Annotated in this window: 54 protein-coding genes, 2 tRNA genes, 1 other RNA gene, 2 riboswitches and 1 other annotated feature (2 of these 60 cut by a window edge); of the genes, 36 read left to right on the top strand and 21 right to left on the bottom strand. The window is 36.7% G+C overall.

Features of this window, described 5'->3' with window-relative positions; translation table 11 throughout:
• The 12 genes from CS937_RS13345 to rpmH all read right to left on the bottom strand — a co-directional run.
• A protein-coding gene (locus tag CS937_RS13345) for an aminotransferase class V-fold PLP-dependent enzyme (RefSeq protein ID WP_099158979.1) crosses the window boundary here: on the bottom strand, positions 1 to 819 show its 5' portion. 336 nt of this gene lie to the left of the window's left edge; the window shows 819 of its 1,155 coding nt (coding positions 1-819); its start codon is at positions 817 to 819; its stop codon lies off the left edge, out of view.
• A 125-nt stretch (positions 820 to 944) separates the two neighbouring features.
• Positions 945 to 1,784, bottom strand: coding sequence for a ParB/RepB/Spo0J family partition protein (locus tag CS937_RS13340; protein WP_099158978.1), 840 nt, complete (start codon positions 1,782 to 1,784; stop codon positions 945 to 947).
• Positions 1,765 to 2,538, bottom strand: a complete 774-nt coding sequence (locus CS937_RS13335) for a ParA family protein (RefSeq protein ID WP_099158977.1) — start codon at positions 2,536 to 2,538, stop codon at positions 1,765 to 1,767. The genes CS937_RS13340 and CS937_RS13335 overlap by 20 nt, the downstream gene beginning before the upstream one ends.
• Positions 2,539 to 2,776: 238 nt before the next feature.
• Positions 2,777 to 3,634, bottom strand: coding sequence for a nucleoid occlusion protein (gene noc / locus CS937_RS13330; RefSeq protein ID WP_099158976.1), 858 nt, complete (start codon positions 3,632 to 3,634; stop codon positions 2,777 to 2,779).
• 218 nt (positions 3,635 to 3,852) lie between these two features.
• Entirely contained in the window at positions 3,853 to 4,569 is a 717-nt protein-coding gene (rsmG, locus tag CS937_RS13325; protein WP_099158975.1) for a 16S rRNA (guanine(527)-N(7))-methyltransferase RsmG, read from the bottom strand.
• A gap of 18 nt (positions 4,570 to 4,587) precedes the next feature.
• The gene (gene mnmG, locus CS937_RS13320) at positions 4,588 to 6,474 is read right to left on the bottom strand and encodes a tRNA uridine-5-carboxymethylaminomethyl(34) synthesis enzyme MnmG (protein WP_099158974.1); all 1,887 of its coding nucleotides are present in this window, start codon (positions 6,472 to 6,474) and stop codon (positions 4,588 to 4,590) included.
• A 33-nt stretch (positions 6,475 to 6,507) separates the two neighbouring features.
• On the bottom strand, positions 6,508 to 7,884 hold the full coding sequence (gene mnmE, locus CS937_RS13315) for a tRNA uridine-5-carboxymethylaminomethyl(34) synthesis GTPase MnmE (RefSeq protein ID WP_099158973.1): 1,377 nt from the start codon (positions 7,882 to 7,884) through the stop codon (positions 6,508 to 6,510).
• 477 nt (positions 7,885 to 8,361) lie between these two features.
• Complete coding sequence (locus CS937_RS13310) at positions 8,362 to 9,339, bottom strand: M20/M25/M40 family metallo-hydrolase (RefSeq protein ID WP_099158972.1); 978 nt, start codon at positions 9,337 to 9,339, stop codon at positions 8,362 to 8,364.
• A gap of 188 nt (positions 9,340 to 9,527) precedes the next feature.
• A complete protein-coding gene (jag, locus tag CS937_RS13305) occupies positions 9,528 to 10,142 on the bottom strand; it encodes an RNA-binding cell elongation regulator Jag/EloR (RefSeq protein WP_099158971.1) in 615 nt (204 codons plus the stop codon).
• The gene (spoIIIJ, locus tag CS937_RS13300; RefSeq protein WP_099158970.1) at positions 10,139 to 10,909 is read right to left on the bottom strand and encodes a YidC family membrane integrase SpoIIIJ; all 771 of its coding nucleotides are present in this window, start codon (positions 10,907 to 10,909) and stop codon (positions 10,139 to 10,141) included. The genes jag and spoIIIJ overlap by 4 nt, the downstream gene beginning before the upstream one ends.
• 137 nt (positions 10,910 to 11,046) lie before the next feature.
• Entirely contained in the window at positions 11,047 to 11,388 is a 342-nt protein-coding gene (gene rnpA, locus CS937_RS13295) for a ribonuclease P protein component (RefSeq protein WP_099158969.1), read from the bottom strand.
• 110 nt (positions 11,389 to 11,498) lie between these two features.
• Entirely contained in the window at positions 11,499 to 11,633 is a 135-nt protein-coding gene (rpmH, locus tag CS937_RS13290) for a 50S ribosomal protein L34 (RefSeq protein WP_099158968.1), read from the bottom strand.
• A gap of 583 nt (positions 11,634 to 12,216) precedes the next feature.
• On the opposite strand from rpmH, the gene dnaA reads away from it, so the two are divergent.
• The 9 genes from dnaA to CS937_RS13245 all read left to right on the top strand — a co-directional run bounded on the left by dnaA (position 12,217) and on the right by CS937_RS13245 (position 24,260).
• Positions 12,217 to 13,569 (top strand): chromosomal replication initiator protein DnaA, encoded by a 1,353-nt coding sequence (gene dnaA, locus CS937_RS13285; protein WP_099158967.1) that lies wholly within the window; start codon positions 12,217 to 12,219, stop codon positions 13,567 to 13,569.
• 185 nt (positions 13,570 to 13,754) lie between these two features.
• A complete protein-coding gene (gene dnaN / locus CS937_RS13280) occupies positions 13,755 to 14,891 on the top strand; it encodes a DNA polymerase III subunit beta (RefSeq protein ID WP_099158966.1) in 1,137 nt (378 codons plus the stop codon).
• Positions 14,892 to 15,637: 746 nt separating this feature from the next.
• A complete protein-coding gene (yaaA, locus tag CS937_RS13275; RefSeq protein ID WP_099160061.1) occupies positions 15,638 to 15,859 on the top strand; it encodes a S4 domain-containing protein YaaA in 222 nt (73 codons plus the stop codon).
• 42 nt (positions 15,860 to 15,901) lie between these two features.
• Positions 15,902 to 17,014: a DNA replication/repair protein RecF gene (gene recF, locus CS937_RS13270; protein ID WP_099158965.1), complete on the top strand. Its 1,113-nt coding sequence runs from the start codon at positions 15,902 to 15,904 to the stop codon at positions 17,012 to 17,014.
• Between the two features lie 14 nt (positions 17,015 to 17,028).
• Positions 17,029 to 17,307: an extracellular matrix regulator RemB gene (remB, locus tag CS937_RS13265; protein ID WP_099158964.1), complete on the top strand. Its 279-nt coding sequence runs from the start codon at positions 17,029 to 17,031 to the stop codon at positions 17,305 to 17,307.
• A 114-nt stretch (positions 17,308 to 17,421) separates the two neighbouring features.
• Positions 17,422 to 19,344: a DNA topoisomerase (ATP-hydrolyzing) subunit B gene (gene gyrB, locus CS937_RS13260; RefSeq protein WP_099158963.1), complete on the top strand. Its 1,923-nt coding sequence runs from the start codon at positions 17,422 to 17,424 to the stop codon at positions 19,342 to 19,344.
• Positions 19,345 to 19,541: 197 nt separating this feature from the next.
• Positions 19,542 to 22,064 carry a DNA gyrase subunit A gene (gene gyrA, locus CS937_RS13255; protein ID WP_099158962.1) on the top strand — a complete coding sequence of 841 codons (2,523 nt, stop codon included), beginning with the start codon at positions 19,542 to 19,544 and terminating at the stop codon, positions 22,062 to 22,064.
• 129 nt (positions 22,065 to 22,193) lie between these two features.
• Positions 22,194 to 23,279 (top strand): HD-GYP domain-containing protein, encoded by a 1,086-nt coding sequence (locus CS937_RS13250; RefSeq protein WP_099158961.1) that lies wholly within the window; start codon positions 22,194 to 22,196, stop codon positions 23,277 to 23,279.
• A 273-nt stretch (positions 23,280 to 23,552) separates the two neighbouring features.
• Positions 23,553 to 24,260 (top strand): EcsC family protein, encoded by a 708-nt coding sequence (locus CS937_RS13245; protein ID WP_099158960.1) that lies wholly within the window; start codon positions 23,553 to 23,555, stop codon positions 24,258 to 24,260.
• On the opposite strand, the gene CS937_RS13240 is transcribed toward CS937_RS13245, so the two are convergent.
• Positions 24,257 to 25,207, bottom strand: a complete 951-nt coding sequence (locus tag CS937_RS13240; RefSeq protein ID WP_099158959.1) for a YaaC family protein — start codon at positions 25,205 to 25,207, stop codon at positions 24,257 to 24,259. The genes CS937_RS13245 and CS937_RS13240 overlap by 4 nt on opposite strands.
• Positions 25,208 to 25,384: 177 nt before the next feature.
• Between CS937_RS13240 and guaB the strand changes: the two genes are divergently transcribed.
• The 13 genes from guaB (at position 25,385) to proC (ending at position 40,217) form a co-directional block, all read left to right on the top strand.
• Complete coding sequence (gene guaB, locus CS937_RS13235) at positions 25,385 to 26,854, top strand: IMP dehydrogenase (RefSeq protein ID WP_099158958.1); 1,470 nt, start codon at positions 25,385 to 25,387, stop codon at positions 26,852 to 26,854.
• A 157-nt stretch (positions 26,855 to 27,011) separates the two neighbouring features.
• Complete coding sequence (locus CS937_RS13230) at positions 27,012 to 28,346, top strand: serine hydrolase (protein ID WP_099158957.1); 1,335 nt, start codon at positions 27,012 to 27,014, stop codon at positions 28,344 to 28,346.
• A gap of 501 nt (positions 28,347 to 28,847) precedes the next feature.
• A complete protein-coding gene (pdxS, locus tag CS937_RS13220; protein WP_099158955.1) occupies positions 28,848 to 29,732 on the top strand; it encodes a pyridoxal 5'-phosphate synthase lyase subunit PdxS in 885 nt (294 codons plus the stop codon).
• A gap of 15 nt (positions 29,733 to 29,747) precedes the next feature.
• On the top strand, positions 29,748 to 30,338 hold the full coding sequence (gene pdxT / locus CS937_RS13215) for a pyridoxal 5'-phosphate synthase glutaminase subunit PdxT (protein ID WP_099158954.1): 591 nt from the start codon (positions 29,748 to 29,750) through the stop codon (positions 30,336 to 30,338).
• An 89-nt stretch (positions 30,339 to 30,427) separates the two neighbouring features.
• Positions 30,428 to 30,645: a binding site (T-box leader), on the top strand.
• A gap of 49 nt (positions 30,646 to 30,694) precedes the next feature.
• Positions 30,695 to 31,969, top strand: a complete 1,275-nt coding sequence (serS, locus tag CS937_RS13210) for a serine--tRNA ligase (protein WP_099158953.1) — start codon at positions 30,695 to 30,697, stop codon at positions 31,967 to 31,969.
• A gap of 231 nt (positions 31,970 to 32,200) precedes the next feature.
• Positions 32,201 to 32,542 (top strand): P-II family nitrogen regulator, encoded by a 342-nt coding sequence (locus tag CS937_RS13205; RefSeq protein WP_099158952.1) that lies wholly within the window; start codon positions 32,201 to 32,203, stop codon positions 32,540 to 32,542.
• Between the two features lie 20 nt (positions 32,543 to 32,562).
• A complete protein-coding gene (locus tag CS937_RS13200; RefSeq protein ID WP_099158951.1) occupies positions 32,563 to 33,930 on the top strand; it encodes an ammonium transporter in 1,368 nt (455 codons plus the stop codon).
• A gap of 91 nt (positions 33,931 to 34,021) precedes the next feature.
• Positions 34,022 to 34,129, top strand: a riboswitch (SAM riboswitch).
• Between the two features lie 79 nt (positions 34,130 to 34,208).
• A riboswitch (SAM riboswitch) is annotated at positions 34,209 to 34,314 on the top strand.
• Positions 34,315 to 34,830: 516 nt separating this feature from the next.
• Positions 34,831 to 35,862 carry a methionine ABC transporter ATP-binding protein gene (locus tag CS937_RS13195; RefSeq protein ID WP_099158950.1) on the top strand — a complete coding sequence of 344 codons (1,032 nt, stop codon included), beginning with the start codon at positions 34,831 to 34,833 and terminating at the stop codon, positions 35,860 to 35,862.
• Positions 35,852 to 36,502: a methionine ABC transporter permease gene (locus CS937_RS13190; protein WP_099158949.1), complete on the top strand. Its 651-nt coding sequence runs from the start codon at positions 35,852 to 35,854 to the stop codon at positions 36,500 to 36,502. The genes CS937_RS13195 and CS937_RS13190 overlap by 11 nt, the downstream gene beginning before the upstream one ends.
• 43 nt (positions 36,503 to 36,545) lie before the next feature.
• Positions 36,546 to 37,361 carry a MetQ/NlpA family ABC transporter substrate-binding protein gene (locus tag CS937_RS13185; RefSeq protein WP_099158948.1) on the top strand — a complete coding sequence of 272 codons (816 nt, stop codon included), beginning with the start codon at positions 36,546 to 36,548 and terminating at the stop codon, positions 37,359 to 37,361.
• A gap of 41 nt (positions 37,362 to 37,402) precedes the next feature.
• Positions 37,403 to 38,614 carry a M20 family metallopeptidase gene (locus tag CS937_RS13180; protein ID WP_099158947.1) on the top strand — a complete coding sequence of 404 codons (1,212 nt, stop codon included), beginning with the start codon at positions 37,403 to 37,405 and terminating at the stop codon, positions 38,612 to 38,614.
• 68 nt (positions 38,615 to 38,682) lie between these two features.
• Positions 38,683 to 38,775, top strand: a tRNA-Ser gene (locus CS937_RS13175).
• 626 nt (positions 38,776 to 39,401) lie between these two features.
• Positions 39,402 to 40,217, top strand: coding sequence for a pyrroline-5-carboxylate reductase (gene proC / locus CS937_RS13170; RefSeq protein WP_099158946.1), 816 nt, complete (start codon positions 39,402 to 39,404; stop codon positions 40,215 to 40,217).
• A 57-nt stretch (positions 40,218 to 40,274) separates the two neighbouring features.
• Here the strand turns inward: proC and CS937_RS13165 are convergent, their stop codons facing one another.
• Entirely contained in the window at positions 40,275 to 40,589 is a 315-nt protein-coding gene (locus CS937_RS13165; protein WP_099158945.1) for a hypothetical protein, read from the bottom strand.
• A 173-nt stretch (positions 40,590 to 40,762) separates the two neighbouring features.
• Between CS937_RS13165 and CS937_RS13160 the strand changes: the two genes are divergently transcribed.
• A complete protein-coding gene (locus CS937_RS13160; protein ID WP_099158944.1) occupies positions 40,763 to 41,056 on the top strand; it encodes a TIGR04104 family putative zinc finger protein in 294 nt (97 codons plus the stop codon).
• A gap of 42 nt (positions 41,057 to 41,098) precedes the next feature.
• Here CS937_RS13160 and CS937_RS13155 read toward each other — a convergent pair whose 3' ends face one another.
• Positions 41,099 to 41,782: a deoxynucleoside kinase gene (locus tag CS937_RS13155; RefSeq protein ID WP_099158943.1), complete on the bottom strand. Its 684-nt coding sequence runs from the start codon at positions 41,780 to 41,782 to the stop codon at positions 41,099 to 41,101.
• Between the two features lie 27 nt (positions 41,783 to 41,809).
• Positions 41,810 to 42,457, bottom strand: coding sequence for a deoxynucleoside kinase (locus tag CS937_RS13150; protein WP_099158942.1), 648 nt, complete (start codon positions 42,455 to 42,457; stop codon positions 41,810 to 41,812).
• Positions 42,458 to 42,783: 326 nt separating this feature from the next.
• On the opposite strand from CS937_RS13150, the gene CS937_RS13145 reads away from it, so the two are divergent.
• Together CS937_RS13145 and CS937_RS13140 are read left to right on the top strand one after the other, a co-directional pair.
• Positions 42,784 to 42,856: transfer RNA gene (locus CS937_RS13145), tRNA-Arg, on the top strand.
• 163 nt (positions 42,857 to 43,019) lie between these two features.
• Positions 43,020 to 43,229 (top strand): hypothetical protein, encoded by a 210-nt coding sequence (locus CS937_RS13140; protein WP_099158941.1) that lies wholly within the window; start codon positions 43,020 to 43,022, stop codon positions 43,227 to 43,229.
• Positions 43,230 to 43,469: 240 nt separating this feature from the next.
• On the opposite strand, the gene CS937_RS19225 is transcribed toward CS937_RS13140, so the two are convergent.
• Both CS937_RS19225 and CS937_RS13135 read right to left on the bottom strand, forming a co-directional pair.
• Complete coding sequence (locus CS937_RS19225) at positions 43,470 to 43,703, bottom strand: hypothetical protein (RefSeq protein ID WP_141554361.1); 234 nt, start codon at positions 43,701 to 43,703, stop codon at positions 43,470 to 43,472.
• Between the two features lie 283 nt (positions 43,704 to 43,986).
• Positions 43,987 to 44,682, bottom strand: a complete 696-nt coding sequence (locus CS937_RS13135; protein ID WP_099158940.1) for a hypothetical protein — start codon at positions 44,680 to 44,682, stop codon at positions 43,987 to 43,989.
• Between the two features lie 402 nt (positions 44,683 to 45,084).
• Here CS937_RS13135 and CS937_RS13130 point away from each other — a divergent pair, with 402 nt between their 5' ends.
• The 6 genes from CS937_RS13130 (at position 45,085) to acsA (ending at position 51,499) form a co-directional block, all read left to right on the top strand.
• On the top strand, positions 45,085 to 45,330 hold the full coding sequence (locus tag CS937_RS13130) for a hypothetical protein (protein WP_099158939.1): 246 nt from the start codon (positions 45,085 to 45,087) through the stop codon (positions 45,328 to 45,330).
• Positions 45,331 to 45,635: 305 nt separating this feature from the next.
• The gene (locus CS937_RS13125) at positions 45,636 to 46,820 is read left to right on the top strand and encodes a carboxylate--amine ligase (RefSeq protein WP_099158938.1); all 1,185 of its coding nucleotides are present in this window, start codon (positions 45,636 to 45,638) and stop codon (positions 46,818 to 46,820) included.
• A 228-nt stretch (positions 46,821 to 47,048) separates the two neighbouring features.
• Positions 47,049 to 48,539: a UDP-N-acetylmuramoyl-L-alanyl-D-glutamate--2,6-diaminopimelate ligase gene (locus CS937_RS13120; protein WP_099158937.1), complete on the top strand. Its 1,491-nt coding sequence runs from the start codon at positions 47,049 to 47,051 to the stop codon at positions 48,537 to 48,539.
• Between the two features lie 41 nt (positions 48,540 to 48,580).
• Positions 48,581 to 49,291, top strand: a complete 711-nt coding sequence (gene cuyB, locus CS937_RS13115) for a cysteate racemase (protein WP_099158936.1) — start codon at positions 48,581 to 48,583, stop codon at positions 49,289 to 49,291.
• Between the two features lie 72 nt (positions 49,292 to 49,363).
• A complete protein-coding gene (locus CS937_RS13110) occupies positions 49,364 to 49,567 on the top strand; it encodes a hypothetical protein (protein WP_099158935.1) in 204 nt (67 codons plus the stop codon).
• Positions 49,568 to 49,783: 216 nt separating this feature from the next.
• Positions 49,784 to 51,499, top strand: a complete 1,716-nt coding sequence (gene acsA, locus CS937_RS13105) for an acetate--CoA ligase (protein WP_099158934.1) — start codon at positions 49,784 to 49,786, stop codon at positions 51,497 to 51,499.
• A gap of 36 nt (positions 51,500 to 51,535) precedes the next feature.
• Here acsA and hmpA read toward each other — a convergent pair whose 3' ends face one another.
• Entirely contained in the window at positions 51,536 to 52,765 is a 1,230-nt protein-coding gene (gene hmpA, locus CS937_RS13100; protein ID WP_099158933.1) for an NO-inducible flavohemoprotein, read from the bottom strand.
• A gap of 148 nt (positions 52,766 to 52,913) precedes the next feature.
• On the opposite strand from hmpA, the gene CS937_RS13095 reads away from it, so the two are divergent.
• Together CS937_RS13095 and CS937_RS13090 are read left to right on the top strand one after the other, a co-directional pair.
• A complete protein-coding gene (locus CS937_RS13095) occupies positions 52,914 to 53,351 on the top strand; it encodes an RrF2 family transcriptional regulator (protein WP_099158932.1) in 438 nt (145 codons plus the stop codon).
• A gap of 69 nt (positions 53,352 to 53,420) precedes the next feature.
• Positions 53,421 to 53,936, top strand: a complete 516-nt coding sequence (locus CS937_RS13090) for a type 1 glutamine amidotransferase domain-containing protein (protein WP_099158931.1) — start codon at positions 53,421 to 53,423, stop codon at positions 53,934 to 53,936.
• Positions 53,937 to 54,526: 590 nt separating this feature from the next.
• On the opposite strand, the gene CS937_RS13085 is transcribed toward CS937_RS13090, so the two are convergent.
• Entirely contained in the window at positions 54,527 to 55,825 is a 1,299-nt protein-coding gene (locus CS937_RS13085; protein WP_099158930.1) for a LysM peptidoglycan-binding domain-containing protein, read from the bottom strand.
• 70 nt (positions 55,826 to 55,895) lie between these two features.
• On the bottom strand, positions 55,896 to 56,423 hold the full coding sequence (locus tag CS937_RS13080; protein ID WP_425445480.1) for a cysteine hydrolase family protein: 528 nt from the start codon (positions 56,421 to 56,423) through the stop codon (positions 55,896 to 55,898).
• Positions 56,424 to 56,507: 84 nt separating this feature from the next.
• On the opposite strand from CS937_RS13080, the gene tadA reads away from it, so the two are divergent.
• From tadA to dnaX, 3 genes are all read left to right on the top strand, one after another.
• The gene (gene tadA, locus CS937_RS13075) at positions 56,508 to 56,972 is read left to right on the top strand and encodes a tRNA adenosine(34) deaminase TadA (protein WP_099158928.1); all 465 of its coding nucleotides are present in this window, start codon (positions 56,508 to 56,510) and stop codon (positions 56,970 to 56,972) included.
• 74 nt (positions 56,973 to 57,046) lie between these two features.
• An RNA gene (gene ffs / locus CS937_RS13070) (signal recognition particle sRNA large type) lies at positions 57,047 to 57,312 on the top strand.
• A gap of 357 nt (positions 57,313 to 57,669) precedes the next feature.
• On the top strand, positions 57,670 to 57,671 hold a 2-nt sliver of the coding sequence (gene dnaX / locus CS937_RS13065) for a DNA polymerase III subunit gamma/tau (protein ID WP_099158927.1). It continues 1,687 nt past the right edge of the window; only 2 of the gene's 1,689 nt are visible here; its start codon straddles the right edge of the window (only 2 of its three bases are visible, at positions 57,670 to 57,671); the stop codon falls past the right edge of the window.

The raw sequence follows: 57,671 nt of genomic DNA, 5'->3' as shown, positions 1-57,671 counted from the left end.
AACATTTTTATCTTCACGTTCCTCATATGCACATAAAGCTGCATATAAACCAGCAATACCGGGTGTGTTCAACGTTCCACTTTCCATACGTTCCGGCCATTGTTCAGGTTGATCTGGACTTTCTGAAAAAGCGCCTGTTCCTCCATGATGAATAGGTTCTAAATCGATGTTTCCCTCTACAAGTAACATACCTGTCCCCTGTGGTCCCAACAAGCCTTTATGTCCTGGGAAAGCTAACATATTAATCCCCTGCTCCTTCATATTAATCGGTAAATGCCCCGCTGTTTGTGAAGCATCAACAAGTATCAATATATCATTTTCTTTTGCAACCTTAGTAGCTTCTTCAATTGGGATAAGTGCCCCCGTTACATTTGATGCATGCGTCATCGTAATTAACTTTGTATTTAATTGAATTGATTCGTTAATATCGTTCATAAACGTTTCTATATTACCATTCCATTGTATAAATGAAATTGATACATCATACTTTTGTTTTATGTACTCCAGTGGTCGACGAATTGAATTGTGTTCGAACGAGGTCGTAACAATATGATCTCCTTCTTGCCATGATAACCCTTTTATTGCCTGATTTAACGCTACTGTAGCATTTGGATAAAATAAAGCTCTTTTAGGATTGCTGCAACCGAATAGCTTAGACGCTTTAACTCTAGTTTGATTGATTATTTCTGCTGCTTTCCGTGCCAATGCATGTCCTCCACGACCAGGGTTAGCACCAACGCTATTTATTACCTCAGCCATTTCTTTACCAACCCTTGGTGGTTTAGGAAAAGATGATGCTGCTTGATCGAAATATATCATAATAAATACCCCCCCCTATTCCAATAAGCTTATACTTCTATTTTAGCTGTTTTCATGCATTTTTAATATAAAAAAGACTGCCTGTACAATATATAATATACAGGCAGTTCTTTCTTCAAATAAAATTAGGTTTCTAATGTTTCAATTATTCTTTCCAAATCGTCGTCTGTGTAAAACTCTATCTCAATCTTTCCTTTGCGTTTTCCACGTTGAATAGTTACTGCAGTTCCTAAGCGGTCTCGTAAAATAGTTTCCCGTTCCTGTAAAAAGATATCCTTTTTCGATTTCTGCTTCTTTTTCGGGGCTTTACTATTTAACTGAACGATTAATTGTTCTACTTGGCGGACATTTAGCTTTTCTTGTCTAATCTTATTTACGAACGGTAATAATTTACTTTTATCTTTTAACCCTAATAGTGCGCGTCCGTGGCCCATGGACAATTCGCCATTATTGATGTATGCAATTACTTGGTCCGGTAATGAAAGCAAGCGAACAATATTAGCAATATGTGATCTGCTTTTTCCCAAACGTTGGGATAATACCTCCTGTGTAATGTGGAGCTCATTCATTAAGTTTGCATAAGCATGGGCTTCTTCAATAGGTGTTAGATCTTCCCGTTGTAAATTTTCTAGTAAAGCTAGTTCCATCATTTTTTCATCTGATAGTTCTTTTACAACTACAGGGACCGTTTCTAATCCAGCTTCTTTAGCTGCGCGGAAACGTCTCTCGCCTACAACAATTTCATACCCTTTAATACTTTTACGAACAATTAGAGGCTGGATAATTCCATATTGTAATATAGACTCTTTAAGTTCTTCTATCGCATCTGCGTGAAAAGTTTTCCTAGGTTGATAGGGATTTGGTCTACATTCATTAATAGGAATTTCCTGAATTGCTGCTTCATCAATTTCTTCTTCCATTCCAGGGAAAAATGCATTAATACCTTTACCTAACCCTTTCGCCACTATTCATCACTTCCTTCGCCAATTCAAGATAAACTTCTGCACCTCTCGACTTTGGATCATATGTAATGATCGGTTGCCCATGACTAGGAGCCTCACCTAACCGAATGTTTCTCGGTATAACAGATTGATAAACCTTGTCCTGGAAATATTTCTTAACTTCTTCGATGACTTGAATTCCAAGATTAGTACGAGCATCTAGCATCGTTAATAGGACTCCCTCTATCATCAACTCTTTATTTAAATGTTTTTGCACTAAACGTATTGTATTTAGCAACTGACTAAGCCCTTCCAATGCATAATACTCACATTGAACCGGTATCATAACCGTATCAGCTGAAGTTAGTGCGTTTATGGTTAGTAAACCTAATGATGGAGGACAATCAATAATTATATAATCATAATTATCTTTAAGACTATCTAGAGATTTTTTCAAACGAATTTCACGTGAAATAGTTGGTACTAGTTCAATTTCTGCACCGGCAAGTTGAATGGTAGCCGGTATAATGCTTAAGTTTTCTACATTTGTAGAAACACATACTTCCTCTGCAGGTAAATCCTCAACAAGCACATTATATATACATTGATCCATGTCCGCTTTATTTATTCCCACACCACTTGTAGCATTTCCTTGTGGATCAATGTCTACAAGTAATACTTTGTTATTCATATATGCAAGACATGCGCTTAAGTTGACCGATGAAGTTGTCTTTCCTACGCCACCTTTTTGATTTGCCACGGCGATTATTTTACCCATGTTGTTCTCACCTACCTAAAACTCTATACTTTATATTTTATCACTCTTTTAATAAATATAACTATTATTTTTGTATTTTGTTAGAAAAAAGTAATTTTGTTGTGGTTTTTTGCTAGATTTTTTGCATAAATTTATAGTATATTAGACTATATTTCCAACATCTTAAGCTTTTTGTTCATAAAAATACCCACCTTGTAATCAAAAGATGGGTAACAATCTAGTAGTTTATATAAAAATATTATTTCTTTTTAGGGATTTTAATTGTGAATTGATAATAATCATCCAAATCTTCTTCATCTGTCTCAACATCAATACCCGTATCCGACACCATATTTAATGATTGACGAATCGTATTCATCGCAATTCGAATATCTTTATTGACACCTTTCAGTTTAGGACGCTTTTTCTTCTTGTCGGTATCTTTTTCCTCTAACTTGGCAATACGTTCTTCAGTCTGTTTCACATTCAATTCTTTTTCTAAAATTTCCTGTAAGATCTTCTCTTGTTTTTCCGGTTCCTTCAGTTTAATCAATGCACGTGCGTGACGTTCCGTTATATCCTTGTTTAATAGCGCCTGCTGTACACTTTCGGGTAACTTAAGTAGCCTTAATTTATTTGCAATTGTTGATTGGTTTTTCCCTAACCGCTGCGCTAGCGCTTCCTGTGTTAATGAATGAAGCTCTAGTAGTCTTGCATATGCACTAGCTTCTTCAATGACTGTTAATTCTTCTCGCTGTAAGTTTTCAATTAATGCAACAGACGCTGTTTCCGCATCTGACATACCACGAACAATAACGGGGGCATTCTCCCAGCCTAGCGTTTGGATCGCACGCCATCTACGTTCACCAGCAATTAATTCATATGATTCACCTTCCAGCTTTCTCACAACTATAGGCTGAATCATACCATGTGTATGTATCGTTTGCGCTAACTCTTTAATTTTTTCCTCATTAAAAATGGACCTAGGTTGAAAGCGATTCGGTTCAATTTTATCTATGGGAAGTTGAATCACTTCATCTTGGTGATACGTTTCTTCTTCTATTTCAGAATCTGATTTTTCTCCTAAACCAAAAATACGGTTAAAAGGATGCAACATCATCAGACACCACCTTTATTCTTAAAACTTTATTAACACCATTGAAAAATAAAAATGTTTCACGTGGAACATTTTTAAGCATCAGTACAAAATGACAAAAACGCTACAGTTAAAACTGCTGCGCATAAAAGAAGGTTAGGTAATTTCAGTTTCTGCTCTTATTTTACCATATTTAAAACTAGAAAAGTATGTAATAGGGAAAATATATTTTCCCTACTTTAAATAATGGGGCTTTTATTAGGCATTCCTGCTTTTCTTGGATATTTTTTTGGAGTCTTTCTTTTTTTATTAATTAAGATAATAGAGCGTTCACTATTCTCTTCTGGTAAATTAAATCTATTAATTTCTCTTATTTCCCCACCCAATAATTGTATAGCTGCTTCAGCATCTGTTAATTCTTCCTTTGATTGTGCTCCTTTCATGGCAATAAAAACACCATTCTTTTTGCACAATGGAAGACACAATTCGCTTAAAACCGACATTCTCGCAACAGCACGTGCCATTACAATATCAAATGTCTCTCTGAATTTAACATTTTTACCGAAATTCTCTGCACGATCATGATAAAAAGAAACATCTGCTAGATTAAGCTCTACAGCTAATTGATTGAGAAACCCAATTCGTTTTTGTAAGGAATCAACAATCGTAACCTTAAGGTTGGGAAAGCATATTTTGAGTGGGATGCTTGGGAATCCAGCACCAGCACCCACATCACAAATATGCAAATCACCAGTAAAATCATTATAAAATGCCGCTGAAATGGAATCATAAAAGTGTTTTAAATATACTTCTTCTTCAGCAGTTATTGCTGTTAAATTTATTTTATTGTTCCATTCAACCAATGTTTTAAGATAAATCGAAAATTGTTCAATTTGTGTTTCGTTTAATTCAATACCTTTTTTTTGAAGTTGTTTTACAAATTGTTCTGGATTCATATAAGCGTCTCCTCATAATTAGTTGGCAATTCGAGCAATTTTCCCCTGTTCAATATAAACGAGCAAAATAGAAACATCTGATGGATTAACACCTGAAATTCTAGATGCTTGACCGACGGAAAGTGGACGTACTTTTTTAAGTTTTTCCCTTGCTTCAGTAGCAATACCACTAATGTCATCATAATCGAGATTGTCTGGGATTTTTTTATCTTCCATTTTAAGCATACGTTCTACTTGTTCGTTTGCTTTTTTAATATAACCCTCATACTTAATTTGGATTTCAACTTGTTCTTTTACCACTAATGGCAGTGTATTATCCGGTTCAATCACTGTTTCCAGCATTGCATAAGTGATTTCTGGCCGTTTTAGCAAATCTGATGCTCTTACAGCATCTTTTAGTGGCGTTGCATTTGCCTCTTGTAGCATTGCTTGAACATTTTCTTCCGCTTTAACAATTATTTTTTCCAGACGTTTTTTCTCTTGTTCTACCAATCGATTTTTTTCGACATATTTTTGATATCGTTCATCTGTAATTAACCCTAGCTTATATCCAGTTTCGGTTAATCTTAGATCAGCGTTATCGTGACGTAATAGTAAACGATACTCAGCACGTGATGTTAATAGACGATAAGGTTCATTTGTTCCTTTCGTTACTAAATCATCAATTAAAACGCCAATATATGCTTGGGAACGATCTAAAATTAGGGGATCTTTTCCTAATACTTTAGCTGCCGCATTAACTCCGGCCATCATACCTTGCGCCGCTGCCTCTTCATAACCAGAAGTACCATTAATTTGACCAGCTGTAAACAATCCAGGTATTTTTTTTGTTTCTAGTGTTGGCCACAGTTGTGTTGGAACTACCGCATCATACTCGATCGCATAACCAGCCCGCATAATTTCAGCATTTTCTAATCCTGGGACTGTTTTAATCATTTCATGTTGAACAGATTCCGGGAGTGACGTTGATAACCCTTGTACATAAACCTCTTCTGTTTCACGTCCTTCTGGCTCCAAGAAAACTTGATGACGTGGCTTATCGTTGAAACGAACAATTTTGTCCTCTATGGATGGACAATATCGTGGTCCAGTTCCACGTTTCATTCCTGAATACATTGCAGAAAGTCCTAAATTATCATTAATAATCTGATGTGTGAACTCGTTAGTATACGTTAACCAACATGGAATTTGATCTGTAATAAATTCTGTTGTCTCATATGAGAAGCCTTGTGGAACATCATCACCTGGCTGAATTTCTGTTTTAGAATAATCAATTGTATGGCTATTTACCCGAGGTGGGGTTCCTGTTTTAAATCGTGTAATTTCAAATCCTAGTTCTTCCAGGTTCTCAGAAAGCTTAATAGACGGACGTTGGTTATTTGGACCACTTTCATATTCTAAATCACCCATTAGTACTTTTCCGCGCATAAACGTACCAGTCGTCATTATAACTGTATCTGCATGATAAGCTGCATCCGTTTCAGTCAATACACCTTTACATACACCGTCTTCAATAATTAAGCTGTCTACCATCCCTTGACGTAATGTTAAATTTTCCTCATTTTCAAGCGTCTTTTTCATTTCACGAATATATAATGGTTTGTCTGCTTGTGCACGTAATGCTCTTACAGCAGGCCCTTTTCCAGTATTTAACATACGCATTTGAATATACGTTTTGTCAATAACTTTAGCCATTACTCCACCAAGTGCGTCAATTTCCCGAACAACAATCCCTTTTGCTGGGCCACCAAGTGAAGGATTACAAGGCATAAACGCGATCATATCTAAATTAAGGGTAAGCATTAACGTCTTTGCACCCATTCTTGCTGCGGCTACACCAGCTTCACAGCCTGCATGACCTGCACCGATGACAATGACATCATAATGTCCTGCATCATATACCATAGTATTTCATCCTTTCTATAATAAATAACCGTTTTATTTTCCTAAACAAAATTGTGAAAATAACTGATCAATTAAACTGTCACTAGCAGTATCTCCAATTATTTCTCCTAAAAACTCCCACGTTCTCGTAACATCTATTTGAACGATATCTAGAGGCATAGACATTTCCAAGCTTGCCATCGCATCTTCCAATGCTTTCTTTGCTTGCTTCAATAACTGGATATGTCTGACGTTTGATACATACGTCAAATCGCCAGTATCTATGTCACCAGCAAAAAACGTTTGGGCGATAGCCGCTTCCAATTCATCCACACCAGCTTCGTTAATTAATGCTGTTGATATGACTGGATTCCCCTCAGCTAATTCACGAACCTTTTCAAGATTTAGCTTATTAGGCAAATCAGTCTTGTTAATGATTACAATATATTCTAATCCATGAACTGCTTTAAATAATTTTATATCTTCATCACTTAATGCTTCGTTATTATTTAAGACAAATAAAATAAGATCTGATTCTGTTAGCACTTTCCTGGATCGTTCGACACCAATCTTTTCAACAATGTCTTCTGTATCACGTATTCCTGCTGTATCCACTAGCTTTAATGGAACACCACGGACATTAACATATTCCTCAATAATATCACGCGTCGTACCAGCAACTTCAGTTACGATCGCTTTATTCTCCTGTACGAGTGTATTCATCAACGATGATTTTCCTACATTTGGACGACCGATAATGGCAGTAGCCAGACCTTCGCGTAATATTTTCCCTTGTTTAGCCACTTCTAAAAGCTGTTCAATTTCATCGTGAACTTCTTTCGTTTTTTTACGCATCATTTCATGGGACATTTCTTCCACATCATCGTATTCGGGATAATCAATATTAACCTCGACATGGGCAACTGTTTCTAACAATTCCTGTCTTAAACGACTAATTAGACTAGACAATCGACCATCCATTTGTTTTAAGGCAACAGACATCGCTTTATCGGTTTTAGCACGAATCAAATCCATTACCGCTTCTGCCTGGGATAAATCAATTCTTCCATTTAAAAATGCGCGTTTCGTAAATTCTCCAGGCTCAGCTAGTCGTGCACCTTTACTCAATAAAATTTCTAAAACACGATTAACTGCTACCATACCACCATGACAATTTATTTCAACTACATCTTCTCTCGTAAACGTTTTTGGAGCACGCATAATGGAAACCATGACTTCTTCTGCTACCTCATTCGTTTCTGGTTCAATTATTTTCCCATAGTGAATCGTGTGAGAATCTACACTTTCAAGATCTTTGCCTCTAAATAAATCATTGGCTATCTTAATTGCCTCCGGGCCGCTTAACCTTACTATTGCAATTGCTCCCTCACCAATTGGCGTGGAAATTGCTGTAATTGTATCTGTCTCCATCTATTTCACCTCCATCTCAATCTTTTATCAATCATTTATTGTAAATAAATTTATTTTTATCGTCACTAACTTAATAGAATATCATAAATCAAATCAAAAATAAACTTATCCACAACAATATATAAATAGATTTTTTGCCTTAGTTATCCACATGTGAATAATCTATATTAAGTTAATTTCGATTTATCAACAACTATAATTGCCTTTAAATATTATGTGATTGTTACTATTCCACAAAAAAAGCCCGTTTGGACCATCAACCATGATCCAACCGGGCTTTTTGCTTTTGACTGTTTTTTTTAAAGTTAAAACACTCTCCAGCCGCCATGGATACGCGAAGTGGATACAGGCAGCTGGGTAAAGAGCAACCAAAAGTGCAAAATAAACATGACACTTACGTTGCGTTTTATGTCAACTATTAGATACGCTTCACTCTTTTGAAAAAGCAACAACCCTTTTCAAAAACAACCTTTATTTTTATAACTCCGGTTCCTCATAATAATAATCGACCGGTACAGGTGCCACAGCAGATCGTTCTAAAGCTGGTGTATCCTTTCTTGTAATTTGGTACACTGCCGATCCTACGGTATCTGCAACATCTTTTAACTTATCTTTACTAATGTGTTCAATGATATCATCCTCTGTATGATACCAAGGCTCTAAAGGTGTGTGGATGAACAATGCAGCTGGAATACCTAGATTATGGAACGGAACATGATCGCTTCGTCCCAATTGACTGTATGGAACGAGCTCTGAAACTCTTGAACCAGCAGCTGCTCCTAAATCTGTAACAGTATTTTTCTGTCCATCAGCAGTAAACATTACTAAGTCACCAGCATCTTTACTACCTACCATATCCATTTGAAACATTGCTACTGTACGTTCTGCCTCTTCAGCTGGCATCGCTTCAGCATACTTACGAGAACCCCACAATCCATATTCCTCTGCACCAAATGCGACAAATTTAATTGCCGTATCTGTCGGAGTGTTCGCAAAAACTCTTGCCAATTCTAGAACAGCAGCTGTTCCCGAAGCATCATCATTTGCTCCCTGCCCCCATGGCACTGAATCGTGGTGTGATCCAACCATAACTTGTTGGTCCGTATTATGATTTTGCATCGGCTCTTTTACTGCACTAACATTATAAGAGGTTATTTCTTCTCCACCACTTGTAAACGTAAATTCCTGTACTTCAACATTATCATAACCATAACTTTCAAATTGATCTACGAGATAGTCAACTGTTTGCAATTCACCCTCCGTTCCTGCCCCACGTGGACCAATGACCTCGGACAAGTTGTAAATGTGATTATACATATTATCAACGTTTACTCGCTTTACTATCTTATTGTCAAATGCATGTTTTGCGTTTCCATCTTGAGGTGCAGCATATACTGCATTACTCATTAACAGTATTAAAACGAAAAAAAGACTTGATACCTTTACATATTTCATCGAATACACACCTTTCTAGTTTTAGTAGGCATTCGATAGATTAGATGTAGATTCCTTTATATTTAAACAAAATGATAAGTTTGTCATATAAGGGATACTATTCATATAAATTTTACAGACAAAAGCACTAATCAAAAATAACTATACACAAAAAACCCCGGTTTCCCGGGGGTTTCGATTATATAAAATTATGGCTTAATTACAATATGCCGATGAGGCTCAACTCCATCAGAATAAGTGGATACATGATGATTATCTTGCAATGCACTATGAATTACCTTGCGTTCATATGCTGGCATTGGTTCAAGTGCTACTTTTTTATTTAACCGAGTTGCTTTATCAGCCATCTTTATTGCTAAAGATTCCAGCGTTTCTTTTCTTCTCACACGATAACCTTCTGCATCAACTGTAACCGTATAAAAATCTTTTCCATCTTTATTAATGGCTAGATGAACTAAATATTGTAGCGCATTTAATGTTTGACCACGTTTTCCAATTACTAATGCAATTTTTTCACCTGATAAGTCAAATGTAACATGCTTATCCTCGACAGTTGTTGTTACTTCTGTTGCAACCTGCATATTATTTACAATTTCTTTTAAATATTTTTCAGCTTGTTGGATTTGATTTTTAGTAAGTATCACTTTTACGACTGCACGTTTAGATCCAAATACACCAAGAAGTCCTTTTTTACCTTCATCAATAATATCAACTTTTACGTGGTCCCTTGTAGTGTTTAACTGCTCTAATGCTGATTGGACCGCTTCTTCAACTGTTTGGCCACTAGCAGTTATTTCTCTCACTTTTTGTCTCCTCCAGTACTCTTATCTTTCATCATCGGTTTACGAATGAAAATAGTTTGCGCCACCATAAACACATTACCGACTACCCAGTATAGTGCTAAAGCTGATGGGAAGAAAATTGCAAAAACAGTAATCATAATTGGCATTACATAAAGCATTACTGCCATTTGTGGGTTTTGTCCTGCAGGGCTACCTGCCATCATTAATTTTTGCTGTAGGAATGTCGCTCCACCAGCAATTAATGGTAAAATATAATATGGATCCGATTCACCTAATTGAAACCACAAAAACTCATGATGTTTTATTGCTTCTGTACGCATAATTGCATGATATATTGCAATCAAAACTGGCATTTGAATAAATATAGGCAAACAACCGGCAAGTGGATTTACACCATGTTTTTGGAATAAAGCCATCGTTTCCTGTTGTAATTTCTGTTGTGTATTCGCATCCTTAGAACTATATTTCTTTTGTATTTCTTTAAGTTCTGGTTGGATATCCTGCATCGCTTTGGAGCTTTTTAATTGTTTTACGTTTAGTGGTAAAAGTACTAAACGAATAATAATTGTTACAATAACAATTGATAAACCATAATTTTCCCCAAACAATTCAGCAAAATAAGTAATTAACATTGACATTGGGTAAACAAAATACTCCGCCCAAAATCCCTCGGTATTTTCATCTATAGGGGTATTGATATCTGTACAACCGGAAAGCAATGCTAGCAAACCAATTAAAGTTGCAAGCAGTAAAATCTTTTTACGCACCCTTTTTCCTCCTATCTTTCGAAAAGTGCAAATACCTTGTCCATTTACACCATACATCTAACAACCATTTAAAAACGTTATTATGTGTTATTTTATCATTAAATGAAGGCAAGATTCTATAAAAAATCTACATTTCATTATTTTTTCATTAATCGTTCTTTAAATAATAGATGGACTAAACTTTTTTTTACCTCATGAAAATCCATATATTTCGTCGGCTGCCTGGCAATGATCACTATATCGTATGGTGACAATACCTTTCCTTCAATCTCATGAAATGCCTGACGTAAATATCGTTTAATCCGATTTCTAGTTACTGCATTGCCAATTTTCTTACCTACTGACAGTCCAACACGAAAATGCTCCTGATCTGATTTTTGCAAGTAATAAATGACAAGCTGTCTATTTGCAAAGGATTTACCTTTTTTGAATACATGCTGAAATTCTTTATTGTCTTTAATACGAAATGCTTTTTTCATTACGGAACTTCCTCTAAAGTTAAATTCTATGTATGGAATAAGCAGTGGATCTCACATTTGTAAGAAACACTGCTTCTTCTTAAAAAAAGACCACTGACAATTTCAGCGGCCTATGCAGATAATACTTTTCTTCCTTTTTGACGACGACGAGCTAAAACTTTACGTCCATTTTTTGTGCTCATGCGTGCGCGAAAGCCATGTACCTTTTTACGTCTACGATTGTTTGGTTGAAACGTTCTTTTCATTTATCATGCACCTCCCCGAGGAATTAAAAATCAAATTAAAACATATCCATTAGACAGTCTTGCTAATTATACTGAACTTTAAGGCACTCTGTCAAATCCATCTCTAAAATAATTATCCACACCTCCCTGTTTAAACATTCTCGACATATTTTTTCTATCCACAACACATATCGACAACTTAATCACAAAATATAGTAGTGTGGATAAAACTTGTCTACAACAGATTGAATTTGTGGATAAGTCTCAAAACCCCATTGCGCTTCACGCTTTTTTTTGGTATTATATTTGTGTTTTAACATGTGTACATTTGAAAATTAAATTTCACTTTTCCACAACGTGTGGATAACCTGTGGACATTTGTTCACAGCCCTGTTAACTTACTTATCAACATAAATGTGGATAACGTACATAACTAATTGTAAGTATTAGTATATCTATGTTCTACTATCCACAATCAAATATTTTTTATGCATTAGTTGATTCGTACAATACGCCTTTCCATCTTTCTTTATTCCACATTACCTGAAAGATTGAGAGAGGCTTTTTCTTTCAATACATTTACCTGAAAGGAGTGAACCGATTCTTGGAGAATATTGAAGAACTATGGGTAGCAACGTTAGAAAAAGTCGAAGAAAAAATTAGTAAGCCAAGTTTTGATACATGGCTGAAAAATACAAAAGCAGAAACATTAGAGAAAGATTTATTAATCATATCCGCACCTAACGAATTTGCAAGAGATTGGTTAGAGGGACGATATACAGAATTAATTTCCGACATTTTATTTGAACTAACAGGTGCTAGATTAACAATCAAATTTGTTATCCCAGAATCAAATACTGAGGTTGAAGATATAAAACCTACACCAAAAAATAAACCAAATGTAAACAACAATCAGGGATCTGACGTACCTAAATCAATGTTAAATCCGAATTATACATTTGATACATTTGTCATCGGTTCTGGAAATCGCTTTGCTCATGCGGCATCACTAGCAGTTGCAGAAGCTCCTGCTAAGGCTTATAATCCTCTATTTATCTATGGAGGAGTAGGACTTGGAAAAACGCATTTAATGCACGCGATCGGTCACTATGTCCGGGACCACAATCCAGATGCCAAAGTTGTCTATCTTTCATCTGAGAAATTTACCAATGAATTTATTAATGCAATTATGGATAATAAAACGATAAATTTCCGCAATAAATATCGTAATGTCGATATCTTATTAATTGATGATATTCAATTCATAGCTGGAAAAGAATCGACCCAGGAAGAATTTTTCCATACATTCAATGCATTACACGAGGAAAATAAACAAATTATTATTTCCAGTGACAGACCACCAAAAGAAATTCCGACGCTTGAAGATCGCTTACGTTCGCGATTTGAATGGGGTTTGATTACAGATATTACACCACCAGATTTAGAAACGAGAATTGCAATATTAGGTAAGAAAGCGAAAGCAGAGGGACTTGACATTCCAAATGAAGTGATGCTTTATATTGCTAACCAAATTGATACCAATATTCGTGAACTAGAAGGTGCATTAATTCGTGTTGTTGCTTATTCATCGTTAGTTAATCAGGATATTGATGCCTCACTTGCAGCTGATGCATTAAAAGATATTATTCCTAGCAGCAAGCCACGGGTAATTACGATTCAAAAGATTCAAGAAGTTGTTGGAGAAAAGTACAGTGTCAAATTAGAGGACTTTATTGCGAAAAAACGTACTAAATCAATCGCCTTTCCTAGACAAATTGCGATGTATTTATCACGTGAGCTAACAGACTTCTCCTTACCTAAAATTGGCGAAGAATTTGGCGGACGTGATCACACAACAGTTATCCATGCCCATGAAAAAATATCAAAAATGATGGAAAATGATAACCTTATAAACAAAGACATCGAAGAAATAAAAGAACAATTAAAATCTATTTAACTTGTCCACATGTGAATAGTGTGAAAAAAGTTGCAAACTTATCAACAATCTATCCACACCTGTGAATACTTTTATTTATTCATAAAAACAAGGTTATCCACATACTCACAAGCCTTATTACTATTATTACTATATTTTTATAAAAAAAAATAATATAAAGAACTTCCATTAGGAGGATTTATTTCATGAAATTTATAATTCAACGCGATCAATTAATCGCAAGTGTACAAGATGTAATGAAAGCAATATCGTCACGAACAGCAATTCCAATTTTGACTGGAATGAAAATCGAAGCTAAACAACATGGAATAACATTAACAGGAAGTGATTCAGACATTTCAATTGAATCATATATACCTGCAGAAGAAGATGGTATTGTACATGTTGAGAACATTGAAGAAGGAAATATCGTTTTACAGGCTAAATATTTTCCGGATATTGTTCGGAAACTCCCTGAAAAAACAGTAGAAATTGAAGCAGATTCAAATTTAAAAGTAACAATTCGTTCTGGCAAGGCAGAATTCAATTTAAATGGACAGGATGCTGAAGAATATCCGCATCTGCCAAAACTACAAACAGAAAGTAGTTTCAAAATTCCTACTGACTTAATGAAAAGTCTTATAAAACAAACAGTATTCGCGGTTTCAACAATGGAAACTCGGCCCATACTAACAGGGGTTCATTTAAAACTGGAGAATAATAATTTAACCTTTACAGCAACAGATAGTCATCGTCTAGCATCAAGAGAAATTCCAGTCCCCGATGCAAACATAGAATTTCCAAGTGTTGTAGTTCCTGGAAAAAGTTTAAACGAACTTAACAAAATTCTAGATGATACAGAAGAATTGTTAGAAATTAATGTAACAAACAACCAAATTCTTTTCCGTACTAAGCACTTATACTTTTTATCACGTTTACTTGACGGAAATTATCCAGAAACTTCTCGTTTAATACCAGAACAAAGTAAAACAGTAATTCATGCGAATACAAAAGAATTGCTTCATACGATAGACCGGGCTTCCCTTCTTGCAAAAGAGGAACGTAACAATGTTGTTAAACTAGTAACAAATGATAATCAATTTCTTGAAATAACAAGTAATTCACCTGAAGTAGGAAGGGTTGCTGAAGAAATTGCAGTACAATCGATCGAAGGAGAAGAATTAAAAATCTCATTCAGCTCGAAATACATGCTTGATGCTTTAAAAGCAATTGAAAATGACGAAGTAAAGATTGAATTTACTGGAGCAATGCGACCATTTATAATTCGCCCAGCTGATGGAGAATCCATACTACAACTGATTCTCCCTGTACGGACATACTGAAGCAGTGATTAGATGTCGTAAGTTAGAGAAAGAATTCTTATCAAAGGGTAAGGATTCTTTCTTTAGTTTAAGCACTTTTCGCATAGTTTTTTACAATTGATATAAACTGCGACATAAGTGCGGAATAGATTTCACATTTTTCGTTGCTCTCTGTTCCCGCAGCCCGTATACACTCCGCTTTCCGGGGGCGGCTGATGAGCCTCCTCGTGCTACGCACTCCGGGGTCTCACCGATGCCTCATCTCCCCCAGGAGTCTCCGTGTATACGGGCTGCTAGTAAGTTTATATATGCATATTTACATGCTTATATATTTATCCATAAAATAAATGGGATTATTATACACAACACCAGTAAATAGGAGCATTATTTAAAAACTTATACTGCACCAGTCCGGGTGAGCGGAGGGCGGTGACTCCTGCACAGAACAGCACGTGTCCGAAGACCCCGCAGAGTGGTTTTCTCGAGGAGGCTGAGGCCGTGCCCTAAGGTGCGCATCCGCCCGCAGCGATCCCGGACGGCGATTGAGAATTGGACTTAATTATTAAATCATTTACGTCGCATTTTACTTAAACTACAAGGTTAAAAGCAAAAAAATTTCAGATACAACTTTATTTTAAAATCATTTTAAGCCTTTATTTGCCTTTTAAAAACATTTATAAGGACCTTCCTTTCCTTAATGCCAAATCTTTAGTAAAATAGATAGAAGGCGTAAATAATACTATTTAAAAAGAATTTTGGTGAGAAAATTGCATGAAAAAATTGAAATAGGAACGGATTATATTACACTAGGTCAATTTCTAAAGCTTGCTAACATTTTTGAATCGGGTGGAATGATAAAAGGATTTCTACAGGAGCAAGGTGTTATCGTAAATGGCGAAAAAGAATATCGCCGTGGACGTAAGCTTTATGAAAATGATGTTGTTGAAATTGACGGTGCTGGATCATATATAGTTGCACGTAATAAATAAACTAGTAATTTATATTTCTTAACGTAAAAAAGAGGAATTCTCATGCATATTCAACAATTAAAATTAAAAAACTACCGAAACTACGGTGATCTTGATCTTTCGTTTGATGATAAAGTCAATCTTATTATTGGTGAAAATGCACAGGGGAAAACCAATCTGATGGAAGCTATTTATGTTTTAGCATTTTCAAAGTCACACAGAACCCCAAGAGAAAAAGAACTTATCCAATGGGAGCAGGAATATGCTAAAATAGAGGGTAGGATAACAAAGCGAAATCAAAACTTTCCACTTGAAATTATTATTTCAACAAAAGGTAAAAAAGCCAAACTGAATCGAATTGAACAAAAACGTTTAAGCGATTATATTGGAGCACTAAATGTTGTCATGTTTGCTCCAGAGGATTTGACTTTAGTAAAAGGTCCTCCGCAAATACGCAGGCGTTTTATTGATATGGAGCTTGGTCAAATACAGCCCCGCTATATTTATCATCTAGGACAGTACCAAAAAGTGTTAAAACAACGAAATCATCTATTGAAGCAAATGCAACGCAATGTCAAAACAGATCCAACAATGTTAAATGTTTTAACTGATCAATTAATCGAACATGCTGCAACCTTGTTAGAGAGAAGATTTGTATTTCTTGAATTACTCCGTAAATGGGCAAGGCCGATTCATCATGGAATAAGTCGTGAATTAGAAGAGTTGGAAATCAAGTACCATGCGACAATTGAGGTATCAGAAGACGCGAATAAGGAGAAAATAGAAACTATCTACTTGTCCAAATTCAACGAGATACAGGAAAAAGAGATTGAACGTGGAACAACATTAATTGGGCCACATCGTGATGACTTGATTTTCTTCGTAAACAATAAAGATGTACAAACATTTGGCTCACAAGGACAGCAGCGAACAACCGCACTTTCGATTAAGCTTGCAGAGATTGATCTAATCTACAATGAGGTTGGAGAATATCCAATTTTGCTTCTTGATGATGTTCTAAGTGAATTAGACGATTATAGGCAATCCCATTTGTTAAATACCATTCAAGGAAAAGTTCAAACCTTTGTATCCACCACAAGTGTTGACGGAATTAATCATGAAACATTGAAAAAAGCCGAACTTTTCCGTGTGAATAGTGGGACAGTAGTTACATAGAGGTGGTGGAGTAGATGTTTATTCATATTGGTAATGATACAGTGATTCAATCAAAAGATGTTATTTCGATTATCGACCGTAATGTTATATCCTCATCGTCCATTATGGAAGAAATGATGACAAATGCTGAGAAGAACAATATGGTTAAAGGACCTATTGATGACAGTAAATCTGTCGTAATTACAAATGATCAGATTTATTACAGTTCTTTGTCAGTTCCAACATTAAAAAAGCGAACAAGCATGATGTCAATGATAAGTAAGCTTGATGATTACTCTGATGAGATAGAGTAAAAAAATAAAGAAATCGGCTGATTTGTCGATTTCTTCTAATCAGACTTCTCGCCTCTGACCTCTCAAAGATGAGGCTGGAAGCAGAGTCTTTCTAAAGAAACGTGGGTGAAATATATGTCAATTGAAGATAAAATAAACGAACAGTCTTATAATGCTGATCAGATCCAAGTACTTGAAGGCCTAGAAGCGGTACGGAAAAGACCTGGTATGTATATTGGATCAACCAGTGAAAAAGGTTTACATCATCTTGTATGGGAAATTGTTGACAATAGTATTGATGAAGCATTAGCAGGTTACTGTGATCATATTCAGGTTATTATTGAAAAAGACAACAGTATAACGGTAAAGGATAACGGACGTGGTATCCCGGTTGGTATTCAGAAAAAAACAGGAAAACCAGCTCTTGAAGTTATTATGACCGTACTTCATGCCGGAGGAAAGTTCGGTGGCGGGGGATATAAAGTATCAGGTGGTTTACACGGTGTTGGTGCCTCTGTCGTTAATGCTTTATCTAGGAGTTTAGAGGTTTATGTTCATCTTGATGGTAAGATACATTTCTTAGGCTTCGAAAAAGGGAAGCCACTAGATGAAATTAAAGTAATTGGTGATACGGATACCACAGGTACGATTACACATTTCACACCAGATCCAGAAATTTTTACAGAAACAACAACATATGATTTTGAAACATTACAACAGCGGATTAGAGAGCTTGCCTTTTTAAACAAAGGAATTAAAATTTCACTTGAAGATAAACGAACTGATGAAGAGCCTGTCACCTACCATTACGAAGGTGGTATAAGCTCGTATGTTGAATATATAAATCGTAATAAAGAAGTTTTACATGAGCCTTTTTATGCTGAAACAGAAGACCAGCAAATAACCGTTGAGGTTTCTATTCAATACAACGATGGCTTTGCAAGTAATATTTACTCGTTTGCTAACAATATTCACACCTATGAAGGTGGAACACATGAATCCGGGTTTAAAACAGGATTAACGCGAGTGATAAATGACTATGCACGGAAAAATGGTCTTTTTAAAGAAAATGACCCAAATTTAAGTGGTGATGATGTGCGTGAAGGGATGACAGCGATTGTCTCAATCAAACATCCGGACCCACAGTTTGAAGGGCAGACTAAAACAAAACTAGGAAACAGTGAAGTACGAACTGTCACAGATTCTGCATTTAGTGAATCTTTTTCTAAGTTTTTATTTGAAAACCCTTCTGTTGCTAAAATAGTAGTTGAAAAAGGGTTAATGGCATCCCGTGCACGTATGGCAGCAAAAAAAGCACGTGAACTAACACGAAGAAAAGGCGCGTTGGAAATTTCTAATCTTCCAGGTAAGCTTGCTGACTGTTCTTCGAGAAATGCAGAGATAAGCGAATTATACATTGTTGAGGGGGATTCAGCCGGAGGATCTGCTAAACAGGGGCGTGATCGACATTTCCAGGCTATCCTGCCATTACGCGGAAAAATTTTAAACGTGGAAAAAGCAAGATTGGACAGAATCTTATCAAACAATGAAGTGCGTGCGATGATCACGGCAATGGGAGCAGGTATTGCCGAGGATTTTGATATAACAAAGGCAAGGTACCATAAAATCGTGATTATGACAGATGCAGATGTTGATGGGGCACATATACGTACATTGTTATTAACGTTTTTCTATCGGTATATGCGTCCATTAATTGAAAATGGTTATGTTTATATAGCACAGCCACCATTATATAAAATTCAACAAGGGAAAGCGGCACATTACGCTTATAATGATAAAGAACTGGACCGTATCTTAGCAGAAATCCCTAAAAATCCAAAACCAGGAATCCAACGATACAAAGGTCTTGGAGAAATGAATGCTACACAGTTATGGGAAACAACAATGGATCCAGAAACGCGTACATTGCTGCAGGTTGAATTATCGGATGCGATTGATGCCGATCAAGTATTTGATATGTTAATGGGTGATAAAGTTGAACCGAGAAGACATTTTATTGAAGATAATGCACAGTATGTAAAGAATTTAGATATTTAATACAATGGTTAGAAACACATAACAAAGTAATATACATCACGCATAAAGATATTTATTTTTTCAAGATATAGAAAGTATAAAAGTCTAGAGAGGAATTCAGATCATGAAATCTGCAAACCTGCCGATTTCTCCAAGTCTGAATTCCTGCGTCTGACTTTAAGAAAAACGTTTACTGTTTTTCTTTAGGAGGTAATTTAATGTCGGATCAACAACGTTCTAATGTTCAAGAAATAAATCTTAGTCATGAAATGCGTACATCATTTCTGGATTATGCTATGAGTGTAATCGTCTCGCGTGCATTACCAGATGTTCGGGATGGGTTAAAACCGGTACATCGTAGAATATTATATGCTATGAATGATTTAGGTATGCATTCGGATAAACCTCACAAAAAATCTGCCCGTATTGTTGGGGAAGTAATCGGTAAGTATCACCCACATGGTGACTCGGCCGTCTACGAAACAATGGTACGTATGGCACAGGATTTCAGCTATCGTTATATGCTTGTTGATGGTCATGGAAACTTTGGTTCAGTGGATGGTGACTCTGCTGCAGCAATGCGTTATACAGAAGCCCGTATGTCAAAAATTTCAATGGAATTATTACGTGATATTAATAAAGATACAATTGACTATAGGGATAACTATGACGGATCAGAGCGTGAACCAGTAGTATTTCCTTCCCGTTTTCCAAATCTGCTAGTAAACGGAACATCTGGAATTGCGGTTGGGATGGCCACAAATATCCCACCACATAATTTAGGAGAAACCATAGATGCTGTATTAGCTGTTAGTAAAGATCCTGAAATCACGATAGATGAATTAATGGAAAATTATATTTTTGGACCAGACTTCCCTACTGGTGGTTTGATTCTTGGCCGTAGCGGAATTCGTAAGGCATTTGAAACAGGGAAAGGCTCCGTAACAATTCGGGCTAAAGTAAATATTGAAGAGAAAGCAAATGGCAAGTCAACAATTATTGCTACTGAGCTTCCTTATCAAGTTAATAAAGCAAAATTAATTGAAAAAATAGCAGAACTTGTACGTGATAAAAAAATTGACGGCATAACTGATTTACGCGATGAATCAGATCGTAATGGTCTTCGTGTAGTAATCGAACTACGTCGTGATGTTAATGCGAACATTGTTTTAAACAATTTATATAAGTATACATCCCTACAAACTACATTTGGGATCAACACATTAGCATTGGTTGATGGACAGCCTAAAGTATTAACAATTAAACAGTGTTTAGAGCATTATTTAGACCACCAGGTAGTTATCATTAAACGTCGTACAGCCTTTGAATTGCGTAAGGCCGAAGCGCGTGCGCACATTTTGGAAGGTTTGCGTATTGCTTTAGATCACCTTGATGAAGTCATTACATTAATTCGTAATTCAAAAACGGCAGATATTGCACGTGAGGGATTGATGGAACGTTTTGGATTATCTGAAAAGCAATCACAAGCAATTCTAGATATGCGCCTGCAGCGTTTAACTGGCCTAGAGCGTGAAAAAATTGAAAATGAATATAATGAGCTTTTAAAATTAATTAATGAATTAAAAGAAATTTTAGCTAACGAACAAAAGGTATTAGAAATCATTCGTGAAGAGTTGACCGAAATTAAAGAACGTTATGGTGATAAGCGCCGCACGGAAATCACAGTTGGTGGACTGGACTTTATTGAAGATGAAGACCTTATTCCTGAAGAAAACATTGTTATTACGCTTACACATCAAGGGTATATTAAACGTTTGCCTGCATCAACGTATCGTACACAGAAACGTGGTGGACGAGGTATCCAAGGAATGGGAACCAATGAAGATGACTTTGTTGAACATTTAGTATCTACATCGACACATGATACCGTTTTGTTCTTTACAAACAAAGGTAAGGTTTACAAAACAAAAGGTTATGAAGTTCCAGAATTTAGCCGAACTGCAAAAGGGATTCCAATTATTAATCTACTTCAGGTTGAAAAGGATGAGTGGATTAACGCGGTAATTACTGTGAAAGAGTTTTCCGATGATTGGTATTTATTCTTTACGACACGACATGGTATATCGAAGCGGACGAAGTTATCACAGTTTGCAAATATCCGTAAAGGTGGCTTAATAGCTGTTGGCTTACGCGATGAAGATGAACTGATTTCAGTTCGATTAACAGATGGTTCAAAGGATATTATGATCGGTACTCGAAACGGTTATTTAATCCGATTCCCAGAAGAACAAATTCGTTCTATGGGCAGAACTGCTGCTGGAGTAAAAGGTATTTCTCTACGTGGTGATGATGAAGTAGTATCGATGGAAATTTTAGAAGAAGGCAGACAAATACTTCATGTGACCAATAAAGGTATTGGAAAACGTACACCAGAGGATCAATATCGAATTACCAACCGTGGTGGTAAAGGGATTTTCACGTGTAAGTTGGCTGATTCAGACCATGTTGCAGCAGTGAAGGCAGTTACTGGAGAAGAAGATATTATGCTTATTACCGTTGCCGGTGTTCTTATTCGGATTCCTGTAGAAGGTATTTCACAAACTGGTCGTAATACACAAGGTGTACGTTTGATTCGCTTACAGGAAGATGAAGAAGTCGCTACTGTTGCAAAAATCGAACCAGATGACGAGGAAGAAGAATCATCTGAAGATGACGCACAAGAAGTAATTACTGAGGAAAATAAAGAGATTGAAGACGGGGCAGATGAAACAGACGAATAAGTATTACGACAGAATAATATAAAGAGATTGATAAAGTGACTCAGATTAAGGGATATATTCTAGAGTCACTTTATTTATCTTACCTAAACTGGGCAGTAAATTTAAAAGGTCTTATTAGGGGGAGTTAAAATGCATATAGATCCATCACAATTAGTTCCAGGGTGTGTTTTAATCAGTGATGTAAAAGGTAAAACAAATCGACCAATTGTTCCAATGAATACGGTTTTATCCGAAAAACATATTACAGTATTACAAAAGTTTTTAGTGGAGACTGTCGATGTATCTCCTAAGTTGATAAATGGTGAACCATTCACACCAAAAGTCATACATAAGAAAGAATCTATAGGAAAAAGAAAATCAAAAAAGGAATATAATTCACTTGTCGATCATTACTTAGATGTAGTTGATCGTTATAGGAAAGTGTTTGAATCTTGGCAAAATAGTGTTCCTATCGATATGCCACATGTACGTCAAATGCTCATTCCGTTGTTAGAACGTGTTGGCATGGTTGGATCTGATCTATTCACTTTACATCATTCCGTAAAAAAGGAAGACTATTATTATCATCATAGTGTTTCCGTTGCTATTTTTTCAGCTTACCTAGCAAAAAAAATGGGTTATACTAAGGGTGAATGGCTCCAAATTGGTTTAGCTGGTTTTTTAAGTGATTGCGGTATGGCAAGGGTTGATCCTGCCATTGTTAATAAGCAAGGTGCATTAACTTCCAGCGAATTAAATGAAATCAAAAAACATCCAACTTATTCTTATCGGCTTGTTGAGCAAATACCAACAATTACGCAAACAGTAAAATTAGCTATTCTACAGCACCATGAGCGAATGGATGGAAGTGGGTACCCACTTGGTCTTTCCAGGAATAAAATACTTACATATGCCAGAATTATTGCAGTTAGTGATATATACCATGCGATGATATGCGAACGACACTATAAGAAAAAACAATCTCCTTTTAAAGTGATGGAAGAAATACAGAAGGAACAGTTTTCTCAGTTAGATCACAATGTAGTTCAAACATTTGTGTCGAGTCTTGCTAACTTTTCTATCGGTACAAGGGTAAAACTCTCCAATAACTACACCGGCGAAATTGTTTTTATGGAAGAAAAATATCCAACAAGACCAATGGTACGATTAGACGAGAACGACAAGATTGTTATCTTAAAAAATGAACCAAACTTGTATATTGCTGAAATTTTGTAAAGGGTTTGGTGCTATTTATAGAAAATGTGATGTATGCAGTCTGCTTTCCGCTCCTAGCAGTCCCGCAACTTAGGGCGGCTTGTGGTCCTTTGGTGCGCGTAGTGTATTTCCGTAGCGGTGGCGAGCGGGGAGTTACTCACGGTTTGTGTTGACTATTAGATCATATTAAGCATTTAATAAAGCAACAATCTTCTAGAAAACAGCTTTTATGAAAATAACGTCTAAGGGGAAACATATTCTGGTATGGAGATTGTTTAAGAAAGGGATTGTTGCCTGATGGAATACGAAGATAAGGCGAGAGCTGAGTTGGTGCAATGGCGTCAAAAGATAAAGAAGAGATCATCTCTGATAAATCGTCTGTCCAAGAAAGCGCAAATTAAAATAAACGAAAAGATCCCTCAAAAAGCACATACTATCATTACAGAAAGTATTAAAAAAATGGTTCAAGCAACCTTAGTTGGATCAGAATATATGACAAAAAGTCCGGAGAGCTCTCCAGTAACCCTAGAGGAAAAAGAGAATCGGGTTAAAGAAAAAATTGACTCTTATAAGCGAACTGCAGCCGTAGAAGGTGCTGGAACTGGGGCAGGAGGAATATTTTTAGGGTTAGCCGACTTTCCTCTATTATTATCAATAAAGATGCGTTTTCTATTTGAAGTGGCTTCACTTTATGGATATAATACGAAGCTATACGAGGAACGCCTATTTATCCTGCATGTGTTCCAACTGGCATTCTCAAGTGATAAACATCGTAATGAAACCTTAGAACTTATTGAGAACTGGGAAGATCGAAAAGAAGAATTGACTGAGCTTGATTGGCAGTTATTTCAGCAAGAATACCGGGATTATATCGACTTTGTAAAAATGCTTCAGCTTATTCCTGGAATAGGCGCCATTGTTGGTGCGTATGCAAATTATAATTTGCTTGACCAATTAGGAGAAACAGCAATAAATTGCTTTAGAATTCGGTATTTGAACTAAATATTATGAAAAAGTTCATTTCCAAGCAGAAGTGGCATTTTCTCTGCCGTTACATCTAAAAATTGTTTAATAAATGGATAATCAATTTCTGCCTTTGTAGCCAGTAGTTCACCCCACCACTCTGTTTCATATCGACTAATCATACTTAAATTGTATAAAAGTAAATAATGTATCAGCACCTCTGGAATTACAAGGAAATTATCCCTGTGTCTTGGAAAATAGATTTCACCTTTTTTAAAATGAAAGAAGAATGGACCTGTTGAACTGTTTAACGGCTTTTCCAATTCCACATATATATAGTTTGCCTTTACACTCAAATTAGTTATTTTAGGCAAATGTGAAGTAATTCGTTTTACAAATGTATTTTTAGTTAAGTGATAGCTGTCTAACAGTTCAATAGGAAAATGCAGTGTTGTTGCATTTAGTTTACCAATCGAAACTAGCTTTTCATCATTGCTGTATGTAAATAAATCGTTCATTTCGGGAATAAGTGCTAGTAGATCTCGCATCTTAATCTTTTCAAATGGTACATGCTCGAATAAGTATAAATGTTTTGCTACATACGAAAATAGTCCGTTATGCTGTGTTTTAACTTCATCCTGCATGAACGTGTACTGCTTTTTTTTTCGTTTTCTTGTTGAAACCCCGTGCGCTAATATAGCTGTTGATTCAGGGTAATTGGGACGTTTTGTTAGTAGACATGCTTTCAGTAAATGGGTTGTACCATAAAACAACAGAAGCGGCTGCAATAGTGTTTCTAATTGTTTCGCGTTTGCAAAAAAACGGTTCCCATGATCAATATAATAAAGAAATGCATTGCAGTTTTCGTAACTTTTCGCTTCTGCATCAATTCCATTTATATTTTGATAGCATTGATGCAAATAGTTATGACCTGTTTCTTGTGATAATAAATACCTATAAAATGATTGTCTTTCTCGTTCCCACATAATTTTCTCCTCAGAACTATTAAAATATTTAGAATCTATTTTCTTTTATATCGTACTAATTCTTTTGTTGAAAAAGCGTTATTGATACCGTATTGTAAATAACAATAATAGTTTAACCAGTGTGTTAAAAAATACACATTCAAATAGCATTCCAGCTAACTTTAAAGGAGGATAACCATGCGAGCAGATAAGTTTTCTAAAGAAGGTTTAACGTTTGATGATGTGTTATTAGTTCCTGCAAAATCAGAGGTATTACCGAAGGATGTTTCTGTTGAAACGGAGCTTTCAGCTAATTTAAAGCTTAAGGCACCATTAATTAGTGCAGGAATGGATACGGTAACAGAAGCTAAGATGGCGATTGCAATGGCACGTCAAGGTGGTTTTGGTGTGATTCACAAGAATATGTCGATTGAGGATCAAGCTGAGCAAGTTGATCGTGTAAAACGTTCAGAAAGTGGTGTTATAACGAATCCATTTTTCTTAACACCAGAACATCAAGTGTACGATGCTGAACATCTTATGGGGAAATTCCGTATTTCTGGTGTACCAATTGTAAATAGTATTGAAGAGCAAAAGTTAGTAGGAATTATAACGAATCGAGATTTACGTTTTATTCAGGATTATTCTATTTTAATAAAAGACGTGATGACTAGTGAAAATCTTGTTACAGCCCCTGTTGGCACAACGCTCGATGAAGCAGAAAAAATCCTTCAGCAATATAAAATAGAAAAGTTACCACTTATTGATGAAGATGGTATGTTAAAAGGATTAATAACAATAAAAGATATCGAAAAAGTAATTGAATTTCCAAATGCAGCAAAGGATGTACACGGTAGATTACTTGTTGGAGCTGCCGTTGGTGTAACAGCGGACGCGATGAAGCGGATAGAAAAGTTAGTTGATGCAGGTGTTGATGTAGTCGTAATCGATACAGCTCATGGGCATTCAAAAGGTGTGCTGGATCAGGTTAGAGAGGTTAGAAACGCTTATCCTAATTTAGATATTATTGCCGGAAACGTTGCAACTGTTGAAGCTACGAAAGATTTAATTGAAGCAGGAGCTACAATTGTGAAGGTTGGAATTGGCCCTGGGTCTATTTGTACGACAAGAGTAGTTGCTGGAGTTGGAGTACCACAAATCACAGCTGTATATGATTGTGCTGCAGCTGCCGAAGAATATGGTGTCCCTGTCATTGCTGATGGTGGTATTAAATATTCAGGGGATATTGTAAAGGCACTAGCATCTGGTGCACACGCAGTTATGCTCGGTAGTATGTTTGCAGGTGTATCAGAAAGCCCAGGTGAAACGGAAATCTTCCAGGGCAGACGCTATAAAGTCTATCGTGGAATGGGATCTGTCGGTGCCATGAAAGCAGGATCAAAGGACCGTTACTTCCAGGAATCAGAAGAATCGAAAAAACTTGTTCCAGAAGGTATTGAAGGACGAGTAGCTTATAAAGGACCTCTTGCTGATACAGTACATCAATTACTAGGTGGTTTGCGTGCAGGGATGGGATATTGTGGAACAGATTCCATCAATTCTTTGCGAAATGATGCACGGTTTATTCGGATTACCAATGCAGGTCTAAGGGAGAGTCATCCACACGATGTACAGATTACAAAAGAAGCTCCTAACTACTCTGTTTAAGCAAAAATAGTGTTTAAATAATTTATTGTATAACGATAACGGTAGTGATTACCTATAAGAAATATCAATAGATAGGGATTATTCCCTGTCTATTTTTTTGTCGATTATTGTGGTAAAATATCAAAGATGTAATCTATTTTGGGTGGAGGTAGAGAAAGTGAAACACAAATTAAAGAGAAATTTGTCACTATTACTTGTAGGACTTGTAATGTTGACAACAATACTAGCACAGCCACTTTCCTCACAGGCAGCAGAGGTAGAAGTTGATGCTGAGTCAGCAATTTTAGTAGACGCGGAAACAGGTAAGATTTTATTTGAAAAGAATTCGGATATGGCACTACCCCCTGCTAGTATGACCAAAATGATGACTGAATACCTCGTATGGGAAGCCATCGAATCGGAACAAATCAGCTGGGATACTACAACACAGATAAGTGACTATCCATACAGTATATCTGCAAACGCAAATTTTTCCGGTATCGGATTAACACAGGATAAAGCATATACAGTAAAACAATTATATGATGCTATGGCTATTTTTTCAGACAATGGTACAACAATTGCACTAGCAGAGCTCATTGCAGGTTCTGAAGGTGAATTTGTTAAAATGATGAATAAAAAAGCAGAGGAAATGGGATTACCAGATTATAAGTTTGTAAATTCCACAGGGTTACCTAATTCACTGCTTGGAGAAAATGTTCCAGAGGGTACAGATCCCAATGCTAATAATCTATTATCAGCTAGATCTGCAGCCTTACTTGCATACAACCTAATTAAAGATCATCCAAAAGCTTTGGAAGTATCAAAAGTTACAGAAACAGATTTTGAAGGACATCATGTTGAGAATTTGAACTGGATGTTGCCACATGATGCAACATTCATAAAGCAATTTCATTATGAAGGTGTTGATGGGTTAAAAACAGGTCACACTGACCTTGCAGGATATTGTTTTACAGGAACTGTTGAACGTGATGGACAACGATTAATTTCTGTAGTTATGAAAACGGATAGTAAAGCGAAACGTTTTCAGGAAACTGAGAAATTATATAACTATGGTTTTACAAACTATCAAACGAAAGAGCTTTTCGCTAAAGGTTATCAACTAGAAGGACAAAAATCACTTCCTGTAGCAAAAGGGAAAAAAGATACTGTTGAAATTGCTACAAAAAATGCAATAAAAGTACCAGTTACGAAAGAACAAGAAGAAAAATATACGATTAAATACACAATCGATAAAGATAAATTAAATAAAGATGGTGAATTGAAAGCACCAATTAAAAAAGGTGAGAAAATAGGTACTGCTGAGGTTATTTTTGAAGGAGAAAATGATTATGGCTATATTTTTAACGCTGAGTCTAATAACACAGTAGATATTGTAACAAAAGGTGCTGTTGAGAAAGATAATTGGTTTATGCTTTTACTTGGATCAATCGGTAACTTCTTTGGTAATTTATTTTCAACAATTGTCGATACTGTTAAAGGTTGGTTCTAAGTAGTACAATTAATAAAGGTAGGCTTATAAAAAGTTTATTGTTTTATTTTTATACAAAAGGCATGAAATTCGACGTAAATGTTCACATTTTTTGTGTTTTTTGCCTCGCAGCCCTAAACACTCCGCTTTCCGGGGGGCGGCTGGTGAACCTCCTCGTGCTATCGCATCTTCGGGGTCTCACCGATGCTTCATCTTCCCCAGGGGTTTCCGTGTATACGGGTAGTTAGTAAGAAAATATATGCTTTTTCTATTTTCTCATCTTCATCAATATATGAGATTATAAAGCCCCACATCAGTGGAGGAAATACACGGAGACTCCTGTGGGAAAGCGAAGACGATGAGACCCCGCAGGAAGTGGTCTTCTTCCGAGGAGGCTTATCGCGAGCCCACGGAAAGCGTAGTGTATTTCCGGAACGGCTGCCTAACTACATTTATGAGGTTAAAGAGCAACAAAAATTTGCGAATATAAACATTTAGATTTATAAACAGGGGGACGAGCAAATGGCAAACACAGGAACAGAACGTGTTAAACGTGGTATGGCAGAAATGCAAAAAGGCGGCGTCATCATGGACGTTGTTAATGCTGAACAAGCAAAAATTGCTGAACAAGCAGGGGCAGTTGCCGTAATGGCATTAGAACGTGTTCCATCAGACATTCGTGCTGCAGGTGGTGTAGCTCGTATGGCTGAACCTCGAATTACAGAAGAAGTAATGAATGCAGTTTCTATTCCAGTTATGGCTAAAGCTCGTATTGGACATATTGTCGAAGCACGTGTTTTAGAAGCTATGGGTGTAGACTATATTGATGAAAGTGAAGTATTAACACCGGCTGATGAAGTTTACCATCTTAAAAAATCAGATTTTACCGTACCATTTGTCTGTGGCTGCCGTAATTTAGGTGAAGCTGCACGTCGAATCGGAGAAGGTGCATCCATGCTTCGCACAAAAGGTGAACCTGGTACCGGAAACATTGTAGAGGCTGTTCGTCATATGCGTCAAGTACAGTCAGAAATTCGTCAATTAAGTGCAATGTCAGAGGATGAAGTAATGACATTTGCTAAAAATATTGGTGCACCATACGAGTTATTATTACAAATTCGTCTCGATGGCCGCTTACCAGTTGTAAACTTTGCTGCAGGCGGTGTTGCTACACCAGCTGATGCTGCATTAATGATGGAGCTTGGTGCAGATGGTGTATTCGTAGGATCTGGTATTTTTAAATCGGAAAACCCTGGAAAATTTGCAAAAGCAATCGTAGAAGCAACTACTCATTACACGGACTATAAATTAATCGGTGAACTTTCAAAAGGTCTAGGAACTGCAATGAAAGGGATTGAAATGAGTACTTTGGAACCATCAGATCGCATGCAGGACCGCAGTGAATAGAAAGAAGGAATTGGTATGACAACGATTGGTGTACTTGCATTACAAGGTGCCGTTCGTGAACATATTCGTTCGATCGAAGCATCTGGTGCAAAAGCTGTTGAAATTAAACGTACAGAACAACTTGATGAAATTGATGGATTAATTCTTCCTGGTGGAGAAAGTACAACAATGCGCAGGCTTATTGATAGCTATGGATTTTTCACAGCGCTTCAGGAATTCGGTATACAAGGAAAGCCAATTTTTGGTACATGTGCTGGGCTGATATTGTTGGCAAGTGCGATTGAGGGTCAGGATCAGGCACATCTCGAATTAATTGATATGAAGGTTGCTCGAAATGCATTCGGTCGTCAGGTTGCAAGCTTTGAAGCAGAACTCAAAATTGAACATGTTGCAGCTGATTTTAATGCAGTTTTCATTCGTGCACCGTATGTTTTAGAAGTGGGTCCAGATGTAGAAGTTCTTGCAACTTATCAAGATAAAATTGTAGCAGCCAAACAAGGTCATTATATATGTACTGCCTTTCACCCTGAATTAACAGATGACAATCGTTTTATTGAATATTTTGTTGCAATAGTGGAAGAATCTAAGAAAACACTTGCTTCTTAGTAAAATATTAGCTATGATGTTATGTAATAAAGTGAAACCTCATTTAGTAGGGTTTTTACTGTTCGTCTAGGCGAGATAAATGAACACCCTTAATAGTATTGATAGGAAATAGTAACGGTATTCATTCTAAAGAGAGTCGATGGTCGGTGTGAATCGATGTGGGAATGCCGTGAATCCATCCTTGAACTGGTTTATTGAACGAAGCTTTAGTAAATAAACCCGGTTAAGTACCGTTATCAACTGTGAGCCGGAAGAGTTTTCTCTTCAATAAGGGTGGCAACGCGGGAACCATACTCTCGTCCCTATTTTAGGGGCGGGAGTTTTTTATATTTTTTTAGAATGAGGAGGATTTTATAATGCTTGATATGAAGTATTTACGTAACAATTTTCAAGAAGTGAAAGAAAAGTTAGTTCATCGTGGTGAGGATTTATCAGAATTAGATAAGTTTGGGGAACTTGATTCACGTCGTCGGGCGTTAATAGCTGAGACAGAACAATTAAAGGCAAAACGAAATGAAGCTTCACAGAAAATTTCAGTATTGAAAAAAGAGAAGAAGGATGCTGACGCTGCTATTAAGGAAATGCGTGAGGTTGGCGAGCAAATCAAAGTATTGGACACAGAATTAAAAGAAATTGAAGAAAAGTTAGCCCACATTATGCTGTCCATCCCCAACCTTCCTCATGAAAGTGTTCCAGTTGGTGAGGACGAAGATGATAATGTGGAGGCACGTAAATGGGGAGACATTCCTAGCTTTAACGTTGAAGCTAAGCCGCATTGGGATATCGCGACTGACTTGGGTATATTAGATTTTGAAGGTGGCGCCAAAGTTGCTGGAAGTCGATTTGTGTTTTATAAGGGTCAAGGAGCACGATTAGAGCGTGCTTTGTTAAACTTTATGATGGATTTACATGCCGATGAACATGGTTACGAAGAAATGTTACCACCTTACATTGTGAACCGAACAAGTATGACAGGAACTGGACAATTACCTAAGTTTGAAGAGGATGCATTTAAACTTGTTGATTGGGATTATTTCTTAGTTCCTACTGCTGAGGTACCAGTGACGAATTATCATCGTGATGATATTTTAACAAGTGATGATTTACCGAAAAAATATGTTGCCTTTAGTGCATGCTTTCGATCTGAAGCAGGATCTGCTGGACGTGATACACGAGGATTGATTCGTCAGCATCAATTTAACAAAGTTGAGCTTGTTCAGTTTGTGAAGCCTGAGGAATCATATGAGGCATTAGAAACACTAACATCAAACGCTGAAAAAGTATTACAGCTACTGAAATTACCATATCGTGTTATGAGTATGTGTACTGGCGATTTAGGATTTACTGCAGCAAAAAAATACGATATTGAAGTATGGATTCCAAGTCAAGAAACATATCGTGAAATTTCTTCTTGTTCAAATTTTGAAGATTTCCAAGCTAGACGTGCAGGTATTCGTTTCCGTCGTGAGGATAAAGGCAAACCAGAATTTGTACACACACTTAATGGTTCTGGCTTAGCACTTGGTCGAACTGTTGCAGCTATTTTAGAAAATTATCAACAGGAAGATGGATCTGTTGTTGTTCCAGAAGTTCTGCGTCCGTATATGGGTGGCAGACAAGTAATTAAGTAAGTTTACCAAAGCGTATATAAAAGACCACTATATGGAAGAGTTTGGATGGAGACATCCAAACTCTTTTTTGTTAGGTTTATTTACAATATTGATCTTTAATGAAACCGTTTTAGTTTAAATTTTTAAAAAATTAAACTAAAAACACTTGAATTTTATTTCAATACCTATTATGATATTAAACATAACAAATTAATGTAAGGAAAACTAACATAAAGAAAAAGAGGTGATAAAATGAAAAAGATCGAAACTATTATTCGGCCAGAAAAGTTTCAGGAACTTCGCAATAAGCTTTCTTCAATAGGAATTGGTGGCCTAACTGTGACAGAGGCAGCTGGAACTGGTAAGCAAAAAGGGCAAAAAGGAGTTTTTCGTGGGACTACTTTTCAAATTCAATTACTGCCTAAGATAAAAGTTGAAATGGTGGTGGAAAACGATCAAGTGGATGAAATCGTTAATCTCATAATTGATAGTTGCAGCACAGGAAAAGTTGGCGACGGAAAGATATTCATTCATCCTATTGAAGAGGTAATACGTATTCGCACGGGAGAACATGGAATAAATGCAGTTCTTTAAAAAAATGAGGAGGAATTTACATGTTTAAGAAAAGTACGCTTTTGTTCGTGTTATTTTTATTGATTGCATCTCCAGTTTATGCAGCAACGCCTACTACAGAATCCCTTCAATTATCAGTTGATTTAGTTTGGGTAATGTTAGGTGCATTTCTTGTATTTTTTATGCATGCTGGTTTTGCGATGGTTGAATCGGGATTCACGAGGGCTAAAAATTCATTAAATATTTTAATGAAAAACTTTATAACTATTAGTATGGCTTCGTTGTTATTTTTTATTGTCGGGTACGGATTAATGTTTGGGACATCTGCAGGGTCAATCGTTGGTTCTGATGGATTTCTTTTAAGTGGTGTAGAAGATATAAGTTTCTTTGTATTCCAAGCGATGTTTGTTGCTACATGTGCTACTATCATTTCTGGTGCAGTTGCGGAACGGATGAAATTTGGTAGCTATGTACTAGTTGTCATTGCTATGACCGCGGTAATTTATCCAGTAGTAGGTCATTGGATATGGCAAGGAGATGGGTGGTTAACAGCATTAGGGTTCAGTGACTTTGCTGGTTCAACGGTGGTGCATTTGACAGGAGCTGTTGGAGCACTGACTGTCGTGTTATTTTTAGGACCACGTGTTGGTAAATACAGTGGTAAAAAGGTGAACGTAATACCAGGACATAACATCCCTATTGGAGCACTTGGCGTATTTATTCTATGGTTAGGATGGTTTGGATTTAATGGGGGAAGCACATTAGCGGCAGATCCTAGTCTAGTGCCAATGGTCATTGGAACGACATTGCTATCAACGTCAGCGGCATTAGTATCATCAGCATTATATACAAAAATTCGCTTCAAACGGGTTGATGCTTCGTTATCATTAAATGGTGTTTTAGCAGGGCTTGTAGGAATTACTGCAGGTTGTGCTGAAATCTCGCTAGGTGGTTCCATAATCGTTGGGTTACTATCCGGTGTATTTCTTGTAGAGGGTATCCGTTTTCTAGATACAAAATTAAGAATTGATGATCCAGTCGGAGCTATCACAGTTCATGGGATTTGTGGTATTTGGGGTACACTTGCAGTAGGGTTATTCTCTACCTCAACTGGTTTATTTTATGGTGGTGGATTCTCACAATTAATTGTACAACTGATTGGTGTGATTGCAGTAGTTGCTTGGACGATGATAACCGTTGGAGTATTTATATTTGTAATTTCACGTTTTTCATCTATCAGGGTGTCAGAGGAAGAAGAAATTGCAGGTTTGGACTTTGCCGAACATGGGTCAAATGCTTATGAGCTAAAAGAAGTACTTTTAACTGAAGAGAATGTTCCGGCTAGTCATAAACTAGGTTTGGCGGATCGTTTAAATAGTTTGACTGTTAGAGATAAAAAGTTGTCTTAATGAATTTTCCTGCAAAAAAGAATAAAAAAACAATTGACAAAAATAACTACCGATAGTAAAGTATATATCATATTAAATTGAATAATTGAACTTCTTATTTAGAGAGGTGGAGGGAATTGGCCCATTGATACCTCGGCAGCGGACTTTATAGTTAAAGTACTGTGCTAAATCCAACAAGCATTAGCTTGAAAAATAAGAAGAGTGTGCTTACGTTTGCAATCTCTTCTTATTTTTATAAGGAGAGATTTTTTAATTTTAAAAACTGAATACGTGTTAACTTCTTATTTAGAGAGGTGGAGGGACTGGCCCATTGATACCTCGGCAGCGGACTTTATGTAAAGTACTGTGCCAAATCCAGCAAGCAACAAGCTTGATAGATAAGAAGAGGAAAAATATAGATGCCTCTTCATTTTTATTAAGGAGAGGCATTTTTATATTTGGCTGTTTCTAAAAGATTGTTGTAGAAAATATGACGTAATTTTGAATTTTGTTCGCGACCAGTTACCGCTACGGAAAAATACTACGCTTTCCGCGGGCTCGCGCTGAGCCTCCTCGCTTGCAAAGACCGCTCCCTGTGGGGTCTCATCGTCTTCGCTTTCCCGCAGGAGTTTCGTTCATATCAGTCTCCGTGTTTTCCTTCGCTAGGGTTGGGTGTTTATAATTCTGTACCATTCATCACTTAATATCAATGATCTTCGCTGTGGGTTCGACTCCTAGGGGATGAAAGGCATCGGTGAGACCCTTGGAGTGCGTTAATACGAGGAGGCTCTCTAGCCACCCTAAGGTGCGTGACTGCCCGGAGCGGAAATCACGTTTTTGTTACGTCGCATTTTGTGTTAGCTACAAGGTTAAAAACAAAGATATTTACGAAAAGGGTCTTATTTTTTAAGGAGGGAAATGATGATTACGTTTGAGAAAGTAACAAAAATTTATGAAAGCACAGGAAAACAAGTGAAAGCGTTAGATGACGTTGATTTGCATATCGAAAAAGGCGAAATATATGGTGTTATTGGATTCAGTGGTGCAGGTAAAAGTTCACTGATCCGTTGTGTAAATTTACTCGAGCGACCGACTTCAGGGAAAGTTGTTGTAAATAACCAAGATTTGCTCAGTCTGTCTCCCAAAGAGTTGCGGGAGGCCAAACGAAATATCGGGATGATTTTTCAACACTTTAATCTGCTTAATTCAAAAACAGTATTTACGAATGTGGCAATGCCATTGTTATTAACGAAGACACCAAAAGAAGAAGTGAAGAAACGAGTTTACGAATTGTTGGATTTTGTTGGACTACGAGATAAGGCGGATAATTACCCGGACCAATTATCAGGTGGTCAAAAACAACGGATTGGAATTGCACGTGCGCTTTCAACACAGCCTTCTGTCTTGTTATGTGATGAAGCAACATCAGCACTTGATCCACAAACAACACAATCTATTTTAGATCTTTTAAAACGAATTAATAAGGAATATAACATTACCATTTTGATAATCACGCATGAGATGGGAGTTATCCGAGAGATATGCGATAAGGTTGCTGTGCTTGATCAAGGAAAAGTCATTGAAGCAGGATCTGTTTTTGATGTATTTGCCCAGCCAAAAACGGAAATTGCTCATAATTTCGTAAGTACGGTTATGCATGATGAAATACCAGAATCGGTTCATCAATTGATACAGTCACAAGAATCTACTAGTCAAATTTACCGTATTGTTTTTGTTGGAGAATCTGCTGGAGCTCCATTACTCTCACAAATAGCTAAACAGTTTGATGTCGAAGTAAATGTCTTGTTTGGTAGTATAACGGAGCTACAAGGAACTCCATTTGGTAATTTAATAGTCAAATTTGAGGGTGAAGCAAAGGAGATTAGTAGAGTTATTATGCATATTAACCAACAAGAAGTAACGGTTAAGGAGGTGTTGGACAATGTTAGTTGATTGGGATCAAATCCTTATAGCATTACAAGAAACTATTTCAATGGTGGCATTTTCATTAGCTTTTGCAACAATAATCGGGTTACCTTTAGGAATTCTTTTAGTTGTAACACGAAAAGGTCATTTATGGGAAAATGCACCCGTCTTTAACGTATTAAATGCAGTGGTGAACGTGTTTCGTTCCATTCCATTTATCATTTTGATGGTTGCTGTTATCCCTTTTACGCGATTAATTGTTGGGACTTCCATTGGAACTGCAGCAGCAATTGTTCCGATGGTGCTTTTTTCAGGACCATACATTGCTAGATTGATTGAAAATTCCTTACTTGAAGTTGATCCCGGTGTAATGGAAGCGGCGCAGGCAATGGGAGCGACGCCAAGACAAATTATTGTTCGTTTTTTGCTACCAGAAGCCTTAAGCTCACTCATTTTAGGGTTGACGATTGCAACAATTGGGCTAGTTGGAGCTTCTGCAATGGCTGGTGCAATTGGTGGCGGTGGTCTTGGTGATTTAGCAATAACTTACGGATATCAACGTTTTGACACCGTTGTGATGATAATTACGGTAGCAATTCTTGTTGTCATGGTCCAAGGGTTGCAAACAACAGGCAATATTTTATCGAAAAAAATTAGAAGGCGCTAATTCAAAAGCGTTTCGTAAACAGACAAAAAGGAGAGAAAACAACATGAAAAAATTTGGTCTTATAGTATTACTTATTAGTTTAGCGGTATTTGTTAGTGCGTGCTCAAGCAAAGATGAATCGACAGTTAAGGTGGGGATCAGTGGATCTGATACAACAATTTGGGATTTTGTGGCGGAAAAAGCTAAAGAAGAAGGAATTAACGTTGAGATCGTTCGATTTTCCGATTATGTACAGCCAAACCTTGCACTAGCAGAGGGTGAACTTGATGCAAATGCATTTCAGACTGTATCCTATTTTGATGCATTTATTAAAGAACATAATTTGGATTTAGTACCAATTGCTACTACTGTTATAGCACCAATGGGATTATACTCTGAAAAGCATGATGCAGTAGAGGATTTACCGGAAGGAGCAACGATTGCTTTGCCAAAAGAAGCGACGAATATGGGGCGTGGATTGTTACTGCTTCAGGAGGCAGGATTGATTAAATTAGAAGAAGGTTTTGATGGTAACGGATCGGTAGATAAGATTGTGGAAAATCCTAAAAATCTACAGTTTGAAACACTTGTAGCCGCTCAAACACCACGTGTTTTACCAGATGTGGATGCATCTATTATTAATAATGGGATTGCCGTTGATGCTGGATTCAGTCCGTTAGATGATTCCATATTTCATGAAAGTGAAACAGCAACACCATATATAAATATTATCGCTGTCAATGAAGAAGACAAGGATAATAAAGTGTTACAGAAGCTAGCAGACATCTATCAATCCGACGATGTAAAACAATTGATTAAGGAAGAATACGATGGGAACCAAATTCCAACATTTGTATCGTTAGACAAAATTGGCTGGTAAGTAGTTTTGGAATAAAAAAATTTTATTATGGGGTGATTGGAATGACAGTTTTAGCAAACAGGATAGAAGAAATAAAGGAGCGTATCTCTAGTAATATTGAGGAAAATAAAGAACGATATATAAAAACAAGTCATGATATCCATGACAATCCTGAAATTGGCAACCAAGAGTTTTTTGCATCAAATTTATTAACAGAGATACTTCGAGAAGCAGGGTTCATCGTTGAAAAAGGAATTGCAGGACATGAAACAGCATTTGTAGCTAAACGAAAAGGCAAGAAAGAAGGGCTTCGGATTGGTTTTTTAGCTGAGTATGATGCATTGCCAGAAATAGGTCATGCATGTGGACACAATATTATTGGAACAACGAGTGTTGCAGCAGCTGTTGCCTTAAGTAAAGTAATTGATGACGTTGGCGGGGAGCTAGTTGTACTTGGAACGCCTGCAGAAGAAGGCGGACCAAACGGCAGTGCAAAAGGTAGCTTCGTAAAAGCTGGGTTACTTGAGGATATTGATGCAGCCATTATGATTCACCCAGGTAATGAAACAAATCTTACTGGACCAAGTTTAGCTGTTGATCCACTTGATTTTGAGTTTTTTGGTAAACCAGCACATGCATCCGCACATCCGGAGAAAGGGATTAATGCCTTAGACGGAGTTATTCAACTGTTCAATGGAATTAATGCATTACGTCAGCATGTACCTGCTGATGTAAGGATTCACGGTATTATTACCAATGGCGGTGATGCGCCAAACATCGTTCCAGAATATGCTAAAGCAAGGTTTTTTATCCGAGCTTCTACAAGGTCAGTATTAAACGAGGTCACCGAAAAGATTAAAGCCATCGCAAATGGTGCTGCTTTAGCAACCGGAGCTACAGTGAAAATAGCGGCATTTCAAAACGAAGTAGACAATTTTATTATTAATAAACGTTTTGATAGTGTGTTTAAAAATGTAATTGAAGGATTAGGAGAGACAGTTAATACGGTGGAAAGAACGGCATTAGGATCTACAGATGCAGGTAATGTTAGTCAAGTTGTTCCGACTATTCATCCACATATCAAAATAGGTCCAGTTGATTTAATTGGCCATACTGTTGAATTCAGAGAAGCGGCCAAATCCGAGCAGGGAGATCAGGCGCTTATTGTTGGGGCTAAGGCAATCGCTTTGACGATACTAGAGCTATTAACAAATAGACCTGTGTATGAAGCTATTTATCAGGAATTTTTACAACGTACACAGTTTGACAAATAAATGATAAAAATTATTTTTTCTGCATTGACAAGATATATCACACATGTTATATTATATCTTGTCGAAACGGAGGTATACCCAAGTCTGGCTGAAGGGATCGGTCTTGAAAACCGACAGGCGGGTCAAACCGCGCGGGGGTTCGAATCCCTCTACCTCCTCCATTTATTAAACAAGCGCATAAATATTGGAGATAATAATAAAACTGTTACATATATGTAGCAGTTTTATTTTTTTAGCGAAAATTGCCACGGTCAGTATCGAGTTTAAAAAGGCTTTTGTATTAATAAGATGGAGCTTATAATTTTTTTCAGAATTTTCCTTGACAATCCATCATATCCAGCGTATATTACATAGAAATATTAAAATAAACCAGATGTTGAGCAGGCCAGTAATGATTGGTTCGCCCGAAAGAGATTGGAATTCATCGGCTGGAAGATTCCATCGGTTACTTAAATCATGAACCTACCTGGGAGTCGTTAGCTAAAAACTAACCGCAGTGCATTGCTGCGTTATCAATCCAGAGTGGGCTAATTTTGCCAATTTAGGTGGTACCGCGGATACAAACCTCATTTCCGTCCTTTTTATTAGGATGGCGTGAGGTTTTTTTGATTTTTATCCCGGATTAACTGCCAGTAAGACCACTACTTCAAGTTTTGATGTGATATCAAAAACTTGAAGTAGATCAACTGCCCGTAAATGCCCGATTCTGTTCAACTAACAATCAGTGGGGGAAGAATGAAACCCCCTACTGATTGAAGTTTCACTATATTAATAGGAGGTTGTTAAAATGTTTAATAAGATTTCTTTTATTGGTGCAGGGTCAATGGCTGAATCAATTATCGCTGGTATCTTGCAAAAGCAAGTGTTAACGCGTCGCCAAATCTTTGTCACGAATAGGAACAACCATGAACGTTTGGCAAATCTTCAATATCGATTTAACATAAACGGAACAACTGACAAGAAACATGTTATCGATCAAGCGGATTTAATCATACTATCCACTAAGCCATACGACATTGAAGAAGCAATTGAATCGATAAAAACATATATTCAACCGAACCAATTAATTGTCTCCGTAGCAGCAGGAATATCAACGGAATTTATTGTAGAAAAAATGGATATGGAAATACCAGTTGTACGTGTTATGCCGAACACATCCGCTTCAATAGGATTTTCAGCTACAGCCATTGCGGGAGGAAAAAATGCTAAGCAGGAGCATATTGATCTAGTGGATACATTGTTTAAAACAATTGGAACCACAACGATTGTGGCTGAACAAGATATGCACACGATTACGAGTATTTCGGGCAGTGGTCCTGCTTATATTTATTATTTAGTTGAGGCAATGGAACAAGCAGCTGTGGAGGCGGGTTTGGATAAGGGAGTAGCAAAATCATTAATTACACAAACGGTAGTAGGCGCAGGTGAAATGCTGCGGAAATCTCAAGATCCCGTACCTGTATTACGTGAGAAAATTACAAGTCCTGGGGGAACAACACAAGCAGCTATTGAAACGTTGGATGCCAATGATTTTCAACAGGCGATAATCAAATGTGTGAACAGTGCCAGGGAACGATCAATCAATCTTGGCAAAAATTATTAGCAGAAAGAGAAAACGGCATTATGCTGATTTCTCCTTCTGCTTTTTTATTACTTGGCATTAGTCAATGCATTTTGTGTGCAGAGTTGCAACCATTCCATAAAATGCATAATAAAATTCATCTGGCGCATCTAAGCGGAAATGTCCCACATTACTTGTATCAAAGTCCATTGCTGCTTCTAATAAATGATAGGTGGAGTATGCATAAAAACAAAAATATTTATAGTCGAACTTGGGCATTTTTTCATAGATTATTGCAATTTCATCTTTGTAAAGATCAACGTTTTTAGTTGCTTCATCAATGATGATTTGCAAATCTGTTAAATCTGCCTCCAGAACCATATCTCTATCATTTTCCATACGAATAGTAGCCATGAATATCCCTCCATTTTATAAAGCCTATCTTTACTATACAAAATTAAGGATATTTTTTCGGTGATTCAAATCACGCTTTGGGCTATTTTTGTTTCATTTTGTAAGAGGAATAGTACAGGTACGTATCGAAGTAATATAATAAAGGTAAGTTAGAGTGAAAAGGTGGTTAAACAATGCCTACTTGTCAATATTGTGATAAACAATGGAGTTATGCAACAACTTTAAAAAAATTATTTCGAAATAAAATGGTTTGTCCATATTGTCATAATATGAATTATATAACGACTAAAGCAAGATGGAGGTTGAGTGTAATTTCCATGCCAGTAATGTTTGTCGGGCTACCTTTGGGGATTTTTGATATCCCATTAAAATGGTCAATTCCCATTGCTGCAACCATGTTAATCATTTCATTTTGCTTATATCCAAATTTTATGGAGCTAAGCAAGGAGGAAGAGCCGTTGTTCTAGATAAAAAACGAGGCAATACTAATGTATCACCTCGTTTCTCGATTATTTAACTAGTTCTCTTGATTTCCATCTCCGTGACTGCTGGATAAAATGGCCAATTTTTTCTAAGATAGGCTCAATAGAATCTTCTTTTTTCATTAAATCATAATCAGAAATATTAATTCGTAAAATAGGGCATGCATTAAAATTGTTAATCCAATTTTCATAGCGTGTGTACATTTCTTCCCAATACGCAATTGGCGTACTTTTTTCCATTTCCCGTCCACGTGCTTGGATTCGTTCTAAGATTTCATCCAGTGTTCCTTCCAAGTAAATAAGCAAATCTGGATGTGGAAAATATGGCGTCATGACCATCGCTTCAAATAAATTCGTATATGTTTCATAGTCAATTCTGGACATTGTGCCATTTTCGTAATGCATTTTGGCAAAGATTCCGGTATCTTCATAAATTGAGCGGTCCTGTATAAATCCACCGCCATATTCAAAGATTTTCTTTTGTTCCTTAAAACGCTCAGCTAGGAAATAAATTTGTAAATGGAAGCTCCACCGCTCAAAATCAGAATAAAAATTTTCTAAGTATGGATTTGTATCTACCTTCTCAAAGGAAGTTTTAAATTTTAAGGCATTTGCTAGCGCCTTCGTCATCGTTGATTTCCCTACCCCAACAGTACCAGCAATCGTAATAATGCTATCATTCGGAATAGAATACTTTTCTCTTAGATTCATTATTTTCGTTCCCCTTTGTAACATGTGTTATCGTTTAGCAACCTCTGCATTTCCGTTAAGATGAAACTCAACTTGTTCAACAATCTTGTTTAAATCGCCTTGTTGTTTCACAAAGTCAGTTTCATCACCATTAATTCGAATAACTGGTATATCTGGATGTAAGACTTCAAATTCATTCATATAATCTTCATAGTCCTGCGCTAGCTGTGCAAGGTAAGATGATTTTATATTTTGTTCAATATCCCTGCCGCGCATACGAATTCTTTTCAAAATGGTATCAAGACTCGCATGTAAGTAAATCATCATATTTGGAACAGGCATATCCTTTGTTAATATATGGTAAATTTGCTCGTACTTTTCGAACTTATCTTCCTGTAATGTGCGTTTCGCAAAAAGCGTGTTTTTCGATATATGATAATCGGCTACGACCGCTTTATATTTATTTAAGTATTTTTTCTCGATATCCTCTAATTGTTTAAAACGATTGCACAAAAAGAACATTTCCGTTTGAAAACTCCACTCATCAATATCATCGTAAAATTTTCCCAAAAACGGATTTTCTTCAACGATTTCCTTTAATAAATGAAAGTCAAAGTGGACAGAAAGTTTCTTTGCAAGTGATGTTTTTCCTATGCCAATTGGCCCTTCTATTGCAATGAACGGAACCTCCGCCATAACTCCCCCTCCAATCATAATTCAAGATTCGACATATGTTTTTAATTTTATCATAAAAAATAGGTCTAATCTATGGGAGAAAAAATAGAAGTATTGTCACTTTTCAAGTGTGGCGGCTTTCTGTATAATGAAATTTGTTAGGCTTTTTCAAACTAGATAATAATCTAATTGGATTATTGACTAAGCTTGTAAATTCAAGTCTAGCTTCGCGCAGGCTAGTGGCTCGTGACGTAATCAATAGACACTCCGAGCACCAAAACTATGTGCTCTTCGGTCATTTGATTACACATGTCGCACTGAACAAGCCCGCTACGCTTTTGTAATATGCCCTCGTAGCTCAGGGGATAGAGCATTGGTTTCCTAAACCATGTGTCGCAGGTTCGAATCCTGCCGAGGGCGTAAATAATTACTGCACTAATGTCTAGAAAGGAACACTATTTTTTACTTCTAAAGTTATAGTTTTAAATCTGAATACTATTACTAACGTCAGCGATGATTCATTTAGTAACGATACTAGCGTGGATATAAATTTTTCCGAATAAACTAAATTAAGGTAGTATTTATGGATCTACTGGTTATAGTAGTTGTTGTTTTGGCTTTCATTTTTACTCTTTTTATGCTGAATTATGCTAAATCATCGCTTCAGCAGGCTAAAAAAGGTTCTCAACAGATAAATGAAATGAATGCAATTAGAAAAGGAATGTTAGAAGTACAAAGAGAAACACTAAACGAATTAAGAGAAATAAGAAAAAGATTGGATTCAAAAAGTTAAAATTAAGCATTATATTTTAATTATTCATAGGAAAACTACTTGTTCAAGCGTTCCGGCAAAAAGGTGGTATTCTTCTTTGCAACATTCAGCAATTGTGAGTGAAAATTACAAAACACAGGTAAATCGCAAAAGAAATCTCACTGTTAAATTAACAATATAATTCACATTTAAAAAAGGATTAGAATAACCTCTCTAATCCTTTTTGCAGTTTCTTTATAAAATTGATTTTACACATTAGGTTTACTTTTCTTTTTCTGACAACAATTTAGCTAATTTCTCTTCAACTTCCTCCAACCGCTTGTTTCTTTTGATAAATATGACAATCAATGAAATAATGCCTACTACTAAAGCTAGGGTAATTACAGAAAAACCAGTTGAACGATAATATCCCCTATATGCAATCCACTTATTGCTGCTAGTAACATTACGATTCCACCTTCTTTTAGTTGCTCCTTCTCGGAAAAACGACTCCATTTGAAATAAAATATATCATTCATCGTAAATTGTTTGTAACTGAAATTCAATAATTGGGATGCCGGATAAAGAAGTTGGTGACACGTAAAGAACCTCCATCGTCTTCTTAGAAGAAAAGGACGGAGGGAGGAAAATTTATGGGGTATACGCATGTTTGAATTGCGAAGTTCAAAAAGCTCAATGGTTCATGCCACTTTAGATAATGACTGTTTTAAGGAACTTGGTCTAATAAGTCTTGTATTTGTTGACGATAAACGTTATCTCTAAAAGGGATATATGGGATTTAAAAATCAATTCCAAATTTCATGTTTTCACCTAATTTTTCTGATTCACCTAAAGATTCTAGAAGAGACTTCGGTAATTCCTCCCACTCCCCAGAATAATTAGCCAGTCTGTATGGATAATTGATTATTATGTTTGCTTGCTTTAGTTTTTCATTATAGTCTGGAATAGGGAACCATATTATAACATTTACCTGTCTTTTTTTGGAAAAATGGGTGTCTACGTAGTCACTTATGTATACTTGATTGACTTCTACCCCTTCATCCATAATTAGTTTATTTTGAGAATCTGGAATTGCCCCAGATGAAATATCAAAGGCAACAGAGTCATTGGAAGTATTTTCTGCTGACAAATATATCGCTAAGAAGTATTCATTCTTTTTTATATCCCTTGTAATATCTACATCGGATTTAACCACATAAACATGGGAAAGAGATACATTTATTGGACCAGATTGTTTTTTTGTCTCTTGCCCTTTTAAATTTGCCTTCTGAGCTACCGTGAATTCATCCGAAAACTTTTCTCCAACTTCCTTATCTAAGCTTTCTTCCCAAGAATCCCCAGCAGAATTTTTTTCTTCATTACTAGATGGTTCTTTAATATCTTTACTTTCTTTTGGCGTCGGTTCTGCTGTATTGCAAGCGGTTAAAACTGCTAATAATACAGCTATTATAAGTGTAATTATTAATTTGTTCATTTAATACTCCTCCTTATAGTATTTCAGACAGTTATATTGGATAATTAACCATACTTAATAGTAGTAAATAGACTTGACAGCAATAAAGAATTATTTAAATAAAAATAATTCTATTAATCAATTATAATTGATTGCTCCTTCCATGATTACTTGTTAAAGTTAGACTATATGGTCTATATGATATAATTTACATTTCAGTCTAACTTTTGAAGGGTCGAAAAGTAAAGAATATTAATAATACAGTAAAGATGTTTAATGTAAACTAAAAGTCGAGAATATTGCAAAGGTGTCAAGCCATTGCAACATTCTCGATTTACAATTGCAACATTCTAAGATTTTCGCTTGCAAAATACAAAAGAAAATGATGTTGAAAATAAATATCTATAGGGAAGTGTATAAACAATGGATATTATATATCTTTTAATCTTTACAATTGTAATTTTAATAGTTATTTCAACTTTAAAAATGGTGAGGAAACAAGTATCTACTTTAAAAGATATCAGAGATGAATACAAAGTTGAATATGACGATATGATTGAAATGCGGAAAGAAGGCTTGAAAGTTGAAAAAGAAATCCTTAGTGAACTTAAGGAAATACGAAAAAAAATTAGAATCAAAAGGTTAAATTACACGATAGGAACATTTTAACCTTAAATAAATTTGAAAGAAAAAGCCACTTATTCTTTTTTGATAAGTGTTTTTTTACATTAAGGGGATTGGTTATAACGCAACTTAAAGTGTGCAGCTGGTATTCACTTATAACAATGATCCCCCCAATCTGTACAATAATATTCCTATGTTTTATAATATAATGAAGGTAGTTAAATCTTACACTATCACCGAATTAGTTGAAATAACTTTACTATCCACTGCCTAAGGTGGATTTTTGCAATTTTAGATAGAAATACAATTAATGACAAGTACTCATCTTGTGTGATTGAGGAGCTGGAATGATGAAAAATAAAGCAGTAATTCTAGGAACGAATTATTATATAGGTTTAAGTGCGATACGCTGTCTAGGTACAGAAGGGGTACACACAGTAGCGGTAGATTATTCTGATGAAGATACATACGGTGCGAAATCGAAATATCTTTCAGAGAGAGTAATATCTCCTCATTATAAGGAAGACACGAGAGCATTTGTTGACTTTTTAATAGATTACGCAAAAATGCAGGACGCGAAGCCGGTGCTTATTCCTTGTCATGATTCCTATGTGGAAGTAATTGATGCGTATTTTGACGAGTTTAAAGAGCATTATCTAATTCCACAAACAGAGGCAGGTCTTTATACAAAATTAATGAATAAAGGTAACCTGCGTCATTTTGCCCAGGAGCTAGGCATGGCGGTACCGGAGACAGTAGGTGTTGACGAGGATAATTTTGAGGAAAAGGTTGAAACAATTATCAAATTTCCTTGTATTGTGAAACCGGTAGACTCACCGACATTTGTGGCTAAATTTAGACGAAAACTTTTTAAGGTATACAATTTTGATGAGCTGAATGAAGTTTTAGCTAAAGTAAAAGAAGCGGGATTAGAAGTAATTGTACAACGGATTATCCCTGGGTTTGACGATCACATGTATACGTTTGATGCTTATTTAAATCAGGATTCAAAAGTGACCCACTGGCTGACCTGTCAAAAGTTTCGTCAGTATCCAATCAATTTTGGTGCATCTGTTTATACGGTTCAAAAGTATATTCCAGAGTTATATGAAATTGGCTCGAAGTTTTTAGAAGCAACGGGATATAAAGGATTTGCTGAAATTGAGTTTAAGAAAGATGAAGATACGGGAAACTATTATTTAATCGAGGTAAACGTACGGATTACGAATTTTAATCATTTAATTTACACGCTTGGCTTAAATATTCCCTATATCACGTATCGTGAACTAACAGGAAACCCTGTTGAGCCTAAGGCCATTACAACAACAACCAACCGTGCTTTCTGGTATGGCTATGAAGATATGCTGGCAGTTAAAGACTATGTGAAAACTGGTCAATTATCGGTAAAAGATATAGTGAAGACATACTTTAGACCAAAGGCATATGCAATTTGGGATTGGAAAGACCCAAAACCAGGGATAAATTATTCTTCCATGCTGATAGGGAAAGTAGCTAAGAAAGTTTTTAAGAAATAGACTGTTTTGATAATAGTTTTTTCATTTGGAATAGGACGGAAATATACTTAAAAAATCTGAGTAGCCAGAATACACGAAGACTCCTACGGGGACAGTGACTAATGTGAGACCCCGCAGTGTGGTACGAACGAGGAGGCTCACGGGTCACCCGTGGAAAGCGGAGTGTATTCTGGCTGCGGTTCGAATATAAAGTAGTTATCTTAGTTAGTAACGTTGGAGGTAAGTAATATGCTGTTAGAGTCTGTAGTAAAAGATCTCGATTTTACTATTGTAAAAGGAAATATGGACGTTAGCGTTGAATCCATTGCCTATGATTCCAGAGAAGCTAAGGAAAATTCCCTTTTCGTGGCAATTTCCGGCTTTGTCGTTGATGGACACGATTTTATTACAAAGGCAATTCAAAATGGCTCAACTGTAATCGTTGTGGAAAAAGATATACAGATTGCTGCTGACATCACGGTTCTAAAAGTGTCTGATACGAGAGATGCGATGGCACTTATTGGATCCAATTTTTACCATCGCCCAACTGAACATTTCAATTTGATTGGTATCACTGGAACAAATGGGAAAACATCAACAACATATTTTATCAAATCCATTTTTGAACAGGCTAAAAAATCAATTGGTCTAATTGGGACGATTGGTACGGTAATCAACAATAACGTAACAAAAAATAAAAACACGACACCTGAATCGCTGGATTTACAAAAGATTTTTGCTGATATGGTTGAAGCAAAAAGTGACAATTGTATTATGGAAGTGTCCTCACATGCATTGAGTCTCAAACGCGTTGCCCATAGTAGCTTTAATATGGGGATTTTTACAAACCTTACACCGGATCATTTAGAGCTGCACAATACGATGGATGAATATTTTAATGCGAAAGCAATGCTATTTGACCTTACAAGTGAATATAATATTGTAAACGTGGATGATGAATACGGTCAGAAGCTTATTAAACGTATCGAAGAGTATGATACGGAATTAATTACGTATGGAATCGATACAAAAGCTGAAATTTATGCAACAGATATACATTATTCATTTGAGCATACGACTTTTACTGTTCAGACCCCTAAGGGTAATTTTGACGTGAAAGTAAATCTGCCTGGAAAGATTTATGTTTACAATAGTTTGGCAGCAATTGCTTGTGCGTATTGCGCTGGGATTGAGGTTAAAGATATTCAAGCAGGTATCAGCAATGTGGAAGGAATTAAAGGACGACTTGAAGTTATTTACAAAGAAGATGACTACAGGATTGTTGTCGACTTTGCCCATACAGAGGATAGCTTGGAAAAGGCATTAACAACATTAAGACCTTATACAACAGGAAAAATTATTCTGGTGTTTGGCGTTTATGCGCCTGGTGATAAACGGGGCTTGAGCAAACGACGTTCGATGGGAAAAGTAGCAGCTAAATACGCAGATTTTTCTGTCGTAACCTCGGACAACCCTAAGGAATATGATCCTAATTTGATTATCGATGAAATTAGTGAATCAATTGATGAAGAAACGTCTGCTTATTATAAGGTTTTGGACCGTGAAGAGGCAATTAAATTTGCGATTGATATGAGTGAAAAGGGCGATACCATCCTCATAGCAGGAAAAGGTCATGAAACAGCTCAATTAATTGGTAAAGAGGAAATTCCTTTTAATGAAACAGAGATCGTTACAACTTTTATGAAACACCGTGCCAAGACACGGGAACGGGCAAGGTAATAAAGATAGAAGACTATACGTTATGTAAAGTAGGTTAAAAAATGGAGAAAAAAAGTCTTGGTGTTTTAGGTGGAATGGGTCCCATGGCCACTTCCGTATTTTTTGAACAAGTCATTGAAAATACAGTTGCAGACTCAGACCAGGATCATATTAATATGGTCATTCTTAATCATGCAACATTACCAGATCGGACGGACGTTATTTTGAATAACACTGGTGATACGTTCCTTAAACCTATTAAGAAAGATATTCAAACACTTGAAAATATAGGTGTAGCGAATATTGCTATTCCTTGTAATACCTCCCACTATTTCTATCATGAAATGCAACAGTCTACTGACATTAACATTATTAATATGGTAGGAGAAACGATAAAAGAGATAGCTAGAAAATACGGCGAAAATAGCAAAATAGGTCTTTTAGCAACGAAAGGTACGATTGAAAGTGGTATTTATCACAGTGAGTGCAATAAATATAATATGGAAATGTACACACCAAATGATACCATACAAAAAAAGGTCATGGACATTATTTATGGTATTAAAAGCGGAATTGACCTGAGAGCTGACGCCTTTGAAGCGATCATTGAAGATCTAATTTTTAATGAAAAATGTGATTGTGTAATTCTAGCCTGTACAGAACTCTCTACTATCACTTTACGTAAAGATATTAAAAAATACAGTGTTGATGCAATGGAAGTACTTGTTCAACGATCAATAAAATTGTCTGGTGGTACTTTAAAAGATAGGTAAAGGTATGAAATTAATACTTGTGCATATACTTAAAAAAGATTTTGCTGATAATAAGTGAAGGGAGTAATGGTAGTGAAGTTAAAACAACGTGATTACTTTGATGAGTTCCTAACAGAGTCTTTTAACGATGACATTCATCACCGAGAACTTCGCTTATCTAGTAATGAAATCGAATTGGTAAGAAAGAAGTACCCGAAAGCTACTATCAAAGAAAGTACATCAAACCAATCAGTAGATGAGAAAAAGTGGTATGATGTTACGATTCATCTAGTTTAAAAGCGTATCTCTTCTAAAAGAGGTGCGTATTTTTTTATAAAATTTTATTTCAGATCAAGTAAAATACTTTAAAATTGTCACAGATTGTTCTAAAATAGAAGATAGTTACCAAAATGTTTAAACAATTGTTAATTGCATATTTGTTGTAATTAAACAATATTCTCTAGTATAAAGAGGTTTTGTAACCGATTTCAAAATTCTAAATGAGGTGATTGGATGGATATGCAGCGTATTCCTGCAAGAGATGGAGATCATAATCTACAAAACTATGAAAAAGCTCGAGAGAATTTTTCATGGGATGACGTTAAAAAGAATTTTAGTTGGAATGAAACTGGAAAAGTAAATATTGCATATGAGGCAATTGATCGTCATGCAGCTGATCCAAACAAAAAGGATAAAGTAGCGTTATTATATTCAGCACCTGGTCGAGAAGAGAAAATGACATTTGATGAAATCAGTAAACAAAGTAATCAATTTGCCAATGTTTTAAAGAAATATGATATAGAAAAAGGAGATCGTATTTTTTTATTTCTTCCAAGGAGTCCTGAATTCTACGTAACATTCTTTGGTATTGTTAAAACAGGAGCCATCGCCGGTCCATTGTTTGAAGCGTTTATGGAGCAAGCTGTTCGTGATCGTCTGCAGGATAGTGAAGCTAGAATGCTTATTACAACACCAGACTTATTGGAACGCGTACCACAAGAAGATTTAACTAATTTAGAAAAAATAGTTCTTGTTGGTGATCATAATGAAACTTCCGACAAATACATCGATTTTAATAATGAAATGAAAGATGCTTCTACCGATTTTGATATTGAGTGGGTTGATTTAGAGGATGGTATGGTTATCCATTATACATCTGGATCTACCGGTAAGCCTAAAGGTGTGTACCATGTTCACAATGCAATGATTCAGCATTATGCTACTGCTAAATGGGTAATTGATTTAAAAGAGGATGATGTTTATTGGTGTACTGCTGACCCGGGCTGGGTAACTGGTACAAGTTATGGCATATTCGCCCCTTGGTTACATGGTGTAACGAATGTAATCCGCGGTGGTCGTTTTACTCCAGATGATTGGTATGGAACGATTGATAAACATAATGTAACGGTTTGGTACACTGCGCCTACAGCACTACGAAAATTAGTTAGTGCTGGCGAAGATGTAGTTAAGAAATATGACTTCTCTTCATTACGACATATCATGAGTGTTGGGGAGCCGTTAAACCCAGAAGTTATTACTTGGGGACTAAAAGCATTTGACTTACGAATTCATGATACATGGTGGATGACCGAAACTGGTGCGATGTTAATCGTAAACTATCCTTCACTTGAAATACGTCCTGGTTCAATGGGTAAACCAATTCCTGGCGTTGATGCATCGATTGTTGACAACGAAGGAAATGAATTACCTCCAAATCAAATGGGTAATTTAGCAATTAAAGCCGGTTGGCCATCTATGATGCGGAAAATTTGGAAGAACCCTGGTAAGTTTGAAAGCTATTTTGTTAATGGATGGTATGTATCCGGTGATAGTGCTTACAGGGATGAAGATGGTTATTTCTGGTTCCAAGGACGCTTAGATGATGTTATCAATACATCTGGTGAACGTGTAGGACCATTTGAAGTGGAAAGTAAATTGATCGAGCATCCAGCAGTTGCAGAAGCGGGAGTTATCGGTAAACCGGATCCAGAACGTGGCGAAATTATTAAAGCGTTTATCACATTAAATGATGGTTATGAAGATTCACCGGAATTATTAGAAGAGATTCGTCAGTTTATCAAAACAGGATTAGCCGCACATGCTGCACCTCGTGAAATTGAAGTGAAAGATACAATTCCAAAAACGCGCAGTGGTAAAATCATGCGACGCCTGTTGAAATCATGGGAGCTGGGATTACCTACAGGTGATACATCAACTTTAGAGGAATAATTAAAAAGGGTGCCAAATTGCTGGCACCCTTTATATTTATTCTGTAATTGCAGCAGAAGGTCCAAAGAATTCAAAGTGAATATCACGATCTGCCACATCATATTTTTTCAAGTTTTGGTACATTGCACGCATAAACCCTTTTGGTCCGCAGAAGTAAAATGCTGCATCGTTTGATGGGAGAATGGTTGTTAACCATTCGTAATCAATATAGCCTTTTTTGTCATAATTATTTTCATTACTAGGATTATCGTATACAGTATAGGCGTGAACCTGATTATATTGTTCAGCTATTTCTTCCACTCTATTTTTCATTGCATGCACATTACCGTTTTGCGCTGCATGAATATAGTAGATTTCGCGTTCCGGTTGTTGTTTTATGGTGCTCTCCAACATGCTTATCATTGGTGTTAATCCTACGCCACCACTAATTAAAACTAATGGTCTTGTATCCTGTTGATCTAATGTGAAATCTCCTGATGGTGCACTGATTGATACTATTCCACCTTTATGAACCTCTTTGTGTAAATAGTTTGATACGATACCGGATGGTTTGTCTCCTACAGCATCTTCACGTTTCACACTAATACGGTAAGCACCTTCACCAGGTGCGCACGACAAGCTGTATTGTCGCAAATGATTATGCGGTTCTCCGTCAATTTTTGCCTTTATGGTAATATATTGCCCTGGTTTGTAAATAGGAAATGGGTTTCCATCCACTGGCTCTAAATAAAATGATGTAATGACATCACTTTCCACAACCTTATCAATCACCTTGAAATCACGGTAATCAATCCATCCCCCTACAGAGCTGACTGCTTCCTGATACATTTTCTTCTCGGTATCGATGAATACACCAGCAATTACCCCATATGCCTTTTCCCATGCACCTATTACTTCATCGCTAGCTGTGTCCCCCAACACATCCTTCATTGCTAATAATAAGTTTTCTCCAACGAGTGGGTAATGTTCAGGTTTAATATTCAAGCTTTTATGTTTATGTGCAATCTGTTTTACTTGTGGTAAAATTTCTTCAAGCTGATCAATGTGTAACGCTGCAGCATAAACAGTGTTGGCAAGCGCTTTTGATTGATCACCTTTCCGTTGGTTTGTTTGATTAAAAATGTTTTTTAATTCTGGGTGGTTTTCAAATAAAAGCTGATAGAACCGCTTTGTAATTTCACCACCACGCTCTTGTAAAATTGGTACTGTCGCTTTTACAATATCCCTAGATTGTTGGTCTAATCCTGTTGTAACTTGTGTTGTCAAAACAAAGCACTCCCTTTTTATGAAAGATGTATTTTAAACATGTATTTCAAATACATCTTTATTGTATAATGACTATATACACTGTTTCAATAGGGGAAACAGGTATTTGTGTTACAACTTTGTGAAATAATTAACAAGGAGTTTCGATATGAATTTAAAAAAATATACCGATTATGCATTACGGGTTTTAATTTTTACGGGAATGAAATCGGAAGGTGAACTTGCAAGCATTAAAGAAATTTCCGAGACATTTTCTATCTCCCAGCACCATTTGAGTAAGATTGTGTTTGAATTGAATAAGCTTGAATTACTGGAAACAATTAGAGGTAGAAATGGTGGGATACGTCTGGCTAAAAAACCGGAAGAAATTAATGTAGGGAAAGTTGTGCGAATACTTGAAGCGGATACTGTCCTGCTGGAATGCTTTGATCGGGAGACAAATCACTGTGTAATTTCACCTGCATGTAAGCTAAAACACGTTTTAAATAAAGCATTGCATTCGTTTTTTGTAGTGCTTGAGGAATATACCATAAAAGATTTAATTGTAAATGACCATCAGTTACGTGAACTGATGGGGATTAAATAGACATGTTTTAAGCTCTTTATAGATGGGAAGATTTTAAGTGTATCAACTTCCAAAAAGGAGAGATAAATAATGGGTAAAAAAATAGCTTGTGTCATAACCAATATGTTTGAAGATGTTGAATATACGGAGCCGACAAAAGCTTTTAATGATGCTGGTCATGAAGTTGTCTCCATTGAGAAGGAAAAAGGAAAACAAGTAACAGGAAAAAACGGTAAAGCAACAGTTACGATTGACCAATCAATTGATAACGTTAACCCAGATGATTTTGATGCACTGTTTATACCAGGTGGCTTTTCCCCTGATCAATTACGTGCAGACGAACGCTTTGTAGCATTTGCTAAACATTTTATGGATGTGAAAAAGCCTGTATTTGCAATTTGCCATGGACCACAGCTGTTAATTACGGCAAAAACATTAGAAGGCAGAATGGCAACCGGTTTTAAATCCATTCAAGTGGATATGGAATATGCAGGTGCAAAAGTGAAGGATGAAGAGGTTGTTGTTTGTGCTAATCAGTTGGTAACAAGCAGACAGCCAGACGATATTCCAGCATTTAACCGAGAGGCGCTGAACTTGTTGAAATAGGATGCTCGGCAGGAGAGCGTGAACATCATCAGGAGAGCAGGAATATCGGCAGGAGAGCGTGAACATCGGTAGAAGAGCGTGAACATCGGCAGGAGAGCGTGAACATCGGCAGGAGAGCGTGAACATCGGCAGGAGAGCGTGAACATCATCAGGAGAGCAGGAATATCGGCAGGAGAGCGTGAACATCGGCAGAAGAGCGTGAACATCGGCAGGAGAGCGTGAACATCGGCAGGAGAGCGTGAACATCGGCAGGAGAGCAGGAATATCGGCAGGAGAGCGTGAATATCGGCAGGAGAGTAGGAATATCGGCAGGAGAGCGTGAATATCGGCAGGAGAGCAGGAACATCGGCAGGAGAGCGTGAACATCATCAGAATAGCAAGGATAGCGGCTGCTCCGGAAATCGTAGTGTATACTGGCTGTGGGAATAACGGCTATATAAGATAATTTACGTCGCATTTTATTGACAATCAGCAGTAAGGTTTAAGAAGATAAACAAAAAATCCGAACTATTACAAATTCTAGTTTAAGAATTTTGATTCATAGTTCGGATTTCTTTTTGACTGAAACAACTTTGTGCCAGCCTAATATGTTAACTCATTCCAGGGTTTTTCCTAATATTAAATCGGTCCTGTAGCAATACCCAATTCTGTGGAAAGGCTAGACCGAGCTTCCAGTAACTGATCCCGAGTAAATTTAATTCTTTTATCATATCAAATTTTGCCTGAATGGAGCGTGCATCCTCAAACCAGACTTCATGCTGTCTGCCTTGGTTATCTGTATAAGTGAAAAAGGGTGCTTGAGCTTCCTCGTCGTATTCGATTTGGGCATTATTTTCACGAGCTATTGCTATCGCCCGTTGTGGGCTGACAGCTTCTGCTGCTTCACCACCTTGTTCAAACGGTAGTGTCCAGTCATAACCGTACAAATTTTGTCCAAGCAGTATTTTATTAGCTGGCATGACACTAAGCGCAAAATTCACTACTTTTCGAACTTCATTTATTGGTGAAACGGCCATTGGTGGACCATAACTATATCCCCATTCATATGTCATTAGCACGACCATATCAACAATTTCACCGTGCGCAGCATAATCATGTGCTTCATACACGACTCCTGTTTGTGTTGCACTCGTTTTCGGTGCCAAGGCAGTTGAAATCATTATATCTTCAGCATGCAACCTGTCTCTCGCTCTTCGTAAAAAAGCATTGTAATCCTCTCTGTTTTCTGGTGGCAAAAATTCCAGGTCAAAGTGCACATCACGATAGCCGCCCGCCTGTGCTGTTTCGATAATGTTGTTTAACAAATTGTTTTGAACGGTTTGATTGGTTAGGATCGTTCTTCCTAACTCGGTAGAAAATTCCCCCTCTTGTAGGTTTGAAACAACAAGCATCAAGGAAGCATTATTATCTTGAGCTATTTGCCTTAAATTGTCTAATGGTGGGGCGTTTAATGTGCCATCATTGTTGATGGTATAACTGAATGGAGCAAGATATGAAAGATATGGGATTGTTTTATTTGCGGCATTAATCAAAGTTTCTGAAACGGTTCCTCCAGTTGGCTCAATGTAAGCATTTGATGTTATATCACTTTTAGGTTGTGGAGGAATATATAAACGGAAACCTACAGGAAGTGTGTTTCCTACTGGAAAATTATTAATTTGTGCCAATTGTTGATAGGGGATACCAAACTGTTGAGCAATCGAATAGAAACTATCACCTGGTTGGACAAAATAAAATTGGCCAAGAATTGGAATGACTAACGCTTGCCCAACTACTAGATCATTAGGTGCTTCCAGTTCGTTAACGTCAATAATTGCTTGGGGTGTTATACGATAGGTCGTTGCAATCGTATCAATCGTTTCTCCTTGTTCCACTACATGAATTTGCAAAAGAACTCCCTCCTCCCGAGCTTTTTACTCTATTTACACTTTATGAGGAGAATGTCGTTAATATGTTTTTTTATATCGGTTGTGTATTTGCATTCATTACAGATCGCATTAAATAAAGGGCATACGCATTGCCTTGTTTTTCATTAGAGGCCATGCAGTTTTCAGGAATGTGTAAGGAATATTCATACATATAAGCATCCTTAGCAGAAAACAAAATGCAAATATCCCCGGCAATTCCTGTCAGTATTAGGTGTGTTTTTTTTAATTGAGTTAATAGTGATTGTAAGGGCGTTTGAAAAAAGGCAGAGTGTTTTGGTTTAATAAAAAAATAATCATCGTCGTCCGGCTTTATTGCATTAATGACTTCGTGGCTGTATTCATTCGTACAGTGATCAATGATCTTCTTGAAGTCTGATTGCCATAAGTCATAATGGTCATTAACATAAATAATAGGAAGATTATTTTTCTTAGCAAATGCTTTTAGTCGTTGTAAATGTGGTAAAATTTCTTTTGTATGGTGAAGTAATTTCTCTGAGCGTTCAAAATTAAAATCGTTAATAAGGTCAATAAATAAAACTGCGGTATGTTCAAGTTGGATATTCATATGCTTGCTCCTTTCGTTATTATCTTTATCCATTGGCCCTAGATTTAAAACTTTTTATATATAAATGTGGTGATTAAAATGACCGATGAAAAATACATGTATAAGGCAATAGATCAGGCTTTGCTTGCACAAGAAGCGGGCGAGGTTCCGATTGGTGCGGTAATTGTTTATAAGGATGAAGTGATTGCCAGTGGTTATAATATACGCGAGACATCGCAAGCAACGTTATCACATGCGGAACTAATCGCGATTGATGCGGCAAATAAAAAAATTGGCAGCTGGCGGTTGGAGGATTGTACGTTGTATGTAACACTAGAACCGTGCCCTATGTGTGCTGGGGCAATTGTACAATCTCGTATTAAACGGGTCGTGTTCGGTGCGTTTGACCCGAAGGCAGGCTGTGCAGGAAGCATAATGAATTTGCTCGATGAAGACCGGTTTAATCATCAGGTAGAAATAACCTCAGGTATATTAGGTGACGCGTGCGGCAACCTTCTAACTAATTTCTTTCGTAGGTTACGTCAACAGAAAAAAACAACGTAGCATTTCTAATGTACTAAATGATAACCATGGATTTCCATTGCATTTAATGAAGAAAGTAGTTATAATGAAATATGTCGTGCTAGGTGGGGAGGTAGCGGTGCCCTGTACTCGCAATCCGCTATAGCGAGGCTGAATTCCCATCCGAGGTGGAACGACTTTAAGGTCTGCCTTAAGGAATTGGTGTTGACGCTTAGGTCCTGCGCAACAGAGACCCATGAACCCTGTCAGGTCCGGAAGGAAGCAGCAGTAAGTGGTCATCTCTGTGTGCCGCGGGGAAGCCTAGGCAGAGCCATGAACTTAAGTAACGCTTAGGGACGTTTCATCGACGGTGGGTGCACGGCATTACATATGATTGTTAAGGCTCTTATCAGTGTTGCTGGTAAGAGTTTTTTTAATGCAACATTTTTGAGGTAAGATTTGTCGATAAAATCAGTTTCCTGTGTTGCTGGGATTCGGTGATTCGTGCACATTATTCAGTAGTCTGTTTGAATAATTCGGCGATTACCGCGCATAATTCAGCAGTCGATTCCATTATTCAGCATAAAACAATATTTATTCAGCGATTAGCTGTTTGGCAGAAAACGGTTAATCGCTATTTACAATATAGTACTTTTCCCAATGATTTTTTCACTATTGTTCACATTCACCCCCAAAATCGGTTATAATTAGAGAGAATTCACAAAGGGGAACGTATATTAT

Source organism: Virgibacillus ndiopensis (assembly GCF_900187325.1).
Taxonomy (GTDB): Bacteria; Bacillota; Bacilli; order Bacillales; family Amphibacillaceae; genus Virgibacillus_E; species Virgibacillus_E ndiopensis.
Note: the sequence above shows the minus strand (reverse complement) of the source record. Positions and strands in the feature narration are given on the sequence as shown.

Bases quoted from the DNA above. Each gene is read 5' to 3' on its own strand.
- pdxS (WP_099158955.1), top strand. From the start codon at position 28,848: ATGGCAAACACAGGAACAGAACGTGTTAAACGTGGTATGGCAGAAATG.
- acsA (WP_099158934.1), top strand. From the start codon at position 49,784: ATGGATATGCAGCGTATTCCTGCAAGAGATGGAGATCATAATCTACAA.
- dnaN (WP_099158966.1), top strand. From the start codon at position 13,755: ATGAAATTTATAATTCAACGCGATCAATTAATCGCAAGTGTACAAGAT.
- proC (WP_099158946.1), top strand. From the start codon at position 39,402: ATGTTTAATAAGATTTCTTTTATTGGTGCAGGGTCAATGGCTGAATCA.
- CS937_RS13190 (WP_099158949.1), top strand. From the start codon at position 35,852: ATGTTAGTTGATTGGGATCAAATCCTTATAGCATTACAAGAAACTATT.
- noc (WP_099158976.1), bottom strand. From the start codon at position 3,634: ATGTTGCATCCTTTTAACCGTATTTTTGGTTTAGGAGAAAAATCAGAT.
- serS (WP_099158953.1), top strand. From the start codon at position 30,695: ATGCTTGATATGAAGTATTTACGTAACAATTTTCAAGAAGTGAAAGAA.
- CS937_RS13335 (WP_099158977.1), bottom strand. From the start codon at position 2,538: ATGGGTAAAATAATCGCCGTGGCAAATCAAAAAGGTGGCGTAGGAAAG.
- CS937_RS19225 (WP_141554361.1), bottom strand. From the start codon at position 43,703: ATGGAGTCGTTTTTCCGAGAAGGAGCAACTAAAAGAAGGTGGAATCGT.
- recF (WP_099158965.1), top strand. From the start codon at position 15,902: ATGCATATTCAACAATTAAAATTAAAAAACTACCGAAACTACGGTGAT.
- CS937_RS13135 (WP_099158940.1), bottom strand. From the start codon at position 44,682: ATGAACAAATTAATAATTACACTTATAATAGCTGTATTATTAGCAGTT.
- rnpA (WP_099158969.1), bottom strand. From the start codon at position 11,388: ATGAAAAAAGCATTTCGTATTAAAGACAATAAAGAATTTCAGCATGTA.
- cuyB (WP_099158936.1), top strand. From the start codon at position 48,581: ATGGAGAAAAAAAGTCTTGGTGTTTTAGGTGGAATGGGTCCCATGGCC.
- CS937_RS13195 (WP_099158950.1), top strand. From the start codon at position 34,831: ATGATTACGTTTGAGAAAGTAACAAAAATTTATGAAAGCACAGGAAAA.
- CS937_RS13250 (WP_099158961.1), top strand. From the start codon at position 22,194: ATGCATATAGATCCATCACAATTAGTTCCAGGGTGTGTTTTAATCAGT.
- gyrB (WP_099158963.1), top strand. From the start codon at position 17,422: ATGTCAATTGAAGATAAAATAAACGAACAGTCTTATAATGCTGATCAG.
- CS937_RS13205 (WP_099158952.1), top strand. From the start codon at position 32,201: ATGAAAAAGATCGAAACTATTATTCGGCCAGAAAAGTTTCAGGAACTT.
- mnmE (WP_099158973.1), bottom strand. From the start codon at position 7,884: ATGGAGACAGATACAATTACAGCAATTTCCACGCCAATTGGTGAGGGA.
- CS937_RS13200 (WP_099158951.1), top strand. From the start codon at position 32,563: ATGTTTAAGAAAAGTACGCTTTTGTTCGTGTTATTTTTATTGATTGCA.
- CS937_RS13095 (WP_099158932.1), top strand. From the start codon at position 52,914: ATGAATTTAAAAAAATATACCGATTATGCATTACGGGTTTTAATTTTT.
- rsmG (WP_099158975.1), bottom strand. From the start codon at position 4,569: ATGAATCCAGAACAATTTGTAAAACAACTTCAAAAAAAAGGTATTGAA.
- mnmG (WP_099158974.1), bottom strand. From the start codon at position 6,474: ATGGTATATGATGCAGGACATTATGATGTCATTGTCATCGGTGCAGGT.
- CS937_RS13165 (WP_099158945.1), bottom strand. From the start codon at position 40,589: ATGGCTACTATTCGTATGGAAAATGATAGAGATATGGTTCTGGAGGCA.
- CS937_RS13180 (WP_099158947.1), top strand. From the start codon at position 37,403: ATGACAGTTTTAGCAAACAGGATAGAAGAAATAAAGGAGCGTATCTCT.
- CS937_RS13130 (WP_099158939.1), top strand. From the start codon at position 45,085: ATGGATATTATATATCTTTTAATCTTTACAATTGTAATTTTAATAGTT.
- CS937_RS13155 (WP_099158943.1), bottom strand. From the start codon at position 41,782: ATGAATCTAAGAGAAAAGTATTCTATTCCGAATGATAGCATTATTACG.
- CS937_RS13140 (WP_099158941.1), top strand. From the start codon at position 43,020: ATGGATCTACTGGTTATAGTAGTTGTTGTTTTGGCTTTCATTTTTACT.
- pdxT (WP_099158954.1), top strand. From the start codon at position 29,748: ATGACAACGATTGGTGTACTTGCATTACAAGGTGCCGTTCGTGAACAT.
- tadA (WP_099158928.1), top strand. From the start codon at position 56,508: ATGACCGATGAAAAATACATGTATAAGGCAATAGATCAGGCTTTGCTT.
- CS937_RS13160 (WP_099158944.1), top strand. From the start codon at position 40,763: ATGCCTACTTGTCAATATTGTGATAAACAATGGAGTTATGCAACAACT.
- CS937_RS13310 (WP_099158972.1), bottom strand. From the start codon at position 9,339: ATGAAATATGTAAAGGTATCAAGTCTTTTTTTCGTTTTAATACTGTTA.
- gyrA (WP_099158962.1), top strand. From the start codon at position 19,542: ATGTCGGATCAACAACGTTCTAATGTTCAAGAAATAAATCTTAGTCAT.
- CS937_RS13150 (WP_099158942.1), bottom strand. From the start codon at position 42,457: ATGGCGGAGGTTCCGTTCATTGCAATAGAAGGGCCAATTGGCATAGGA.
- CS937_RS13240 (WP_099158959.1), bottom strand. From the start codon at position 25,207: ATGTGGGAACGAGAAAGACAATCATTTTATAGGTATTTATTATCACAA.
- CS937_RS13120 (WP_099158937.1), top strand. From the start codon at position 47,049: ATGCTGTTAGAGTCTGTAGTAAAAGATCTCGATTTTACTATTGTAAAA.
- rpmH (WP_099158968.1), bottom strand. From the start codon at position 11,633: ATGAAAAGAACGTTTCAACCAAACAATCGTAGACGTAAAAAGGTACAT.
- CS937_RS13185 (WP_099158948.1), top strand. From the start codon at position 36,546: ATGAAAAAATTTGGTCTTATAGTATTACTTATTAGTTTAGCGGTATTT.
- CS937_RS13125 (WP_099158938.1), top strand. From the start codon at position 45,636: ATGAAAAATAAAGCAGTAATTCTAGGAACGAATTATTATATAGGTTTA.
- CS937_RS13090 (WP_099158931.1), top strand. From the start codon at position 53,421: ATGGGTAAAAAAATAGCTTGTGTCATAACCAATATGTTTGAAGATGTT.
- guaB (WP_099158958.1), top strand. From the start codon at position 25,385: ATGCGAGCAGATAAGTTTTCTAAAGAAGGTTTAACGTTTGATGATGTG.
- remB (WP_099158964.1), top strand. From the start codon at position 17,029: ATGTTTATTCATATTGGTAATGATACAGTGATTCAATCAAAAGATGTT.